This is a genomic window from Spirillospora sp. NPDC000708 (assembly GCF_040299565.1).
In the GTDB taxonomy this organism is placed as follows: Bacteria; Actinomycetota; Actinomycetes; order Streptosporangiales; family Streptosporangiaceae; genus Spirillospora.
In genome coordinates, this window is record NZ_JBEPCJ010000006.1 from 1 (window position 1) to 53,518 (window position 53,518).

Below are 53,518 nucleotides of genomic sequence, written 5' to 3' on the forward strand. Positions count from 1 at the left end.
ACGCGGCGGCGGCTTAATCGTGCGCTTAATCCGCGGCCGGTTCGCCTCGGGGGTGCCGGGCACCCGCCCCCCTTCCCCTAGGGCGGCGCGTCCGCGTATAAGGAGCCGGCGGCCGGTCAGGAGAGCGCCGCGCGCGTTCTCGGGAGGACCTGCGCGCCGAGCCGGGCGATGTTCTCAAGCGTCGCGCGGTGCGATCCGGCGGCCTCGACCAGCAGGACGAGGTGCCGGATCCCGGTCCGCTCGGCGGTCGCGGCCAAGGCGGCGGCGCAGTCGTCGGGGGAGCCCACGGGGTGCAGGTCGCACAGGCGCCGGGTGTAGGCGACGGGGTCGCGGGACGGGCGGGGCCGGTCGTCGACGGGCACGTATCCGTCCAGGCCGGGGCCGAGCCAGCGCGGCATCTCGTCGAGGAGCGTCCGGACGGCCTCGTCCCGCGTGCCGGCGACCTGCGCGAGGTGGACGGAGATGTGCGGCGCGTCCGGGACGCCATGGCGGGCGACGGCGGCGGCCTTCTCCTCGTCGCCGACGTGCATTCCGAGGAGCATCGGCAGGCCGCGTTCCGCGGCGATCGCCTCGGTGGCGGGAGAGGTGCACGCGACGGAGACCGGCGGCGGGACGTCCGTTCTCGGCACGACCGGGACTTCGCGGAACGAGAAATGCTCGCCCCGCCACCCGAGCCGTTCCGAGCGCAGCCAGGCGAGCAGCAGGTCGAGCGATTCGGCGAACCCTTCCTCGTAGCGGCGGAGCCCCGTTCCGAAGACCTCCAGATCGCGCCACGGGCCGCCGCGTCCGACGCCCAGCCGGAAACGCCCGCGGGAGAGCAGCGACAGCATCGCCGCCTGTTCCGCGAGCGCCACGGGATGCTGGTCGGACAGGACGCTGACCGCGGTGCCGACGTGGACGCGGCGGGTCATGGCCAGAACGTGGCCCGCCATCAGCGTCGCCGACGGGATGACGCCGTAGGACATGAAATGGTGCTCGGCCAGCCACACGTCGTCGAATCCGGCGCGTTCCGCCGCGACGGCGGCCTCGACCGTGCGGGCCAGGGCGGCGGCGTCGTCCTGACCGGGGTAGCGGGCGGCGAGCAGGAAGATTCCGAAGCGCACGTCCCGGTCGTACCCGGCATCCGGGCGGGCCGAGCGCTCTGGGAGACTGCCGTGCATGACTGGTGGTTCGTTCAGCAGGGTCGGGGTCGTCGGACTGGGCACCATGGGCGCGGGCATCGCCGAGGTGCTGGCGCGCGGCGGCCTGGCGGTCGTCGGCATCGAGGTGAACCAGGACGCGCTGGAGCGCGGCCGCGGCCACCTGGAGAAGTCGACGGGGCGCGCGGTGAAGCGCGGCAGGCTCACCGAGGACGCGCAGCGCGAGATCCTCGGCCGGGTGACGCTGTCCACGGACTTCGCCGACCTCGGCGACTGCGACCTGGTCATCGAGGCGGTGCCGGAGCGCCTCGACCTGAAGCGCAAGGTGTTCGCGACGCTGGACGGGGTGTGCCGCGCCGACGCGGTGCTGGCCACCAACACCTCCTCGCTGTCGGTCACCGACATCGCCGTCACCACGGAGCGGCCCACCAAGATCGTCGGGGTGCACTTCTTCAACCCGGCGCCGGTCATGAAGCTGGTCGAGGTCATCCGCACGGTGCTCACCGAGCCGGAGGCCGTGGACCGCGTCGCCGCGCTGGTGAAGGACCTCGGCAAGACCCCGGTCACCATCGGCGACCGCGCCGGGTTCGTCGCGAACCGGCTGCTGTTCGGCTACCTCAACCAGGCCGCCGGGATGCTGGAGTCCGGGCACGCGACGCGCGACGACATCGACACCGCGATGACGGCGGGCGCCGGCCTGCCGATGGGCCCGTTCACCCTGATGGACCTGATCGGCCTCGACACCTGCCTGGAGGTGCTGGAGGCGATCCACGCCGAGACCCGCGACCGGCGGCACGCGCCGTCGCCGCTGCTGCGCGAGCTGGTCACCGCCGGGCTGCTCGGCCGCAAGACGGGCCGCGGCTTCTACGACCACGGCGCGCCGAAGGCCGAGGCGCCCGCGCCGGCGGAGGGTCCCGCGCCCGTCGTCGGCGTCCTCGGCACCGGTGCCCTCGCCGACGCGTTCGCCGCGCTCTGCGACCGCGCGGGCGCGCAGGTCCGCGGCGCCACCGCCGACCTCGCGGACTGCGATCTGATCGTCGAGGCGTCCGGCGACGCCGGCGCGGGCCGCGAACTGCTCGCGGCCGCGGCGCAGGCCGCCAAGCCCGGTGCGGTCCTCGCCGTCACGTCCGCGACGGTCCCGGTGGCCGAGGCGGCGATGGCGTCCGGACGTCCCGCCGACGTCGTCGGCCTGCACCTTCCCGCTCTGCTCGCCGCGGAGGGGACGGGCGCGCTCGCCGAGATCGCGGAGACCGTCGCGACCGGTCCCGGCGTCGCCGACCGCGCCGCGGAGCTGGCCGGGCGGCTCGGCCTCACCGTCGTCCGCTGCCGCGCCCGCGCCGGCTTCATCGTGGACGCGCTGCGCTTCCCGTACCTCAACGACGCCGCCGCGATGCTCGGCGCGGGCTACGCCGACGCGGACGCGATCGACGCCGCGATGACGCTCGGCTGCGGCTACCCGACCGGCCCGATCGCCGACCTCGACCGCCTCGGGATCGACCGCGCCGTCGCCGTGCTGCGCGCCCTGCACGCCGAGACGCGCGAGCCGGCGCTCGCGCCCGTCCCGCTCCTCACCGAGCACGTCACCGCGGGCGTGCCGATCCGCTGACCCGCCGGGCCCGGAGCGCGGCCGCCGGGCGCCCACGGCCGGCGACCGGCGGCCCGCGCGGGCTCATATCCTGGTGGCATGAGCCCCCGCAAGAACCGCCGTGCCGTGTCCGGGAAGCCGCCGCAGGGCGGCGGCTGGGCGCAGCGGACGGAGGAGGGGCCGGACGGCGAGTGGATCGTCCGGTCGATCGCGAGGGCGGCCGCGGTGAAGGCGTACCGGTGCCCGGGCTGCGACCAGGAGATCCCGCCGGGCGTCCCGCACGTCGTCGCGTGGCCGTCGGGCGAGCGGGGCGGCGCCGACGACCGGCGGCACTGGCACCGCCCGTGCTGGGAGGCGCGGGCCCGCCGGGCGCCGCGCGTCCAGCGGAGCAGGAACGCGCCGCGCTACTAGGCGCGGCGTCACCGGGCACGGCATAAACGATGCACGGCATCAACGAGCACGGCGTTACGTGGGCACGGCACCAGCGAGTGAGGGAGTCGATGGCGGAGATCAGGGCGGCGACGGTGCTTCCGGCGCGGCGCGAGGAGATCACCCTGCACACCTCCGACGGGCTGCGGCTCGTCGGGGAGCTGGCGCTGCCGCCGGACCGGCCGCCGGTCGCGACCCTGGTCTGCCTGCACCCGCTGCCGACCGCCGAGGGCATGATGGACAGCCACGTGCTCCGCAAGGCGTCCTACCGGCTGCCCGCGCTCGCCGGCCTCGCCGTCCTGCGGTTCAACACGCGCGGGACGACGTCGGCGCGCGGCACCAGCGAGGGCGAGTTCGGCGAGGGCGAGACAGAGCGGTTCGACGTCGCGGCGGCGCTGGAGTACACCGAGTACCACGACCTGCCGCGGCCGTGGCTGCTCGGCTGGTCGTTCGGCACCGAGCTGGCGCTGCGCTGGGGGCTGGACCCGCTGGTCGAGGGCGCGATCCTGCTGTCGCCGCCGCTGAAGCGGGCCGGGGACGCCGACCTGGACGCGTGGGGCGCCGACGGGCGGCCGCTCGTCGCGCTCGTCCCGGAGTTCGACGACTACCTGCGCCCGGCGGAGGCGCGGGAACGGTTCGCGCGCGCGCCGCAGGCGGAGGTGATCGGCGTGGACAACGCCAAGCACCTGTGGGTGGGGGAGCCGTACGTCCGGACCGTGCTGAACGAGATCGTCCGGCACGTCGCACCGGACGCGTACCCACTTCCCACAGAATGGGACGAACCGGACAGATAAACGCGCACGGCCGATCGCGGCCACTCCCGTCCCACCACCCCCGATAGCGGGTAACGATTGTCCGACCGCCGCGTGAACGCGGCGGCGTTTCGCGGACGTGAGGGAACCGGATGACCGTGCAGCTGTACGCCAGGGACGTCGGGACGGGGACACCGCTCGTCCTGCTGCACGCCTTCCCGCTCTCCTCGGCGATGTGGCTCGAGCAGCGGCAGGGCCTCGCGAACCGGTTCCGCGTCGTCACCCCGGACCTGCGCGGGTTCGGCGGCTCGCGGCTCGGCGCCGACGACCCGTCCGTCGACCTGATGGCCGACGACGTCGCGCACCTGTTCCGCCGGCTCGGCCTCCAGCGCGCCGTCGTCGGCGGGCTGTCCATGGGCGGGTACGTCGCGATGGCGCTGTGCCGCCGCCACCCCGACCTCGTGCTCGGCGTCGTCCTCGCCTCGACGCGCGCCGCCGCCGACACCGCCGCCGTCCGCGAGAACCGGCTGCGGCAGGCCGAGGCGATCGACGGCGACGGCACCGTCCAGGTCCTGCTGGACGAGGTGCTGCCCGGTCTCGTCGGGCCGACCACCTACCGGCAGCGCGCCCTCGTCTACGGGCGCGTCCGCGGGCTCGTCCAGGCGACGCCCCCGCCCGCCGCCGCGTGGGCGCTGCGCGCCATGGCCGGACGTCCCGAGTCGTTCGAGACGCTGCGCGGCCTCAAGGTGCCCGCGCTGGTGATGGTCGGCGACGAGGACACGCTCGCCACCGAGGACGAGGCGCGCGCCATGGCCGACGCCCTGCCGAACGCCGAGCTGCTCGTCATCCCGCGCGCCGGGCACCTGTGCGCGGTCGAGCAGCCCGACCTGTTCAACCAGGCCGTCGCCGAGTTCGCCGCGGCGCTGGCCCGCACCACCCGCTGACGCGGGCGGGGCCGCCGGAACGGCTCAGAGCGTCTCCTGCCTCGGCAGGACCACCTCGCGGATCAGCAGCGAGATCGCCGCCGCGGTCGGGATCGCCAGCAGCGCGCCGACGACGCCGAGCAGCGCCGCGCCGACCAGCGCCGCGACGATCGTCACCGCGGGCTGGACGTCGACCGTCCGCTTCATCACCCTCGGGTACACCAGGTAGTTCTCGACCTGCTGGTAGATCACGTAGAACGCCACGCAGACGATGAGGTCGGTGGTCGTCCCGGTCAGGAACGCGACCAGGCAGACGATCACCGCGCCGATCGTCGCGCCGATGAGCGGGACGAGGTCGGTCACCGCGACGATCAGCGCGAGCGCCAGCGCGTACTTCACCCCGAGGATCGACAGGAAGATGTACGAGCACAGCCCCGCGATGAACGCGATCGTGAACTGGCCGGCGACGTACCCGCCGATCCGGTCGAGGATCTCGTCGCCCAGCAGCGCGACGCGGGCCCGGCGGGTGCGCGGCGCGAGCTGGTAGAAGAACGTCTTGATCTGCGGCAGCGAGCTCATGAAGTAGAGCGTCAGGATCAGGATCGTGATCGTCTGGAAGACGCCGTTGATCGCGACCTTGCCGATGCCGGTCGCGGTGTCGGTGAGCCCGTTCTGGAAGCCCGGGCTGTTGACGGCCTTCTCCGCGCGCTTGAGCAGCCCGTAGCGCTTGTCCCAGTCGGCCAGCGTCTTGTTGTTCTGCAGCTGGTCGACGAAGTCGGGGATGCTGTGCCGCAGCTCGGTGACCTGCTCGGTGACGGGCTGGACGAGCGACGCGACGAACCCGGCGAAGAACAGGATCACGATCAGGAACACCGCCCCGACCGCGGCGCCGCGCGGCAGCCCGAACCGGCGCAGCCGCTCCACCGCCGGGTTCAGGCCGACCGCGAGGAACATCGCGACCACGATCATCACGAGCACCGACTTGGCGTTCGTCGCGGCCTTCACCAGCATCCACGCGGTGATCACGCCGAGCGCGGCGGTGAACCCGAACACGAACGGGTGGGCGCGGCCGAGCGGCTGGCCGGGGCGGCCGAACGGGAACAGCGGGTTCACGCCGGCCTCGCGGCGGCGCTGCTCCACGTCGTGGGCGGGGTCCGGCGCGCCGGGCTCGGGCGCCTGCTGCTCCGCCGGCTCGTCCGCCGGAGCCGGGCGCGTCCGCGGGCCGCCGGTGGCCGGGTCGAGCTCGTAGGCGGGTTCCTGGTCGGCGGCCTCCGTGTCGAGGGCACCGCTGGGCGCCCCGGCGGTCTCGCCGCCGCCCGCACCGCTGCTGCCCTCGTCGCCGTCGTCGTCGCCGCTCGCGCGTTCCGTGCCGCCGTCCGTGCCGCCGTCCGTGCCGCCGTCCGTGTCATTCGCGTCGTCCGCGGTGTCGGCCGGGGGTGCGGGCGCGGGGACCTTGCCGGCGGTGCCGGTGGCCGCCTTCCCGGGCGCCGCCTCCGGCTTGTCCTCGCTGGGGGTGTCGTCGGGCACGCCGCTCTCCTTCGCCGTCCTGCCGTCGTCGTTCACGGGTCCGGACGGAGGGCCGCCGACCACGCGTTACGGGGGTAGACGACGGAAAGCCCGGAGACGTTTCCGCCTCCAGGCTCTCCGTCGCTCCTCCGGGCCGTCAGCCGGCCCGGAGGGTCACTCCTGCCACCAGTCCTCGTCGTCCTCGTCGGACTTCTTGCCCTGCGGGGCCTGCTTGGCGGGCGCGGCCTTGCCGGCGGGCTGGGCGGCCTGCTGCGGCTTCGGCTGCGCCTGCTGCGCCGGGGCCGGCTTCGGCTCGGCGGCCGGGATGGCGGCCTTCTCCGGCGGCGCGGCCAGCTCGGGCTCGCCGCCGCCGCCCATCGCCGGGGCGACGCCGCCGATGAGCTGGCGCAGCTGGTTGAGGTGGCTCGTGATGCTGTCGCGCTGCCGGGTCAGCTCGTCGACCTGGCGCTGCGCGGCGGTGCGGACGCGGTCGGCCTCGGCCTTGGTCTCGGCGAGCAGCTGCTCGGCCTGCGACTTGGCCTCGGCGATGACGTTGTCGGAGTTCTTGCGCGCGTTGGCCATGAGCTGCTTGGCGTGCGAGTCGGCCTCGCGCCGGGTCTGCTCGGCCTGCTGGGTGGCCTTGGCGGCGCGCTGCTCGGCGGACGCGGCGCGCTGCTCGGCCTCGGCGACCAGCTTCTGGGTGGCGGCCTGCGCGGCGGCGTGCCGCTCGGCGTCCTGCCGGTCGGCCTCCTCGCGGCGGGCGGCCAGCTGGATCTCGAACTCGGCCTCGGCCTGCGCCCGCTGCGCCTCGCTCTCCTCCAGGATGCGCTGGGCCTGCGCGCGCATCTCGTCGGCCTGCCGCTTGGCGGTCGTGAGGATCTCGTCGCGCTCGCGCTTGGTGGACGCGCGCAGCTGGGCGACCTCGCGCTCGGTCGTGGTGCGCAGCTTGGCGATCTCGCGCTCGGCGCCGGCGCGCTTCTCGGCGACCTCGTGGTCGGCGGTGGCGCGCAGCTTGGCGACCTCGCGCTCGGTCGTGGAGGTCAGCTCGTCGGCCTCGCGGCGGGCGGAGGTGCGCACCTCCTCGGCCTCGCGCTCGGCGGCCTGCCGCATGTCGTCGCCCTCGCGCTGGGCGGTGGCGCGCAGCTCGGCGGCGTCGTTCTCGGCGGTGGCGCGCTGCTCGGCGGCGTCGACCTTCGCGGCGGCCTTGATCTCGTTGGCCTCGGACCGGGCGGCCTGGACGAGCTCGGTCGCCTGCTCCTCGGCGAGCCGCAGCAGCTGCTCGATGCGGGCGCCGAGGCCGGAGTAGGTGGGCCGTTCCTGCTCCTGCAGCTGGCGATGGGCGTCCGACAGCTCCCGCTGGAGGGCCTGGGACTGCTCGCGTGCCTGCCGGCCCTCGTTCTCGAGCTGTTTGATGTGCTCGTCGACCTGGTGCCGGTCGTAGCCACGGAGCACCACGTCGAAATCGCGCGGGGGCGTGTCCTCGAAGAAGTTGCTGAGCTGGGCGTCGATGTCGGACTGCATAGGGCTCAATCCTGATGTGACGGGGCTACGGGTGGTTCCGGGGACCGGTTGATCGCCTGGCATGGACGGCCGCCGTCAACGGGCGCGGTGCCCCAGACCTCTTCCGGTGGATGAAGCGTACTCCGGACACTGCCGTGTTGGGGGCTCATCTTGACGCGCTGCGTGGTTTGTCCCAGTTTGCGGTTACCGTGTCCCGTGCCCCAGGTGCCCAGGTACGGGGGTCGCAAATGCACCAGATGTGTCCGAATGCTCACAGAGCGGCGGTCTTGCACCCCACGGGCCCGCCGGGTGATATCGAACACGTCACGATCCGATCGCGCTCGCGCGGCGCGCGCGCGAGACCGCGCCAACGCGCGCGCCGCGCCCCGTCCCGCCGGGCCTCGCGCCCCCCGCGCCCGCCGGCTACGCCTTCTGGACCAGCTCGGTCAGCACGCCATGGCAGTCCTTCGGGTGCAAAAAGTTGATCAAGGAACCCATGGAACCGTTCCTCGGCGCGTCGTACAGCACCCGGACGCCCTTCCCGGCGATGTCCGCCGCCTCGTCCGCGACGGCCTGGTCGGTGCCGAACGCGATGTGGTGGACGCCCTCGCCGTTCTTCGCGAGCCACTTGGCCACCGCCGAGTCGTCCCTGATCGGCTCGATGAGCTGCAGGTAGCTGGCCGCGCCGTCGCCGGTCTCGTTGATCTTGAGCATGCACTCCCGCACGCCCTGCTCCTCGTTCACCTCGAAGTGCGCGTCGGTGAAGCCGTAGGTCGCCTTGTAGAACTCGACGGTGGCCTCCAGGTCGTGACAGGCGATACCGATGTGGTCGATACGGGTCAGCATGGACGTTTCTCCCTACGGACGGCCGAACGGGGGCGAACGGAAGCGAGCGACGCTTCCCTGGGTATGGTGGCAAACGTCGCCGCAGCACCCTCCTGGAGGCCCCCACATGACCGCCACGTCCGTGATCGTCGCCGGAGCGCGCACCCCCGTGGGGCGCCTGCAGGGCGCGCTGAAGGACTTCTCCGCCGCCGACCTCGGCGCCCACGCGATCAAGGCGGCGCTGGAGCGGGCCGGCGTGGCCGGCGACCAGGTGGAGTACGTGATCCTCGGGCAGGTCCTGCAGGCCGGCGCCGGGCAGATCCCGTCCCGGCAGGCGGCGGTCAAGGCCGGCATCCCGATGAGCGTCCCGTCCCTCACGATCAACAAGGTCTGCCTCTCCGGGCTCGACGCGATCGCGCTCGCCGACCAGCTCATCCGGGCCGGCGAGTTCGACATCGTCGTCGCCGGCGGCATGGAGTCGATGACGCAGGCGCCGCACCTGCTGCCCAAGTCGCGCGCCGGCTACAAGTACGGCTCGATCGAGGTCCTCGACCACATGGCCTACGACGCGCTGACCGACGCGTTCGACGGCATCGCGATGGGCGAGTCCACCGAGCACCACAACGCCAGGCTCGGCATCGGCCGCGAGGAGCAGGACGAGTTCTCCGCCCGCTCCCACCAGCGCGCCGCCGCGGCCATCAAGAACGGCGTCTTCGACGACGAGATCGCCCCGATCGAGATCCCGCAGCGCAAGGGCGACCCGATCGTGTTCGCCAAGGACGAGGGCGTGCGCGCCGACACCACGGCCGAGTCGCTCGCGCGGCTGCGCCCCGCGTTCAGCAAGGACGGGACGATCACCGCCGGCTCGTCCTCGCAGATCTCCGACGGCGCCGCCGCCGTCGTGGTGATGTCCAAGGCGAAGGCCGAGGAGCTCGGCCTCACCTGGCTCGCCGAGATCGGCGCGCACGGCAACGTCGCCGGCCCGGACAACTCGCTGCAGTCGCAGCCGTCCAACGCCATCAAGCACGCCCTCGGCAAGGAGGGCCTGACCGTCGACGACCTCGACCTCATCGAGATCAACGAGGCGTTCGCGTCGGTCGGCATCCAGTCCATGCGCGACCTCGGCGTCGGCCCCGAGAAGGTCAACGTCAACGGCGGCGCCATCGCGCTCGGCCACCCGGTCGGCATGTCCGGCGCCCGCATCGTGCTGCACCTCGCCTACGAGCTGAAGCGGCGCGGCGGCGGCGTCGGCGCCGCCGGCCTGTGCGGCGGCGGCGGCCAGGGCGACGCTCTATTGATTCGCGTTCCGGCTCAGGGCCTCGCCTAGCGGCTCGGCCCCGACCGGCCTACGGGCGGGCGCTAAGTCGCTCCGCGACCTGCTGGAGAACTTCGCCTCCGGCTCGTTCGCCCAGCAGACCTTCGGTCGCGCCCGCGCGGTGGTCGATGTGGCGGCTACTGGGCGTTGGGCTGCTGGACGGTGACCGTCCGGAAGCCCAGCGCCCTCAGCATGTTCTCCAGCATCCGCTTGGTGTTGGCGTCCGCCTGGTCGGCCAGCCGGCTCTGCTGCGCGGCCGCCTGGATCTTCTGGCTCGCCAGCACGTACAGCTGCTGCTGGTTGTCGGGGTTGCTGCTGAAGAAGTCGCCGAACCGGTCGAACAGGCCGCGCTCGGTCGCGTAGACGTAGCTGCGCTTGGTGTCGAGGTTGGTGGGTTCGAGCTGGGCGTGCGGCAGCGTGATCGTCGCCGCCGTCCGGTCGGAGTTCACCTTCACCGCGCCGGTGGCGATCCGCGAGAAGTCCACGTAGGCGTCGACGGAGCCGTTGCCCACGAACAGGGTCCGCTTGCCGCGCAGCGACGACGGCAGGAACTTGGCGTCCTTCTCCAGGTCGACGACGACCTGGAAGTTACCGCTGGCGGCCTCGTACCGGTTCAGGTCGCGGATCGACTGCAGCAGCACCGGGCCGCTGCGGTCCTTGGTCTCCTCGTGGAACGGGTTCAGCCAGTGCGGCAGGCCGTGCACCGCCTGCTGCACGACGAGGACGACCGCGATGGTCGCCGCGATGAGCACCAAGGGGGTGAGGAGACCGCGCCGGGGGACGGGTCGCACGCGCTGGGGGGCGGGCTCGCGGGCCGCGTCGTTCTTCGGCATGTCACCCACATTCCCGGACTTATCGCCCCCTCACCTCTTCCCGGTCATCCCGTGGCGGGGTGCGACGGCCGCGCGACGTCCGGATCGGTCGCCGCGTGCTCCACCTCCATCAGCGACTCGCTGCGCAGATGCGCCTCGTGGGCGGCCCGGCCGCCGCGCACGCCGAACAGCCGTTTGGTGACGATGATGTAGACGATCAGACCGATATTGATGGCCAGCGCGCCGATCCGCAGCACGGTCACCTTCTCGGACAGCTCGTAGATCTCGACCGGCAGGCCGAAGCAGGTCGCGACGACCGCGAAGTACTCGCCCCACCGCTGCAGCAGCCACAGCCCGACGGCCTCGATGATCTCGATCGCCGCGTACACCAGCAGCCCGATCGCGAGCCAGCGCAGCGTCCGCTCCTCCAGCCCGAACACGTGCCGGATCGAGGTGACGATCTTGGAGTGGTCCAGGTCCCAGCCGAACTGCTTCGCGATCGGCCGCAGCAGCGGGATCTCCTTCTCGAAGACCTCCTGGATGGAGCCGCGGCTCTGCGCGAACCGCCACACCCCGTACGCGGCGACCGCCACGATCAGCCCGCGGATCAGCCGCTCCACCGCGAAGAACCGCATGATGAAGGCGTCGCGCAGCTCCTTGCCGCGCTTCACCAGCGGCGCCTCGTCGGCCGGGCCCGAGCCGTGCGGGTCGCCGTGCACGTACGCGCCGCAGCGCAGGCACCGCCACGCGTCGCCGACGGGCGACGACACCACCAGCCGCTCGCGCAGCGGCCGCTCGTCGGGGGCGTAGGTGATGTGCCCCTTGCGCGCACAGGTCAGCAGGCTCCAGTCCACGCGGACACCCTATTGTCTGCATTGCCCGTGGCGTCAGGCGCTGGAGCGCCTTCCTTCAACGGGCGACGCGCGCGGTCGCCGCATCGCCGCGGGCCGGAGGGCCGGTCGGCGCGTGTGAGCAGGGCCATAGGAACAAGGGAAACCTGGAACGGCGGCGAGGCGTTGAGGGGTTCGTGGACATCGTGCGCGCGTTCCGTGTCGTCTCCATCGCCGAGGCGACCTCCTTCCTGGTGCTGCTCCTGGTCGCCATGCCGCTGAAGTACGGCGCGGACCTGCCGGTGGCCGTCCAGGTGATGGGGCCCATCCACGGCATCCTGTTCCTCGCCTACGTCGGGCTGGCCTACGCCGCCGGCGAGAAGCTCGGCTGGGGCCTCAAGCGCACCGTCCTCGCGCTCATCGCCGCGGTGCTGCCCGTCGCGCCGTTCTTCGTCGAGCGGCACTGGGCCAAGCCCGCGGCCGCCGCCCGTCCCGAGCCGCAGACCGCCGGACGGGCCTGACCACGACTTCCGCGTGGCCGCGGTCGGGATGGGGGTTCCGCCGCGGTCACGCGGGGGACTGCGCGTGACCCAGCTCCCGCGGGCGCATCGGCACGGGCCGGTGGGCGTCCCGCACCACCCGCCCCGTGCTCCGGTGGACGCGCCGGGGCGCCGGCCGGAAGTCCGCCGGACCCAGCGCGCACGACCGGTAGCCGGCGAAATGGCGGCGCAGCCAGGCGCGCCGCCGGTCGTCGCCCCATGAGCCGAACCGCCGCGCCGCCCCCGCGTCGCGGATCGCCGGCGGCTGCTCGCCGAGCAGCCACGCGTCCACCAGCGAGCCGTAGCCGCCCGGCCGTCCGATGACCGCGCACGCGCCTGCGTCGAGCAGGCCGTCCCTGATCTGGCGGACGGCCCGCTCCTGGTAGCCGGGCGACAGGTTCTCGTCCAGGTGGATGCCGGCGACGCCGTTCGCGACCCCGGCGGGCGCCCAGCCCGGAAGCTGCTCAACGCGGGTGAACGCGCCCGGCGTGCCGCGCAGCCGCGCCGCGAGCGGCGTCACGGCCGTCATCAGCGAGGGCAGCGCCGCGCGCAGCGCCGGATGCACGCAGACGGTCAGCGGCCACTCCCGGCACACCCGTTCCGCGGGCGCGGGCGCCACGGTCCCGCCGGCGTCGCGCAGCCCGAGCGTCGCGCCGCCGGTCGCCGCCAGCGCCAGGGCCAGCGGCAGGACGAGCAGCAGCCGCCGCGTCGCCCACAGCACGTACCCGAGGACGAGCACGGCGGTCAGCCCCGACGCCCACAGCACCTGGTAGCCGAGCACGCACGCGCGCAGCGTGGTGAACAGGGGGATGCGGTTGAACGCCGCAGGGGGGAGCAGGCTCAGCCACGACGTCCCCGGCACGCGGAGGGCGGCCCACAGCGCCGTCACGGCGAGCACCACGGCCGCCGTCGCCCGGTGCGGGACGACCCGTCCGGCCAGGTAGCCGACCGCGACGTGCAGCACCAGCGCGCCCGCTCCGGCCACCACGCCGAGGGGATGCGGGTGCCCGGCCTCCTGGCGGAGCAGCGTGACCGCGACCACCAGCGCGGCCACCACCAGGTAGGACGCGAGCGCCGCCGCGGAGAGCAGCAGCAGGTCGAGCAGGGCGCCCGTGGCGGGCGAGCGCGCCGTCAGGTCGCGCAGGTAGTCGAGCGGGCGCTCCCGCACGGCCGTCCACGCGGCCAGCCCGGCCGCGGCCGGGCCGAGGAACCGCACCGCGTCGAGCAGCGCGACGACGGAGTTGTCCCAGTACGCGACCGAGGGCAGCAGCGGCGGGCCCGCCGCCGCCGTCCCGACCGCGGAGAGGATCGGCACCGCGACCAGCAGCGCCGAGCGGCGGGCGTCCAGCCGGAGCACCCGACCGAGGTCAGACACCGGCGCCGCTCCCCGCGGCCGCCCGCCTCGACCGCAGCCTCGGCACCGGGAGCGGCACCTGCCGCAGCGCCGCGCCGCTCAGGGCCGTGGTGCGGCGGGCCGTGGCGCGCAGGGCTCTCGTGCGCCTGGCCGTCGTGCGCAGGGCCGTCGTGCGCAGGGCCGTCGTGCCCAGCGCGGCGGGGCGCAGTGCGGCGGGCCGCAGGCTGACGTGCGGCAGTGCGAGCCGCGCCGGCCGCCTCCGCACCGCGCCGCGCCGCTTCCGGCCCGTCCTGTCCCGGGCGCGCTCCTTCGGGACGTGCCCCGCCGCGTCCGGCTCGCGCACGGCGAGGTCCAGCGGGGCGGAGTGGCCGGGCTCCGTGCCGAGGCCGGCCCCGGCCGGGTGGTCGGCGGGCCCGGCGGCGGGCTCGTCGGTGACGGGCAGGGCCGCGTCCGGGCCGTCCGCCGCGACGCGCCGGTCCGCGGCGGTGCGGCCCCGGCGGGCCGCCGCGGAATGGGTGGGCTGCTCGCTGAGCCGGCCGCGGGCCAGCGTGAGCAGCCGGTCGCACCAGCCGGTGAGCGTCTCGGTGTCGTCCGCGCTGACCAGGACGGTCGGCGCCAGCGACCGCAGCACCGGGACCAGCTCGGCCATCGCGGCCGAGTACGCGGTCCCGCCCGGCCCCGCCGCGCCGGTCGGCCACGGTTCGGCGGCGGCCCGCAGGTCGCCGAACGGGTCGTCCAGCACCAGCAGGTCGGGGCCGTGCACGCACGCGGCGGCCAGCCCGGCGCGCAGCCGGACGTCCGGCGGCAGCAGCGACAGCGCCGTCCCGGCGGCCTCGGTGAGGTCCAGCCGCTTCATGATGGACCGTGCCACTGAGGTGCTCGTGCGCTTGTAGTACGCGGCATAAGCGACGAACTCGCCCGCCGTCATGCTCTCCGCGCGGGAGAACCGGGCCGGCAGGTAGCCGATCCGGGCCCGCGCGGCCCGCAGGTCCGCGGCGTTCGCTATGTCATGCCCGAGAATGTGCAGCACGCCGGAATTAGGCCGGCGCAAGGTCGCGAACGTGGCCAGCAGAGTGGATTTACCGACACCAGGTGGACCGGCGAAGCCGACCACGCCTTCGGTCACGCCGAAGGTCACCGGGCGCAGGAGCCACCGCCCCCCGCGGCGGACACCCATTCCTCGGGCCACGATCGCGGAATGCTCCGCGATCACTTGTTTCCCCCCGTTGCTCGTCATGCGAGCGCGACGGTCGTCCGAGCCGGGCCGGTGGCCGCTCCCGGCGCCACCCGGCGCCCGTCCGCCCGGACCGGCCGAATCGGCGGGGTCCGGGGAACCGGATCTCTTTTGCCGTCGCACGATGCATCGACATCGCGACTATAACCGGGCTTGGTGATGGCTGTCAGCAATCTTTTTGCCTTTACGGCAGGACGCCTGGATTCTTTGCCTTCCGACCGAAGGTGAGAATTCAAAAAAGGCGGACAATTGCGTCGTCATCCCATGGAAAGGGGCGCCGTGGTCGGCGGTCCCGCGCCGGCACGGGCGGCGTCCGCGCGCGGCTCGCTCCGCTCCGAGCGGACGGGCGCACCGACCGGGCCGGTCATGGGGCAGGATGGACCCATGCCTTCTCGGGACTTTTCGTTGCACGGGGCCATCGACCTGGGAGCTCGCCAGGCGGCCGCCAGGAAGCAGCAGGAGCGCCGGGCGCAGGCCGGTGCGGCGCCCGCGGGCGGCCCGGCCGGCGGCGCCCCCGCCGCCGGAGCGTACGTCGTGGACGTCACCGACCAGACCTTCAACACCGAGGTCGTGGAGCGGTCGCAGACCGTCCCGGTGCTCGTCGACTTCTGGGCCGACTGGTGCGGGCCGTGCAAGCAGCTCAGCCCGATCCTGGAGAAGCTCGCCACCGAGGCGGCCGGCAAGTGGATCCTCGCCAAGGTCGACATCGACGCGAACCCGCAGCTCGGCGCGTACATGCAGCAGATGGGCGTGCGCGGCATCCCGTTCGTCGCGGCGGTCGTGGCCGGGCAGCTGCTGCCCTTCCTGAACGGCGCGGCCCCCGAGCCGCAGGTCCGGCAGGCGATCGACCAGCTCTTCGAGGCGCTGCGCCAGGAGGGCATCCTGCCGGAGCCCCCGCCGGGCGAGGCCGCGGCCGCGGGCGAGGAGGCGGCCCCGGCCGGGTCGGTGTACTCCGAGGCCGAGGACGCGCTGCAGCGCGGCGACCTCGACGGCGCGAAGGCCGCCTTCGAGCGGATCCTCGCCGGGAACCCGAGGGACGGCCAGGCCAAGCAGGGTCTCGCGCTGGTCGAGCTGAGCCTGCGGGTGGAGCGGCTGGACCCCGAGCGCACCGTCCAGGAGGCGGCGGACAAGCCCGGCGACGTGCAGGCGCAGCTCCGCGCCGCGGACGTCGAGATGGTGTCCGGCCGGATCGAGGACGCGTTCGGGCGGCTGCTCACCGCGGTGCGCGGCAGCGCGGGCGATGACCGCGACGCGGCCCGCACGCACCTGCTGTCGCTGTTCGAGCTGCTGCCGCCGGACGACCCGCGCGTCGCCAAGGCCCGCCGCTCCCTCCAGTCGGCGCTCTTCTGACGATCCCGGCGTTCCGACGATCCCGGCGTTCCGACGACCGCGGCCCAACGGCCTCGCTCGGCGGCCCGGCGCTCGCCTGACGGCTGAGCGCCGGATCGCCCTGCCCGCCTGCGATCGCGACGGGTCCGGGCCCTTGGGGCGCGCGGAATCGGGCATGTAGCGGGTGTGAGCGCTCGTGTCGTGACCATCTCCGCCGCGTTCGGCGCGCGGGGCGACGTGGTCGGCCCCGCGGTCGCCGAGCGCCTTCAGCTGCCGTTCCTCGACCGGGCCATCCCCGTCCGGGTCGCCGGCGAGATCGGCTGCACGCTGGAGGAGGCGCTCGCTCACGACGGCCGCGCCGAGAGCGGCATCGGCCGCATCCTCGCGGGCGCGGCGCGGCTGCCGAACGTCGCGCTCGGCGCCATGGACGTCTACCTCCCCGAGCAGGCGATCATCCGTCCCGAGGAGTTCGTCGAGCACACCGAGCGCGTCATCCACCGGACGGTGGAGCGCGGCGGGGGCGTGCTGCTCGGCCGCGCCGCCGCCCTCGTGCTGGCCGGCCTCCCGGGGGTGCTGCACGTCCGGCTGGACGGCCCGCGCGAGCGGCGGCTGGCGGTCGCCGCGCACGAGCTGGCGAAGTCCGCCGAAGGCCGGGCGGCGGCGGTCCCGGGCGGCCGCCGGGGCCGGGCCGGGGGCGGGACGCGGGGTCCGGCTGGGGCGACCGGGACGCCGGACCGCGATGTTGAGCGTATGCTCGATGACAACGACCGCGCCCGCACGGCCTACGTGAAGCACTTTTACGGGGCCGACCCCGCCGATCCGCGGCTCTACCATCTCGTGATCGACACCACGAGGCTGCCCGCATCCGCCGCCGTCGACCTGATCGCGGCCGCGGCGCGGGCGCTGTGAGCCGCAGGCGGAGAGGGCGACGGCCCCCGGGCGTCCCGTGCCCCCATGGGACGTGGCGGCCGGGACGAGGACGTACCCGGTAGCAAGAGGGAGCAGGTTGTCGTGGCGAGCGTGCCCAGCGTTTCGTACTCCATCACCGTCCGGCTGGAGGTCCCGGCCGGCGGCAAGGCGGTCAGCCAGATCACGCACGTGGTCGAGAACGCCGGCGGCATCGTCACGGCCCTCGACGTCAACACGGCGGGGCACGAGACGCTGCGCATCGACGTGACGATCGCCACCCGCGACACCCAGCACGCCGAGGCGATCGCCGGCGCGCTGGAGAAGATCGACTCCATCAAGATCCACAAGGTCAGCGACCGGACCTTCCTGATGCACCTCGGCGGCAAGATCGAGATGCAGTCGAAGGTGCCGCTGCGCAACCGCGACGAGCTGTCGATGGCCTACACGCCCGGCGTCGCCCGGGTGTCGCTCGCCATCGCCCGCAACCCCGAGGACGTCCGCCGGCTGACGATCAAACGCAACAGCGTCGCGGTCGTCACCGACGGGTCGGCGGTGCTGGGCCTCGGCAACATCGGCCCGGAGGCGGCGCTGCCGGTCATGGAGGGCAAGGCGGCGCTGTTCAAGCGGTTCGCCGGGATCGACGCGTGGCCGATCTGCCTGGACACCCAGGACACCGACGAGATCGTCCGGACGGTGCAGATCCTCGCGCCCGCGTTCGGCGGCATCAACCTGGAGGACATCTCCGCGCCGCGCTGCTTCGAGGTCGAGCGGCGGCTCCGCGAGCTGCTGGACATCCCGGTCTTCCACGACGACCAGCACGGCACCGCGATCTGCGTGCTGGCCGCGCTGACCAACGCGCTGCGGGTCGTCGGCAAGGACATCGGCTCGGTCCGGATCACGATGGCGGGCGCGGGCGCGGCCGGCACCGCCATCCTGAAGCTGCTCATGCACGCCGGCGCGCGCGACCTGATCGTGTGCGACTACCGGGGCGCGGTGCACAAGGGCCGCGAGGACCTGGACGACTCGCTGCGCTGGATCGCCGAGCACACCAACACCGACGGCTACTCCGGCGACCTGCGCGGCGCGGTGAAGGACGCGGACGTGTTCATCGGGGTGTCCGCGCCCGGCATCCTCAACGGCGACGACATCGCGACGATGAACGAGGGCGCGATCGTGTTCGCGCTGGCGAACCCGGAGCCGGAGGTGTCGCCGGACGAGGCGCGCGAGCACGCCGCCGTCGTCGCGACGGGCCGCAGCGACTACCCGAACCAGATCAACAACGTGCTGGCGTTCCCGGGCGTCTTCCGCGGGCTGCTGGACGCGCAGGCCGACGGGGTCACCCAGGCGATGCTGGCGGCGGCGGCGCAGGCGCTGGCCGAGGTCGTCACGCCGGGCGAGCTGGGCCCGAACTACATCGTGCCGAGCGTGTTCCACCCGGAGGTGGCGTCCCGCGTCGCGGGCGCCGTCCGCGAGGCCGCCGGCGGCCGCCCCCGCACCGAGGCGTAGCCGCCGCCTCCGCGACCGGGTCCGGCCGGGCCCGGCGGACCGGCCGGTTCGACCGGCTCGATCGGTTCAGTCGGTCTTCTTCGCGAAGACCTGGTCGCGGCGGCGGGGCCAGATCCCGCCGTACCAGAAGATGACCACGCCGGTGAGCATCACGCCGACGCCGGTCGCGGCCCGGGCCCACAGGACGGTGTCCGGGCCGGTGTGCGGCAGCTTGGTCGGCGCGGTCTTGTGCGGCGCGGCGCCCGCGTGCTTGCAGTTCGCCGTGAGCGAGCGGGTCTCGATCTGCTTGTTGGCCCAGTCGACCTGGACGAGCGTCCGCCGGTCCTCCTTCAGCTCGACCGTCACGGTCTTGCTGTCGTGGGGGGAGACGGTGGCGGGGACGGTCGCGCTGTCGTCGTTCTTGAGGACGGTGAAGTCCTCGCGCTGCGTCCCGGTGTTGCGGACGGTCACGCGGACGGACCGCGACGGGCAGGACACCGACCCGATGGTGGCGCTGACGGGCTGCGGCGCGGCCGTGCTCGTCGGCGTCTTCGTCGGCGTCTTGGACGGCTTGTGGGTGGTCTTCGTCGGCGAGGGGGACGTCCCCGAGCCGCTGGGGCTCGGACTCGCCGACGTGGAGGTGGTGGAGGACGCCCGCGCGCCGGAGCCCGACGACTTCATCAGGGCCGGGACGGCGATCAGCCCCCCGATGACGAGAAACACTGCGGCGATGATGACCCTGGGCAACTGCATCGCTGTCCTCCTCATCCGCCCTTCGGGCGGTCGCCCCGGGGGTCTCGGGGGGTCCGGGCTGAGCGGGCGGCCGGGTGATCCTGGATCATTCTTAACCTAGGCGGTTGTGGTGCCGATATCCCCATCGCTAGGAATGCCTAACAGGCTAACGAGCGGGGGGACGTGCCGTGGGAGGTCCGCGCAACGCATGATGGAACCCATGGAAGACGGCATCAGGGTGGGGCTTCTGCTGGTCGCGACACCCCAACTGGAGGATCCCAACTTCAGGCGCAGCGTCGTCCTGGTGGTCGAGCACGATATGGACGGGGGCACGCTGGGGGTTGTCCTGAACCGGCCGACCGAGATCCCGGTCGACCGGGTGCTGCCGCCGTGGGCCGAGCTGGTGACGGGCCCGTCGGTGGTGTTCCAGGGCGGCCCGGTCGCGCTGGACAACGCGCTCGCCCTGGCCCGCCTGCCGGGCGAGGACGAGCCGCTCGGCTGGCGGGCGCTGGAGGGCGGCTCGGAGGTCGCCCGGGTCGGCCTGGTCGACCTGGAGGCGCCGCCCGGGCTGCTGGCGGCGGAGCTGCTGCAGCTGCGGGTGTTCGCCGGGTACGCCGGCTGGTCGGCCGGGCAGCTGCGCGGCGAGATCGAGGACGGCGCCTGGTACCTGGTGCCGGCCGAGGCGGGCGACGTGTTCGCGGGGGACCCGGACCGGCTGTGGCAGGAGGTGCTCCGCCGGCAGGGCGGTGACCTGGCGTTCGTCTCCACTTTCCCCGAGGACCCGACGCTGAACTAAGGTGATGACGTGAGTACGAGGATCCTTCCCGACAGCGACACCCAGCAGGACGTCCGGCCGGACCTCTCGCATGGTGACGGCGACCACGAGCGGTTCGCCCACTACGTGAAGAAGGCCAAGATCACCGAGAGCGCGGTGACCGGCACGCCGGTGATCGCGCTGTGCGGCAAGGTCTGGGTGCCGAACCGGGACCCGAAGAAGTACCCGGTCTGCCCGGAGTGCAAGGAGATCTACGAGTCCATGCAGCCGGGCGGGGACAAGGGCGACGAGTGACGGCCGGCTGAGAGCCGGATGAGGGCGCCGGGCCGTACGGCCCGCGCGCCCCCGTGACGGTCCCGCGGTCAGGTTCGCCGGAAGGGCGGACGCGCCACCGCGGGGCTTTCGCGTTTCCACACCTGCTTTTCCAGATCAGCTTTCCAAACGGGGACATACGGGGGACAGATGCGGCGGTTCGCCGGGGTTTCGCTGTGCGCACTGACGGTCACAGCGTGTGCGGTGTCGAGTTCGATGAGTGACGGCCCGCGCGCGCGGGCCAGGACAGTGCGGACGGCTGGCGTCATGGGGCCGGCCGGCGCGGCGGGGAAGACCAGCGCGGCGGGGAAGACCAGCGCGGCGGGGAAGACCAGCGCGGCGGGGAAGACCAGCGCGGCGGGGAAGACGGGCGCGGTGGGAGAGGACGGGTGCGGGCGGGGCGCCGCGGCCCGGGCGGCCCACCCGCGCGACGCGGGCGGGGAGCTGAGCCGCGGCCAGGTCGTCGCGATGCTCGGGGACCTGCGCAGGACGCTCCGCGAGCGCTACGGCACGGCAGACGAGGCGCGTCTCGACGCGCTGCGGTCAGACGGGCGGTCAGACGCGGCGCCGTCCGATGCGAGACGGTCCGACGCGACACGGTCCGACGCGGGGCGGGCCGACGCGGGGCGGGCCGACGCGGGGCGGGCCGATGAGGCGAGGCGGCGGGCGCTGGTGATCCCGGTGCGCTTCCACGTCCTCGCCGCCGGGCGGACGGGGCGGCTGTCCGGGGCGGCCGTCCGGAGCCAGATCGCCACCCTGAACGCGGCGTACAGCGGGCGGACGGGCGGCGCCGACACCGGCGTGCGGTTCCACCTCGCCGGCTACGACGTGACGAACAAGGCCGCCTGGTTCTCCCACCCGCGGAAGTACCAGAGCGCCATCAAGCGCAAGCTGCGCAAGGGCGGGCGCGGCACGCTCAACCTCTACACGGCGGCCGTGGGCAGCGACGTCCTCGGGTTCTCGACCTTCCCGCAGTGGTACCGCAAGAGCCCGCGCATGGACGGTGTCGTCATCGACTACCGCAGCCTCCCGCACGGCTCCTACCGGCGCTTCAACCGCGGCTACACGGCCGTCCACGAGATCGGGCACTGGCTGGGGCTGCTGCACACGTTCCAGGGTGGGTGCACGCCGCCCGGCGACGGGGTGTCCGACACCCCGTACGAGGCTTCCCCCGCGCAAGGGTGCCCTGACTACAAGGACAGCTGCCCGCAGCGCGGCGAAGACCCGGTGCACAACTTCATGAACTACGGGTTCGACTCCTGCATGCGGCAGTTCACCCCAGGTCAGGGCCGCCGCATCCGCGCCGCGTGGGCCGCCTATCGGGCGGCGGGGAACGGGCGCGGGCGGGGCGGCGCGCGAGAGCGCGGGAGTGTGGATCGCGGCACAGGAGGGGCCGGGGCGGCGCGATCTGTCGGTGGGGCTCGGTAGCCTGCTATGACCGTGAGCACCTTCGCCGCATCGAGCATGCCCCCCGCGTTCCCCGAGCGGGCCGCCTGGGGGACCGCGCAATCCCTGCGCGCCTGGCAGCAGCAGGCGCTGGAGGCTTACTTCGGCACGGACGGGCAGCAGCCGGGCCCGCGCGACTTCCTCACCGTCGCGACGCCCGGTGCCGGTAAGACCACGTTCGCGCTGCGGCTGGCCCGGGAGCTGATCGAGCGAAGGATCGTCGCCGCGATCACGATCGTCTGCCCGACCGAGCACCTGAAGCGGCAGTGGGCGGAGTCCGCCGCCCGCGTCGGCATCAAGATCAACCCGGAGTACCAGAACGGCGACGGCCCGGTCGGCAAGGACTTCCACGGCGTCGCCGTCACCTACGCGACCGTCGCGGCGCGCCCGGCGCTGCACCGCAACCGCACCGAGTCGCGCAAGTCCCTGGTGATCTTCGACGAGGTGCACCACGCGGGCGACGGCCTGTCCTGGGGCGACGCCGTCCGGGAGGCGTTCGAGCCGGCGACGCGGCGGCTCGCTCTGTCGGGCACCCCGTTCCGCACCGACATCAACCCGATCCCGTTCGTCCGCTACGAGGAGGGTCCGGACGGGATCAAGCGCAGCCAGGCCGACTACACCTACGGCTACGGCCCGGCGCTCGCGGACGGGGTCGTCCGGCCGGTGATCTTCCTGGCGTACGCGGGCGAGATGCGCTGGCGCACCCGCGCCGGCGACGAGATCACCGCGACGCTCGGCGAGCCGCTCACCCAGGACCAGACCGCGCAGGCGTGGCGGGCCGCGCTCGACCCCAAGGGCGACTGGATCAGGCAGGTCATCGCCGCCGCCGACCGCCGCCTCACCGAGTTGCGCCGCGCCATCCCGGACGCGGGCGGGCTGGTCATCGCCACCGACCACGAGGCCGCCCGCGCCTACGCCAAGATGCTCCGCGCGGTCACCGGGCAGGGCGCGACGATCGTGCTGTCGGACGACCCGACCGCGTCCAAGAAGATCAAGGCGTTCAGCGAGACCGACGACCGGTGGATGGTCGCGGTCCGGATGGTGTCGGAGGGCGTCGACATCCCGCGCCTCGCGGTCGGCGTCTACGCCACGTCCACCAGCACGCCGCTGTTCTTCGCGCAGGCGATCGGCCGTTTCGTCCGCGCCCGCAAGCGCGGCGAGACGGCGTCGGTGTTCCTGCCGTCGGTGCCGACGCTGATGGGGCACGCCGCCGAGCTGGAGGAGGAGCGCGACCACGTCCTCGAGCGGCCCGTCCGCGAGGACGGCCTCGACGACGACCTGCTCGCCGAGGCCAACCGCAAGCAGGACACCCCGGACGTCGGCGAGGAGCTGCCGTTCGAGACGGTCGAGGCGTCCGCGACGTTCGACCGCGTCCTGTACGACGGCGGCGAGTTCGGCATGCAGGCCCAGCCGGGGTCCGCCGAGGAGGAGGAGTTCCTCGGCATCCCCGGCCTGCTGGAGCCCGAGCAGGTGACGCAGCTGCTGCGCAAGCGGCAGGCCGACCAGATCGCCAACGAGCGCCGCCGCAAGACCGGCGACCCGCGCGCCGACCGCACCGCCGCCGAGGACCTGCACGCTCTGCGCAAGGAGCTGAACGGCCTGGTCAACGCGTGGAACCACCGCACCGGCCAGCCGCAGGGCGTGATCCACAGCCAGCTCCGCACGGCGTGCGGCGGGCCGGCCGTCCCGCAGGCCAGCGCGGAGGAGATCCGCAAGCGGATCAGCAAGATCCGCGAGTGGGCCGCCAAGCGCGCCTGAGGCCGGCCGCCGGGGACGCCGGGGCCGCCGCCCGCGCCTGACGGCGGGGGCGTCGCGGGTCAGTGCAGCGGTGCCAGGTCCAGGGCCTTGACGATGCGGTCGACCGTCTCCTCGGGGGAGTCGGTGATGGGGACGGTCAGGACGTGCTCGTCCGGGGCGGGCCGCTCCAGGTCGGCGAACTGGCTGTCCAGCAGGCCGGCGCCGAAGAAGTGGCCGTGCCTCGCCCGCATCCGCTCGGCGATGACGTCGCGGTCGCCGTCGAGCATCACGGTGCGGACGGCGGGCCGCCCGCCCGTGAGCCGGTCCCGGTAGGCGCGCTTCAGCGCCGAGCAGCTGACGACGCCGGGCCGCCCGGTCTCGAGCCGGTCGTCGATCCACGCGGCGATCGCGCGCAGCCAGGGGGCGCGGTCGGTGTCGGTCAGCGGATGCCCGGCCCGCATCTTGGCGATGTTCGCGGGGGAGTGGAACGCGTCGGCCTCGGCGTAGTCCCAGCCGAGCCGCTCGGCGAGCAGGCCGCCGACGGTGGTCTTGCCGCTGCCGGACACGCCGGCGACCAGGATCACTTCGACGCCGGAGGGAGTGCTCGTCTCGGGGGGAGTGCTCATTTCGGGGAGGGTGCTCACCTTCAGTCGCCGCTCACGACCGGGTCGCCGGAGAGGGCGACGCCCTCGCGCCCGAGCTCGTCCAGGGCGCGGCCGACGGTGGCCTTGCCGACGCCCGCCGTCAGGTCGAGCAGGACCGTGGTGCGCAGGCCGGCCCGGGCCGCGTCGACGGCGGTGGCGCGGACGCAGTGGTCGGTGGCGATGCCGACGACGTCGACGGCGTCGACGCCGCGGGAGGCGAGCCAGTCGCCGAGCGGGACGTCGTCGTCGGAGACGCCTTCGAAGCCGCTGTAGGCGGCGGTCTCGCGGCCCTTGCTGAACACCGTCTCGATGGGCGCGAGCGCCAGGTTGGGGTGGAAGTCGGCGCCGGGGGTGCCGATCACGCAGTGCGGGGGCCAGCTGTCGACGAAGTCGGGACGGTCGGAGAAGTGGCCGCCGGGGTCGAGGTGGAAGTCGCGGGTCGCGACGATGTGCGCGTAGTCGCCGCCCCGCGCCGCCACGTGGCCCGAGATGGCCGTGGCCACGCCCGCGCCGCCCGCGACGGCGAGCGACCCGCCCTCGCAGAAGTCGTTCTGCACGTCCACGATGATCAGAGCCTTCTTGCCCATGACCGCTCCTCTGCCTGTGTCTCCCCGCCGTCGACGCTACCCCAGCGGGGGCCGTGCCCTTCCGGCCCGGTCAGCCGCGCGGGCCGCCGTCGACGAACTCGGTGGGCACGGCGGGCTCGCCCTTGGACAGCTGGAGCGCGGTCGCGGGGAGCTCCGCGACGGACCGGACGTGCCGTTCCCGGGCGTCCCGCAGCGTCTCCCGCCCGACGATCTCGCCGTCGCGGACGAGCGGGACGTGCAGGACGCGGTCGCGCGGCCCCGGCGTCGGCTCGCCGACCGACACCGTCTCGGCGTACGCGGTGCCGTGCGCGTCGATGCACCGCACGGCGCTCTTGCGGCCGCCGCGGCTGGGCTTGCCGGTGGAGCGCTTCGCGACCGGCCGCATCGCCGCGTCCTCGGCGCCGGAGTCGGCGCGGGCGACGAGCTTGTAGACGAGCGAGGCGGTCGGGGCGCCGGACCCCGTCACCAGGGACGTCCCCACGCCGTACCCGTCGACGGGCGCGGCGGCGAGCGCGGCGATGCCGTACTCGTCGAGGTCGCCGGTGACCACGATGCGCGTGCCGTGCGCGCCCAGCGAGTCGAGCTGCTCGCGGACGCGGCGGGCCACCACGCCGAGGTCGCCGCTGTCGATGCGGACGGCGCCGAGGGACGGCCCGGCGAGCTCCACGGCCGTCCGGACGGCCCGTTCGACGTCGTAGGTGTCGACGAGGAGCGTCGTCCCGTCGCCCAGCGACGCGAGCTGCGCCTCGAACGCGTGCCGCTCGCTGTCGTGCAGCAGGGTGAACGAGTGCGCGCTCGTCCCGGCGGTGGGGACGCCGTAGAGGCGGCCCGCCTCCAGGTTCGACGTGGTGGTGAACCCGGCGATGTAGGCGGCGCGGGCGGCGGCGACGGCCGCGCGCTCGTGGGTGCGGCGCGACCCCATCTCGATGATCGGCCGGTCCTGCGCGGCCTGCACCATCCGGGACGCGGCCGAGGCGATCGCGCAGTCGTGGTTGAGGATCGACAGGACGACGGTCTCCAGCAGGACGGCCTCGGCGAACGTCCCCTCGACCACCAGGATCGGCGATTCCGGGAAGTAGCAGTCGCCTTCGGCGTAACCCCAGACGTTCCCGGAGAAGCGGTACTTCTCCAGCCACTGCGCCGTGGGCTCGTCCACGATCCCCTTGGCGGTGAGGAACTCCAGTTCCGCGCCGTCGAACCGGAACGCCTCGATTGCGTCCAGCAGCCGCCCGATCCCCGCGACCACGCCGTACCGGCGGCCCGCGGGCAGGCTGCGCGCGAACACCTCGAAGACCGCGCGCCGGCCGGCCGTGCCGCTGCGCAGCGCGGCCTGCAGCATCGTCAGCTCGTACTGGTCGGTGAGGAGGGCGGTTCCGTCGTCAACGTCCACAGGTGGAACCCTAAGGGCAGGTGCGGGCACCATGGAGGGGCGGGCCACCGCGCCCGGCGGAGATCACACCGCGGCCCCGCGGGCACCTCCCGGCGCCCCGGTGGCGATCGGATCGGGGACGGTGAAGATCGCACCGGACGGCGCGGAGGCGCATAGCATCGGGTGCCGTGGGCGGACCGACAACGCGGGGAGAGGGGGAGACGCGGCCGATGAGCGTCACGAGCAGGGCGAGCGGGGCGGGCTCATGAGCACGGCGCCCGCACCCGTCGAGCTGGAGCGGCCCGACGCCGAGGAGGACGTGCGCGCCGACCGGCCTTGGCTGGCGATCGTCTGGAACGACCCGATCAACCTGATGTCGTACGTCACGTACGTGTTCCAGACCGTTTTCGGCTACCCCAAGAGCAAGGCCGAGAAGCTGATGCTGGACGTCCACCACAAGGGGCGCGCCGTCGTGGCCAAGGGCACCCGCGAGGAGATGGAGCGGGACGTGGAGATCCTGCACTCCTACGGGCTGTGGGCCACCGTCAAGCGGGACGACTGATCACCGGCGAGGCCGGCCGGTGGGCGCGGGGGCCGTCACCCTCGCCGTCCGAGGCCGTCCCCCTCCGGGGAGCAGTGGCGACCCGCACCGAAGCCTTTCTGGGCGGAGCGATCCGATGAGCAACGTGAAGAAGACCCGCAAGGGCGTCGTCGTACGGCTGGAGCCGGAGGAGGCGGCGCTGGTGCGGGCCCTGATGGAGCAGCTGGTCTCGCTGCTCGGGGACGCCCCGGGCGAGGGCGGCGAGCTGGCCTCCATGGGCATCGCCGAGAACGCCGTCAAGCCGGACGACCCGGTGCTGGCGCGGCTGTTCCCCGACGCCTACCGCGAGGACGGCGAGGCGGCGGGGGAGTTCCGCCGCTATACCGAGATGGGGCTGCGGGACGGCAAGCGCGAGGCGGCCCGGACGGTGCTGGACGCGCTGAAGGACCCGGGTTCCGACATCGTCCTCGACCAGGAGCGGGCGCAGATCTGGCTGCGCGCGCTGAACGACGTGCGGCTGGCGCTCGGCACCCGGCTGGACATCAGCGAGGAGTGGTACGAGGAGGCCGAGCAGCTCGACCCGCGCGATCCGCGGGCGCCGATGTTCGCCGCCTACGACTGGCTGACGATGCTGCAGGAAGGGCTCGTCCGCGCCCTCTGGTGACCCGCGGGCGGGGCGCGGCCGCCCGCGCGACACGGTGGGACGTTTCCGTCCATACCCGGCCATCACCGACATCACCGATTGTCGGGACGCGGACGCCCTGAGTGGTGTCCACTGGAGCGTGAGGGGACGCCGCCAGTCCCGCCGCGAAGGCGGGCCTTACGCCAACCGGAGGCCGCGATGCCGGCAACGGACGCTCACAGCAAGCCCGTCGGCTCGATGGAGCTGGGCGACCACCTGTGCCTCTTCTTCGACAGCGACGCCGAACGGCGGTCCGTCATGGCCGCCTACGTCCGCGACGGGGTGCGCGCGGGCCAGAAGGTGATCTACATCTCCGACGCCGTCCCCGCGCGGGACGTCGCCGCCTGGCTCGGCGGCCGGGACGGCGGGCCCGACACGGTCCGCCCGGTCCAGGACGACACCGGCTTCGACTTCGCCGCCGCGGCGGACGCCGGGCACTTCGCCGTCCGCACCGCCGAGGAGACGTTCCTGGCCAGCGGCCGGTTCGACCCGGACGAGAGCCTGGAGCTGATGGCCACCGAGATCGACCTGGCGCTCGTGCAGGGCTACGCGGGGGTCCGGATCGCCGGCGAGGCGCGGTTCTCGCTGCGCCGCTGGCCCGGGACCGAGCGGCACGGCGACTTCGAGCGCATGCTCGACCAGGTGTTCATGACCACCGACCTGAAGGCGATGGCGATCTGCCAGTTCGACCGCCGCTGGTTCGACGAGGTGCGGCTGGCGGAGCTGGAGGCCGGCCACATGGGCCGGGTGCGGGCGAACGACCACTACGACGACGGGGCGCTGCGCATCTCGCCGACGTTCACGCCGCCCGGCGCGGCGCTGACCGGGGCGCTGGACGCCGCGAGCGTCCCGGCGGCGGAGAAGGTGCTGGCGTCGGTCGCGTCCACGGCGGGGCTGCTCTGCCTGGACCTGCGCGGCCTGACCGGCTGCGACGAGGCCGGGCTGCGGCTGCTGGCCGACGCGGACCGGCCGGGCTCCGGCACCGGCCGCGGCCTGCTGCTGCGCGGCGCCGACCCCGCCCTGGCCGGGCGGTTGCGCGAGTCGGGGCTGCTCGCGCGGTCGGGAGTGTCGATCGAGGAACGGACCGGCTGAGCGGAGGGATCGTCGCGCATGGCGGGCGGGCACCGCGGGGCAGGCGGGCACGACAGGGCGGCGGACGCGGCATGACAGGCGGCGAGGGCATGGCGGGGCAGGGCAAGGCCCGCGGGCACGGCGCGGCGGTCGGCGCGATGCGGTCCGGCGACCACCTCTTCCTCGCCTACGGCAGTGGCGCGGAACGGCACGCCGTCCTGTCCGCCTACCTGCGCGCCGGGCTGGCGGCCGGGCACGCGCTGGTCCATCTGGCGGACGGCGAGCCCGCGCGGGCCGTGCGGGACCGGCTGCGGGCGCTGTTCGCGGCGGACGCCCCCGACCTGCTCGCCGCCGTCAACGACGGCCGGCTGGCCGTGCCCGACACCGCGGGCCGCCCGGCCGGCGAGGTGATCGCGGCGGCCCGCGGCCCGGACCGGCGCGCGGGGGTCCGGGTGAGCGTCGAGGCGTCGCCCGCCTCGCGCGGCTGGCCCGGCACCGCCGGGTTCGCGGCGTTCGAGGACGCCGTGGGCCGGGCCGTCGCCGAGGCCGGGGACGCGATGGCGCTGTGCCAGTTCGACGCGGGCTGGTTCGCGCCCGGCGGGCTCGGCGCGCTGGAGGCGTGCCACGGCGGGCGGGCGGGCGCCGACGCGGTCTTCGACGACGGCGTGCTGAGGATCGACCCGCTGTTCGCGCCGCCCGGCCTCCGCCTGTCCGGCTCGATCGACGAGTCGACGCTGCCGGGGCTGCTGGCGGCGCTGCGCGGGCTGGACGGCCGCGCCGCGCACGTGTGCCTGGACCTGGCCGGGGTGGAGTTCTGCGACCTGGCCGGGCTGCGCGCGCTGGTCGGCGTGAACGAGTGGAGCATCGTGCCCGACCGGCTGGTCGTCCTGCGGTCGGCGCCGGGCTGCGTGGAGATGATGATGCGGGCGTCCGGCTGGGCGGGCGCGCCCGGGGTCGTCCACGAGGGGGTCCGGTGATCGCTCGTCAGGCGGGTGCGCCGCGGGCCGGGGACGCCGCGGCGGACGCCCGGCGGCCGTCCGGCGGCCGGAACGCGCTGGTGCACCGGGCCGTCCCGTACGGGTGGCCGCGCGAGCTGGCGCTGACCGCCGTCCCGTACCTGGAGGCCGGGTGGAGCGCGGGCGACGCGGTGGTGGTGATCGCCTCCGAGCCGGTCCGGGTGTCGCTGCGGGAGCGGCTCGGTCCGGAGGCCGCCGCCGGGATCGAGTTCATCGACTCCGCCGACTGGTTCGGCGGGCCGATGCGGGCGCTGGCCGGCTACCACGACCGGATGCGCGCCGACTGGTGGCCGCGCGGGCGGCTGCGGCTGCTCGCCGAGCCGGTGTGGGACGGGCTGTCGCCGTTGGAGACGCGCGAGTGGCAGCGGCACGAGTCGCTGCTGAACGTGGTGTTCGCCGGCACCCCCACCATGATCATGTGCGCGTACGACGCGGTGGCGCTGCCGCCCGGGGTGCTGGCCGCGATGGCCCGCACGCACCCGGAGCTGGCCGGCCCGGACGGCCCGCGGCCCAGCCCGGAGTACACCGACCCGGCCGAGTACTACGCCGAGTGCAACGCGGACGCGCTCCCGCCGCCGCCCGCCTCCGCCGCGCACCGGGCGTTCGGCGCGGGCGGGCTGCCGTCGCTGCGCGCCTTCCTCGCCGCCGAGGCCGCCCGGCTGGGGCTGCCGGAGGGCCGGACGCTCCCGTTCGTGCTGGCGGTGAACGAGGTCGCCACCATGATCATCCAGGCCGGCGGCGGGCACGGCTCGGCGCGGCTGTGGGGACGGGCGGGCGAGCTGGTCTGCGAGGTGGCCGACCCGGGCCGCGCCCTCGCCGACCGCTTCCTCGGCTACGCCCCGCCGCCGCCCGGCCCGCCCCCGTCCGCCCTGCCGGGTACGCCGGGCGGGCAGGCCGGGCAGGGCGTGGACGGCGCGATGTGGGCGGTGCGCCGGCTCTGCCACATCGTGCAGATCAGGTCCGGCCCCGGCGGCACCCGCATCCGGATGCACATCCGGCTCGACCGTGACTGAGACCCGCCCGCGGCAGGACCCGGTCCAGGCCGGGCCGCGGGTGGGGTGCCCGCCGGCGGGGACGGTAGCCTTCGGGCATGCTGACGATCGAGCGTGCCCTGGTCGAGAAGATCGTCGCGCATGCGCGCGCCGACCATCCGGACGAGGCGTGCGGCATCATCGCCGGCCCGATCGGGTCGGACCGGCCCGTCCGGTACGTCGCGATGACCAACGCCGAGCGGTCCCCGACGTTCTACCGGTTCGACTCCCAGGAGCAGCTGAAGCTGTGGCGCGAGATGGACGACCGGGACGAGGAGCCGGTGGTGATCTACCACTCGCACACCGCGACCGAGGCGTACCCGTCCCGCACCGACATCTCCTACGCGTCCGAGCCGAACGCGCACTACGTGCTCGTGTCCACCCGCGACGAGAGCACCGAGGAGTTCCGGTCGTACCGGATCGTGGACGGCGAGGTGACCGAGGAAGAGGTCCGGATCGTCGACGCCTACGACGCCTGACCGCCCGGGCCGATCGCGGGGTGCGGAGCCGGATGGCGGCGGGGAGCGGCCGGAACGCGGCCGGTAAACTGGTCGACATGTGGACGAGCGGGGATGTGACGGGCGCGCGGCGCCGCGTCCCTGCCCTCGCGGTGCCACCCGTACAGAGCTTCCTGTTCGGGCATTCGCGCGCCGAGGTCGTCTACGACTGTTCGCCGACGCGCTGATCCAGCCCGGAATTCCCCCGCTGCCCGCCCGGTTGTGACGCAGAGGGCGGGGAGCCCCGTACGACCAAAGGAGATCATCGCGATGGCGATCGAGGTCCGGATCCCGACGATCCTGCGCAACCTCACCGACGGCGCCAAGGCCGTCGAGGGCAAGGGCGGCACGCTCGACGAGCTGTTCACCGACCTGGACTCCCGCCACCCCGGGCTGCGCGACCGGCTGGTGGACGACAAGGGCCTGCGCAAGTTCGTCAACGTCTACCTCAACGACGAGGACGTCCGCTTCCTCGGCGGCCTGGAGACGGAGGTCGCCGACGGCGACGGCGTGACGATCCTGCCGGCCGTCGCGGGCGGCTGAGCCGGACTGGACGAGCGCACATGCGATTCGACTCGCTGCTGGACTCGCTCGGCGGCACCCCGCTGGTCGGGCTGCCGCGGCTGTCGCCGAGCGAAGACGTCCGGCTCTGGGCCAAGCTCGAGGACCGCAACCCGACCGGGTCGGTGAAGGACCGTCCCGCCTTCTACATGATCGAGAAGGCGGAGAAGGACGGGGTGCTGACGCCGGGCTGCACGATCCTGGAGCCGACGTCCGGGAACACCGGCATCTCCCTCGCCATGGTGGCCAAGCTGCGCGGCTACCGGATGGTGTGCGTGATGCCCGAGAACACCTCGGCGGAGCGCCGCCAGCTGCTGGAGATGTGGGGAGCGGAGATCATCCCGTCGCCCGCCGCGGGCGGGTCGAACGAGGCCGTCCGGGTGGCGAAGGGCCTGGCGGCCGAGAACCCCGACTGGGTGATGCTGTACCAGTACGGGAACGAGGCCAACGCGCTGGCGCACTACGAGACGACGGGTCCGGAGATCCTCGCGGACCTGCCGTCGGTGACGCACTTCGTCGCGGGCCTCGGCACCACCGGCACGCTGATGGGCGTCGGCCGGTACCTGCGCGAGCAGGTGCCCGGCGTCAGGATCGTCGCGGCGGAGCCGCGGTACGGCGAGCTGGTGTACGGGCTGCGCAACATCGACGAAGGCTTCATCCCCGAGCTGTACGACGACTCGGTCCTGACGACCCGCTTCTCGGTCGGGTCGCGGGACGCGCTGCGCCGCACCCGCGAGCTGCTGGAGCAGGAGGGCATCTTCGCCGGGATCTCCACCGGCGGCGCGCTGCACGCCGCGATCGGCATGGCGAGCAAGGCGGTGAAGGCGGGCGAGCGCGCCGACATCGTGTTCATCGTCGCCGACGGCGGCTGGAAGTACCTGTCCACGGGCGCGTACGGCGGCACTCTGGAGGAGGCCGAGGCGCGCCTCGAAGGCCAGCTCTGGGCCTGACGCCGCGCCCGACGCCCCGACCGACAGCTCGACAATGTCCGGACCCGGGAGCGGGCCCGGACATTCCGGCGTGATCCCGGCCACGGCGCCGTTCCCGGCCGGCACGGTACAGTTCATACTCGAACGTGATTCTAGAACCGTGCCGGCCGGGTGGACGCCCGCCGGCCGGACCGGGAGAACTGATGAGCGGGTTCGAGGCGGCCACCGCGGTCAAGCGGGTCGGTGACGGCCGGTACGAGGTCGACCTGGACGGCGACTTCGGCTTCGCGGAGGCGCTGAACGGCGGCTACCTGATGGCGGTCCTCGACCGGGCCGCCGTCGACGCCTCCCCGCACGAGCACCCCATCGCCACCGCGACGACGTACCTGCGGCCCGCCAAGCCCGGCCGCGCCGAGCTCGTCGTCGACACCCGCAAGGCCGGCCGCACCGCCGCGACCTCGCTGGTCAGCCTCGTCCAGGACGGGCGCCCCGCGGTGGAGGCGCTGATCACCACCGGCACGCTCGGCGCCGCCGCCGAGCCCGCGTTCGCCGGCCCCGCGCCCGCCGTCCCCGTCCCTCCGCTGGAGGAGTGCACCAGCATGCTGCCGGCCGAGGGCACCGAGGGCTTCGCCGGGCAGGTCGACATGCGCTTCGACCGTTCCACGATGGGCTGGCTGGACGGCACGCCGAGCGGCCGCCCCGAGATCCGCGCCTGGTTCCGGCTCCGCGACGGCCACGGCCCCGACGCGTTCACGCTCGCACTGACCGTCGACGCGCTGCCGCCCGTCGCGCTGAACCTCGGCTCCAAGGGCTGGGCGCCGACCGTGCAGCTCACCTGGCACATGCGGGCCGTCCCGGCGCCCGGCTGGCTCGCCGTGCACGGCACCGGCCGGCTGCTGTCGGACGGCTGGTTCGACGAGGAGGTCGAGGTCTGGGACTCCACCGGACGCCTCGTCGCGCAGAGCCGGCAGATCGCCCGGGTCGGCATCGGCGCCAAGAAGTAGCGCGTCAGGCGGTCACCCGCCCGACCGCCTCCGTCCCGTGAGGCGCCCCGCCGGCGTGACGCGGTTCACCGGCGTTTCGCGCACCGGGCGACGGGATCACGCGCGCGTCCCGTGAACTGGCGTCTTTTCCGGCGGATGACGGTGTGATGTCCAACGCATGACGCACCTCGGCGGGGGTAAGTCGCCTAGCCTGTAGGACCATGTCAGCGACCGGCGACCTCGACGCGATGGACCTCTCTTCCGGTGGCCGGTCGGACCGACCGATCGGGATCTTCGACAGCGGGTTCGGGGGCCTCACCGTGGCCCGCGCCATCCTCGACCAGCTGCCGAACGAGCCGATCGTCTACCTCGGCGACTCGGCCCGCCAGCCGTACGGGCCGCGCCCCATCGCCGAGGTCCGCGCGTTCGCCCTGGAGATGCTCGACCAGCTCGTCGACGAGGGCGTGAAGATGCTGGTGATCGCCTGCAACAGCGCCAGCTCGGCGATGCTGCGCGACGCCCGCGAGCGCTACGACGTCCCGGTCGTCGAGGTGATCAACCCGGCGACCCGGCGCGCGGCCCGCGCCACGTCCAACGGGCGGGTCGGGCTGATCGCCACGAACGCCACCGTCACCAGCCGCGCCTACGACGACGCGTTCGCCGCCGCCCCGCACATCGAGCTGGTGAGCGCGGCGTGCCCGCGCTTCGTCGAGTTCGTCGAGGCGGGCGTGACGATGGGGCCGGAACTGCTGGACGCGGCGCGCGAGTACCTGCGGCCGATCGTGGACGCGGGCTGCGACACCCTCATCCTCGGCTGCACGCATTACCCACTGCTGACCGGCGTCATCTCGTATGTCGTCGGCGACGGGGTCACACTGGTGTCAAGCGCCGACGAGACCGCCAAGGACGTGTATCGAGTGCTGCACGACCAGGGGCTGGCCCGCGACGAGGGGACGCCCCGGCCACGGCACCGGTTCCGCGCGACCGGTGACCCCGGCGTGTTCGCCGAGCTCGGCCGGCGCTTCCTCGGGCCGGAGATCGACGTGGTCGAGACCGCGTCCGAATCCGTCCTGAACAAGGCTCTGACCACCTGATTCCTCGGGGACACAAGAGGAGGAGTGAGCGTGCGGGTCACAGTGATCGGCTGCTCCGGCAGTTTCCCGGGGCCGGACAGCCCCGCGTCCAGCTACCTGATCGAGGCGGACGGCTTCGCGCTCGTGCTCGATCTCGGCAACGGCGCGCTCGGGTCCCTACAGCGCTTCCGCTCGTTGCAGGAGATCGACGCGGTGTGCATCTCCCACCTGCACGCCGACCACTGCCTCGACCTGTGCGGTTTCTGGGTGGCCCGCACGTACCATCCGGACGGCCCGCAACCGCGGCTGCCCGTGCACGGCCCCGAGGGGACCGCGGTGCGGATGGCGAAGGCGTACGACCTGGAGCCCGAGCCCGGGATGTGCGAGACGTTCGACTTCCACGTGCTGCGCCGGGGCCCGTACGAGATCGGCCCGTTCCGGGTGACGACCGCGCTGATGCCGCACCCGGTGGAGGCGTACGCGTTCCGCATCGAGCACGACGGGCGGGCCCTGGTCTACTCCGGCGACACCGGCGTGTCCGACACGCTCGTGGACCTGGCGCGCGGCGCCGACCTGTTCCTGTGCGAGGCGTCGTTCCTGGAGGGCCCGGACCTGCCGTCGGAGCTGCACCTGACCGCGCGGGAGGCGGGCGAGCACGCCGCCCGCGCCGACGTCGGCCGCCTCGTCCTCACCCACCTGGTGCCGTGGAACGACCAGGACACCTCCCTGAAGGAGGCCAGAACGAGCGGGTACGGCGGCGACATCGAGCTCGCCCGGGTGGGCGCCTCCTACGAGCTGTGACCGCCTCCGGCGGGCACTAGGGTGGTGCGCATGGCACGCCCCGATGATCGCGCACCCGACCAGCTCCGCCCCGTCCGCATCCAGCGCGGATGGCTCGACCACGCGGAGGGGTCCGTGCTCGTCGAGTTCGGCCGCACCCGGGTGCTGTGCGCGGCGTCGGTGCAGGACTCGGTGCCGCGCTGGCGGCGCGAGTCCGGGCTCGGCTGGGTCACCGCCGAGTACGCGATGCTGCCGCGCGCAACCAACACCCGCAACGACCGCGAGTCCATCAAGGGCCGGGTCGGCGGCCGCACCCACGAGATCTCCCGGCTGATCGGCCGGTCCGTCCGGGCCTGCCTGGACTTCAAGGCGCTCGGCGAGAACACCGTCCAGCTCGACTGCGACGTGCTGCAGGCCGACGGCGGCACCCGCACCGCCGCGATCACCGGCGCGTACGTCGCGCTCGCCGACGCGGTGTCCTGGATGCGCGAGCGCAAGCTGCTGCGCGGGAACCCGCTGGTCACCTCGGTCTCGGCGGTCAGCGTCGGCGTCGTCGCGGGGGAGGCCCGGCTCGACCTGTGCTACGAGGAGGACTCGGCCGCCGGCACCGACATGAACGTGGTGTGCACCGGCGACGGGAGGTTCGTCGAGGTGCAGGGCACCGCCGAGGGCGCCCCGTTCGACCGCGCCGAGCTGGACGCGCTGCTCGACCTCGCCGCCGGCGGCTGCGCCGAGCTGACCCGGCTGCAGAACGAGGCGCTCGCACGGTGACGCGGATCGTGCTGGCGACCCGCAACGCGGGCAAGATCGCCGAACTGGAGCGGATCCTCGACGGCATCGACGTGGTGGGCCTCGCCGCGTTCCCGGACGCCCCCGACGTCCCCGAGACCGAGCTGACCTTCGAGGGCAACGCGCTGCTGAAGGCCCGCGCGATCGCCGCGCACACCGGCCTGCCCGCCGTCGCCGACGACTCCGGGCTGTGCGTGGACGCGCTGAACGGCATGCCGGGCGTGCTGTCGGCCCGCTGGTCGGGGCGGTTCGGCGACGCCGCCGGCGACAAGGACACCGCGAACCTGCGGCTCGTCCTCGACCAGCTCGGCGACGTCGCCGACGGCCTGCGCGGCGCCGCGTTCGTGTGCGCGGCCGCACTGGTCGTCCCGGCGAACGGCACCCGCGGCGCGGTCGAGCACACCGTCGAGGGCCGGATGCGCGGGACCCTCCTGCGGGCGCCGCGCGGCACCGGCGGCTTCGGCTACGACCCGATCTTCCTGCCGGACGGCGAGACCCGCACCACCGCGGAGATGGCGCCGGAGGAGAAGGACGCGATCAGCCACCGGGGCAAGGCGTTCCGGGCGCTGGCCGGGCTGCTGCCCGACGCGCTCGCCGCAGCCGGCCACCCCTAGGACGGGCCGTGGACGAGCTCGGCGGGACGCTGGCGCTGCGGCGCCACTGGTGCCGGCCGGACGAGCCCGTCCTGCTGTGCGTCCCGTGCCATCCCACCGGCGTCCGGTTCGACATGGGCGGGCTGGACTGGCGCGGCCTGCCGAAGAAGGGCGCGCGCGCCGTCATGGACGTGGTGGGGCGCGGCGTCGACTTCGTGGACCGTGACCTGGGGCAGACGATGACGCACCCGGTCCTGGTGGTCCACGGCGCGGACCCCGGCACCCTGGCCGGGCGGGCGGTCCTGCCCGTCCCGTCCGGGCCGCGCGCGTGGGTGCTCACCCCGCACCGGATCGGTGTCGTCGACATCGTCCCGGGCCCCGCCGCGGAGGTCCGCGCCGCCGCCGAGCGCAAGGCCGGCGGCGGGCTGCTGTCCAGGGCGCGCAGGATCGCGGCCGGGGCGGCGGAGATCGGCCGGTCGCTCGGACGCGACCACCCCTACCCGCAGGGCGAGCCGGTCCCGCTGGCGGGCGTCGCGGCGGTGGCGGAGATCCCCGCGACGCGGATCGCCGGGATCGGCCCCGACCGGCGCAAGCTCCCGCCCGGCTACCATCCGCGCAAGGTCCCGGTGCTGCGGGTCGCGCTGCGCGACGGGTCCGGCTTCGACGTCGTGGCGCTGGACGACGAGGCGGCCGGACGCCTCGCCCGCATGACCGCGCAGACCCCTTGATCGAGCAGACCCCCTGACGTGGGCGCCCCTGACGAGAGCGACCGCCGGACGAAAGCGACCGCATGCCGCGCAACGAGCAGAAGCTGTACGAGATGGCCCGCGCGCACTGGTGCGCCCCCGGCGAGCGCCTCGCGATGGGCGACCGCGCGGCCGGGCACATCGGCGGGGCCGTCGGAGGCCGGATCGTCGCGCCGTACCCGCCGGCCTCGGGCGCCGGCGGGCCGGTCCCCGACCCCGGCTGGCCGCTGCCCACCGAGCCCGTCGGCAGCGGACGGATCTGGAACGACGAATGGGCCGACGACCCGGTCATCTGGGGGTGGGCGCACGCGGCGGACTCGGGCGCGGCGGCGGCCGCGGTGGCGGGGCACATGGCCGGATACGGCGACGAGGCGTGGCTGCTGCTGACCGACCGGCGGCTCGCGGTGGCCGTCGAGTCCAGGTTCGCGCGGCCCGACGAACCGTCCGGCGGCGGACTGCGGGGACGCGCCCGCGCGCTCCTCGCCGACCGCACGCCCGGCGGCCACCGCACGCCCGGCGGCCACCGCACGCCCGTCGGCGATCGGGCGTCCGGCGGTGATCGGGTGTCGGGTGGCGAACACGGGGCCGCGCCCGCTTCCGACGCGCCGCTGACGACGTGCTGGCAGGTCCCCTTTGCGGCCGTGCGCGGGCTGCGCGCCGTGGCCTTGGGGCGCGGCAACGTCCCCGAGTGGTTCGTCCGCATCGACTTCGCCGACGGGTCGGCCTTCGACTTCCGTCCGCGCCGCGGCGCCGACGCGTCCAAGTACGTGGCGTCCGTGTACACGGGACTGCCGTAACCCCGCGCCGCGCCGCGCGCGGTGCGGTTCGCGGCGGAATTCGCAGAGAATTCGTCGGGCCCCATGACAACCCGCCGGCCCCCGGCGGGGGTTCTCAAGGGTGTACGGACACCGTCCCCCCGAGGAGCAACATGATCGACAAGAGTCGCATCCGCCGCGGGCCGATGCTCGCGCTGGCCGGTGTGGTGGGCGCGGGCGCGCTCGCCGCCGGGATCTGGGCGGCGGCCGACTCCGGGTCGTCTCCGCAGGTCAGGCAGGTGGCGGAGCGGAACGCGCTGGCGCACACCGCGACGCCCGCGCCGGTGCCGCCGAAGGCGCCCGCACGGCCGTGCGCGTCGCCTCGGCCGTCCACCCGCACCCCGGAGCCGGTCCCGCCGAAGAACGCGAGGCCGAAGGAGCCGCGCCCGGTCGCGTCCGCGAGCCCGCGCGACCTCCCGCCGCGGACGTCGCCGCGGCCGGTGCCGTCGCCGACGAAGGCGCGCCCGCATCCGGTCCCCACGAAGGCCCACCCGCATCCGACTCCCACTGACTGCGCCACCCGGCCGGGCGCCCCGCGCCCGACCCGGACGGCGGCGCCCGCGCCGGTCCCGTCGGTGTCCCCGACGAGCCGGCCGGCGCCTCCCGGGCAGGCGATGACGCCGTCGCCCCGGCCCTCGGCGCCCCGGAGGTAGCCGCCTGTCCACCATGAGCGCCCAGGAGATCCGCGGGGCGGAGATCACGTTCGACGAGTTCGTGACCGCCACCGCGGGCCGGCTGCTGCGCACCGCCGTGTTCCTCGTCTACGACCGGCACCTCGCCGAGGACCTGCTGCAGACCGCCTACGAGCGGGTCGCGCGCAGGTGGAAGCGGGTGTCGGGCGGCAACCCGGAGGCGTACGCCCGCCGGGTGCTGGTGAACCTCGCCATCGACGAGAACAAGCGGCGGGCGCGCCGCCGGGACACTCCGGTCGGGTCGGTGGCGGACGTGGAGCGCCTCGCCGGGGCGCCCCCGGCCGCGGGGGTCGCCGGGGGAGAGCTGGACGAGGTGCTCCGCGCGCTGCCCGCCAAGCAGCGCGCGGTGGTCGTGCTGCGCTACTGGTGCGACCTCGGGGAGCAGGAGATCGCCGAGACGCTCGGGATCTCCCGGGGAACGGTGAAGAGCCACACCGCGCGGGCCATGGCGGCGCTGCGGGAGCACATGAAGGAGGGCCGGGCGTGAACGACGAGCTCGAAGCCCTGCTGCGCGACCACTACCGTGCGGCCGCCGACCACATCACCGCAGGCCCCGGGACGGTCCGCCGGTTCCAGGACGCGGGGCGGGCGGCGGCGCCGGAGCGACGCACCCGCTGGCGGTGGGCGTTCCCGGCCCTGGCGGCGGCGGTGACCGCGGCGGTGCTGGTGACGATCGCGCTGTTCCTGTGGCCGGGCGGCGGCGGGCCGGCGAAGCCGCAGCCGATGGCGCCGCCCGCCTCCCCGTCCGTCCCGGGGCCGAGGGAGCCCACCGCGACGCCGTCGGTGCGGCCGTCGGCGTTGCCGACGCGGATCCCGGAGCCGGGCGGGCCGCCGCGGGGACGCCCCGGCGCGACGCCCCACCCGACCGCCACGCACACCAGGCGGGCGGTGCCGCCGACGTCCGGACTCACCTCGCCGTCCCCGTCGTCGACGCCGCTCGAACCGACGTCGAAGCGTCCGGCGGCGGGCCCCAGCCGCACACCGTGAACCCGCCGCCGCGTCGCGCTGCCGCGCCGCGCCGGCGGGAGCGGGACTAACCGGCGTCGCCGAAGCACAGGCCGGGGAGCGTGCCCCAGCCGACGGTCTCCAGGACGGCGCGCATCTGCGGCGGCGTCCGGTCGAGCACCACGGGCGCCCCGCACGCGCGGCTCCACGCGGCGTCGCCGAGCAGGGCGATCCCGCCGAGGTCGATGAAGTCGAGCTCGCCGAGGTCGAGGTGGAACTCGCGGTCGGGCGGCAGGTCCGCGAGCGCCGACTCCAGCGCCCGGACGAGCATCGCGTGCCGGGCGGAGTCCAGCTCGCCGATCAGCGCGAGGCCGGCGGGCTCGTCCGTGCGGACGATCTTCAGCGGCTCCACGCCGGCTACCTGATGTGCAGCCGGACGAACGTGCCGTCCCAGCCGGCCCGCAACTCCATCAGGTCGACGAGGAGCCGGACCGTCCACAGCCCGAAGCCGCGCTGCAGCGCCGTGTCGGGCGGGATGAAGCCGGTGAGCGGGGTCGGCGCGGGCCGCCACAGCCCGTTGTCGCCGACCTCGCAGAGCAGTTCCGGGCCGTCCCGCCAGATCCACATCCCGACCGGGGGCAGGCCGTGCTGCAGCGCGTTCGCCGCCACCTCGTTCACCGCGGTGACGAGGTTCTGCGCGGGCCGCTTGGCGAGGCCGTGCAGCAGCGCCCGCTCGGCGACGAACGAGCGCAGCGCGTGCAGGTCGTCGCCCTCGACCGGGAAGTACTCGGCGTCGGAGGGGCGGACGAAGCGGCGGCCGCGGTCGCAGGCGGCGCCGAACGTCACCGGGTCGACGTAGGCGCCGGTGGGAAGCGCGGGACCGTCGGTGACCACCATCGGGTGGGTGCGCCGCGCCTCCTCCAGGATCCGGGGCGGCAGCGCCTCGCGGTCGTAGGGGCACAGCGCGCGCGCCCCGGAGTCCTTGAACACCTCGTTGATCAGCGACTCGTAGCGGATCCACTCCAGGGTCTGCCGCTCGTCCCAGTCCCGCCAGACGGGTTCGGCCAGCGCGCACACGGTGCGCGGGGCGAACTTGTTCACCAGGCCCTGGTAGTCGCGCAGGGTGCGGACGGGGTGCAGGTAGAAGACGGCCGCGTCGACCCACTCGATCTCGGCGCCCTCGCCGAACAGGTCGCGCAGCGCCGACAGGTTGGGCTCCTGGGCGACCGCGACGACGGCCTGCCCCGCCTCCAGCCCGGATCGCAGGAACGGCTCGGTCACCGACAGGAAGTGGTCCGTGCCGTCGTACACGAACGCCCTGTGCTCCAAGCTCATCAGGCGATGCCTTCCGTCTCCGTGAACGCGCGTTCGCGGCCGCGCTCGAGACCGGGCAGCCTATGCCAGCCGACCATCTCGATGACGTTCTCCACATCGGGCGGCAGGTGGTCGAGGACGAGCGCCTCGTCGGCCGGCAGCACCGTGGCCTGCTGCGCCAGCAGGTTCAGGCCGCCGAGGTCGATGAAGCCGAGGTCGGCGAAGTCGAGGTGGACGCGCCGCCGGGTCATGCACACCTGGGCGAGCTGCTCGGCGAACACCTGGTGCCGGGCGGCGTCGAGCTCGCCCTCGACGCGCAGCCCGTTCGGCTCGAACGTGCGGACGATCTTCAGGATCCCGTCGTCGAACTCGGGGTTCACTTCCACGAGCACCTCGTGCGTGTCGCGCAGGGCGAGGAGCTCGTCGGGCGGGCACGCGTGCCGGTCGATCTGGCAGATCGCCATCGCCATCGTGCTCGGCGAGACGGCGTCGCCGACCCGGTGCTCGCAGCCCAGCATCTCGCCGATGTCGGAGCGGCCCGGCTCGCTGAGCAGCCAGCTGTAGTCGGTGGTCAGCCGGACGGCGCGGAAGCCCTGGCCGAACGCCGCGTCCACCTCCCGGCCGATCGTCTCCAGCATCAGGCCGGGCTGGAACACGCCGCGCCGGTCGAGGCAGGCGTCGCGCCGGGAGATCACCCGGAGCTGGCCCGTCCGGCCGTAGGAGTGCACGTCCACGCGGTGCCGCGGGCCGATGCCGGGCAGCCGCTCGGGCGGTGCGTCGGTCACGTAGACGACCTTCTCGTTGGTCTCGAGACCCTCGCGGACGAAGTGGCCGATGACCCTGTCGCGCTCTTCCTGGCCGCTGTAGGCCAGCCAGCTGTGGTCGCCGGGCCGGATGTCTTTGACGGGTCGCTTGGCGAACCAGGGTGTCTCCATGGCCTGCCCATCGAGGTCGGTTCGGATGCGTTCAGCGTACGCCTCATGGAGGTCCTTGGAAGCCCAATGCATCGAGTTCCTCACACTCCGTTCACCACCGGGGGGACGGCGGGCACGGCGGGTAGCCGCAGCCGCAGGCGCACCGTGCTCCCGCCGGGTCCGGTGCGGATCTGGACGATCGAGCAGAGCAGCCGCACCGCCCACAGCCCGAACCGGCCGCCGGTCGCGGTGCCGGACGTGCGGGGCGGGACGAGCCCGTAGCCGGAGCCGGGCTCCCAGGTGCCCGCGTCGGTGACCTCGCAGACGAAGGCGGGGTCGGCGCCGGCCGCCTCGGTCCACATCCGCAGGATGATCGGCGGCGCGCCGTGGTGGAGCGCGTTCGTGACGACCTCGGTGACCGCGACCAGCAGGCGCTGCAGGTCCTCGTCGGGCAGCGGGGTGCGGTGCGCGTACTCGGTGACGTAGGCGCGCAGCCAGAACAGGTCGGGCCGGACGACCTCGAACTCGTCGGCCTCGGCGGGCGGCACGGGCAGGGGCTCGCCGTCGCACTTCGCGCTGTAGGCCCACGGGTCCATGTAGAGGGGGTTGGCCATGGACGTGGCGCCGCGCACCGTCTCGGGATGGGTGCGGCGCCCGGCCGCGACCACGCCGGCGGGCAGCGACGACGAGTAGGGGCACATGATGGCGGCCCCGGTGCCGCGGAAGGCGATGTTCACCATGGCCTCGACGCGCTGCCATTCCAGGACCTCGAGCGGCGGGCGCGCCGCCCACACGACGGGCTCGCCGAGGACGCGCAGCCGCCGGCCGTGCCAGGCGACGTCGTCGGCGTCGCTCAGGCAGTCGGCGAGGGTCCGCGCGGGGTGGGAGTACCAGGTCCCCGGATCGACGAACTCGACGGACGCGGCGGTGGGGCCGAGCGCGTCGCGCAGCAGCATCTCGCGAGCGATCCCGCAGACGGCCAGGACGCGGTCGCCGGCCGCCGCGCCGTCCCGCAGGAACGGCAGGGCGCCGTCGAGGAGGTCGTCGACCCGGTCGTACGGCAGAACGCAATGGGTGAAGGATTCGCTCACGGCGGCCCCAGGCTGCTGCGTCTTCGTACCGGCGTTCCCCATGCCTGCCGGGGCGCCGGCAGACCCATCAAGGGTAGGCCGACCACCCGGTCGCGCACCGCGCCGTTCCGCAAATTGCGCGACCGGTTTTTCACATAGTGCGACGGGATGGGGGCCGCGGCCGCCGGTACAGGACGGCGCGCATGCCCGGCGCGAGGGCCTCGACTAATTCATCGGCCGTCATCGAGGCGAGCGGTTCCACGGCCAGGATGTACCGGCTGAAGATCACCCCGGCGAGCTGGGCGCCGAACGCGGCGGCGCGGTGGCTCGCCCCGGGGCCGCCGACGTGCTCGGCGATCCGGTCGATCATCTCGCGGCCGATGACGTCCCGCAGCAGCCGGATGAGCTCGGCGTCCTGCGTCGCGGCCCGCACCATGAAGGTCAGCTGCCGGCCGCGCTCGGGGTCGTCCCAGGTGCCGAGCATCGCGCGCAGGACGCGTTCGGGCAGCGTGGCGGGGTCGCCGGGGAGCACGGAGGCCAGCACGTCCGGCGGGTTGGCCAGCAGCCCGAGGACCGCGCCGAACAGGCCCTTCTTGGAGCCGAAGAAGTAGCTGATCAGGGCGGCGTCGACGTCCGCCTCGGCGGCGATCGAGCGCAGGGTGACCTTGGCGTACCCGTCGGCGAGGAACCGGCCGCGGGCCACCGCGAGGATCTGCGCCCGGGTGTCGGGGCTGCCGCGCCGCCGGCCGCGCGAGCCCCGCCCGGCCACCGCCGCGGACTCCGCCGCCGTCTCTCTCGCCGGCGCCGGCTTCCCGGATTTATTCATCATGGTTGAAATGTAGTGGGCGCAGGGGCCAGGTTCGAAGTGTCACAGCGAAGAGATCCCGCAACCAGGAGGCTGCGATGGCCACCACCGGAACGGCGCCCGGAGGGCAGGTCCACCGGGCCGTGCTGCCGGCCGTCATGCTCGCCCTCGCCACCGTCGTGTCGGCGGTCGCGTCCCTCAACACCGCCATCCCGTCCATCGCCCGCGACACCCGCGCCACCCAGACCCAGCTGTCCTGGATCATCGACGCGTACGCGCTGGTTTTCGCGGCGCTGCTGCTCCTCGGCGGCGCGATCGGCGACCGCTACGGGCGGCGCCGCGCCCTCGCCGCCGGGCTCGCGATCTTCGGTGCCGGGTCGGCCGCCGCGATGTTCGCCAGCGACCCCGCCTGGCTGATCGCGATGCGCGGCGTCCTCGGCGTCGGCGCGGCGCTGGTGATGCCCGCGACGCTGTCCACGATCACCTCGACGTTCCCGCCCCGGCAGCGGACCCGCGCGGTCGGCGCCTGGGCCGGGGTCGCCGGCGCCAGCGCGATCTTCGGGCTGCTGGTCTCCGGCAGCCTGCTGGAGCAGTGGTCGTGGCGGTCGGTGTTCCTGCTGAACATCGTGCTCGCGGTGATCGCCTTCGCCGCGACCCTCGCGGTCGTCCCCGAGTCCGCGGACGCCGACGCGCCGAGGCTCGACCTCACCGGCGCGCTGATCACCGTCGTGGGCCTCGGCGCCGGCGTCTACTCCATCATCGAGGCGCCCACCGAGGGCTGGACGAGCGCCCGCACGCTGGTCGGCCTCGGCGCCGCCGTCGTGGTCCTCGCCGGGTTCGTCGGCTGGGAGCTGACCCGCCGGAACCCGCTGCTCGACCCCCGGCTGTTCCGGCACCGCGCCTTCGCCGCCGGCACCCTGTCGATCACCGTGCAGTTCTTCGCCTTCTTCGGCTTCGTCTTCATCGTCCTGCAGTACCTGCAGCTCGTGAAGGACCACGGCCCGCTGCTCGCCGCCACCTGCCTGCTGCCGATGGCCGCCTCGATGATGCCGTCCGCCCGCGGCATCGCGCCCCGCGCCGCCGCGAAGGTCGGGCCGCGCCGCGTCATCGTCGCCGGCCTCATCCTGGTCAGCGTCGGGCTGCTGGTGCTGTCGCTGCTCGACACCGGCAGCAGCTACTGGGTGATGCTGGGCGGCCTCGTCCCGCTCGGCGCCGGGATGGGCCTCGCGATGACGCCCGCCACCGCGTCCATCACCGACGCGCTCCCGGCCGAGAAGCAGGGCGTCGGGTCGGCGATGAACGACCTGGCCCGCGAGCTCGGCGGCGCCCTCGGCATCGCGGTCCTCGGCAGCGTCCTGCAGTCCGGCTACCGCTCGAACCTGGACACCACCGGCCTGCCCGGACCGGTCGCCGAGCACGCCAGGACGTCCCTGGCCATGGCGGCGCACGCGGGCCCGCAGGTCATGCGGCAGGCGCAGGCGGCGTTCGCGGACGGCCTGCACACCGCGCTGCTGTCCGCCGCGATCGTCCTGGCCGTCACCGCCGTGGTGGTGGGCGTCCTCTACCGCCGCCCCGAGCCGGAGGCCGCCGGCGAGCGGGCCGGCCGCGAGGCCGCCGCGGAGCCGGCGAGTTGACCGCCCGCCACCCGGCGATCACGACGGCGCGCGAACGGGCCCCCGCAGGACGCGGGGGCCCGTTCCGTTCTCCCGCCCGCCGGGGCTCAGGCGGCCCAGTCGGCCATGCGGGCGTCGGCCCGGAAGCGCAGGGCCGGATCGGCGTACCGGGCCTCAGGGACCGCGTAGAGGGCGTCCACCCCCGCCTGCTGGAGCGGGTACGAGGCGGCGAGCTCCGCCAGTTCGGCCGCCGACAGCGGCAGCCCGGCCCGGGACACCAGCAGGCCCACCTCCGCGATGACGCGCGGGTCGTCCGCGGGCGGCGCGGAATGCAGGACGTTCTCGGTCAAGGTTCCTCCAGGGTTCGTGACGCCCGGTCGCTCCGGGCTCGAATCGTGCGGCCGTCGCGGGGCGGTCAGGCGGCGACGAGGGCGGGGACGCGGCGGTGCCAGTCCGTGACCTGCTGGAAGGCGTCCGCCGCCCGCAGCACGCCGGCCTCCCCGAACGCGGGCCCGGCGAACTGGATCGACAGCGGCAGCCCGGCGGCCGTGGCGCCCATCGGGGCCGCCAGGACGGGGTTGCCGACGCAGTCCCAGTACTGGGTGAAGATCGTGCGGAACAGGCCCTCGATGTCGATCCGGCCCGCGCCGTCGGTCAGCTCGTCGTAGCGCGGCGCGCCGACCGCCGTGGTCGGGCAGACGATCACGTCGAGGTCGTCGAACATCCGCGCCACCGCGTCCTGCGCGACGCGCCGCACCCGCTGCGCCTGCACGTAGTCGGCGCCGGTGACCATCGCGCCGCGCGCCAGCATCAGCCGGGTCGCCGCGAAGTAGTCGCCCCAGCGCTCCACGAGGTCGTTGCGGTGGTAGGCGAACGCCTCGGCGCACATCGTGACGAGGTTGGCGGTGAGCATCTCCGTCCAGAACGGCAGCTCGGCGTCCACCAGCGTCGCGCCGAGCCCGGACAGCACGCCGAGCGCCGCGTCGAAGGCGGGCGCGAGCGCCGGGTCGGCCTCCGCCGGGAAGTGCCCGGCCCGGACGACCCCGACCCGCACCCCCTCCAGCGACCCGTCGAGCACCGGCCCGTCGTAGGGCAGGCCGACGCTGTCGGGGTCGCTCGCGTGCGGCCCGGCGATGACGTCGAGGACGGCGGCGCAGTCGCGGGCGCTGCGCGCCAGCGGGCCGACGTGGTCGAGGCTGTAGCCGAGCGGCGCCACGCCCGACTTCGGCACCCGCCCGAACGTCGGCATCAGCCCGGTGACCCCGCAGAACGCCGACGGGATGCGGATGCTGCCCGCCGTGTCCGTGCCGAGCCCGGCGAAGAACAGCCCGGCGGCGACGCCGTTGCCCGTCCCGGAGCTGGAGCCGCCCGGCCACGTCGCGGTGTCCCAGGGGTTGCGCGGCATCGGGAACGGCTTGGACGGGTCCGGCATCCCGCACGCGAACTCCATCGTGGTGACCTTGCCGGTGATCACCGCGCCCGCCTCCTTCAGCCGCGACACCACCGGCGCGTCCCGGCCCTCCGCCCACGCCCGGTCGAGGACCAGGCTCTGCGCCGTCGTCGGGCCCTCCGCCATCGCGATGATGTCCTTGACGCCGAACGGGACGCCCTGCAGCGGGCCCCGGTCGATCCCTTCGGCCAGCTCCCGGTCGGCGCGCTCGGCCTGCTCCAGGGCGTAGTCGTCGAAGCGCGCCAGGTAGGTGCCGATCTCGCCGTCGTGCCGGTCGGCGGCGGCGAGGGCCTCCTCGGTCAGCCGGACGCTCGTCACCGCGCCGGCGCGCAGCGCCTCGGCGGCCTCGGTCAGGGTGAGGGGTGTCTCCATGGTTCTCCTTGAGGGCATGCCAAGGGCGCCGTCCGTGCCGCGAGGGGCACGGGCGCCTGGATCGGTGCGGTGGAAGGGCGGTTCAGCCGCGCGCGGACGCGCGCGGGAGGCGGGAGACCAGCAGGAACCGGTCCCCCCGGTGGTGGATGTGCGCGAGGTCGAAGGGGCGGCCGCCCGGAGCCCGGATGACCTGCTCCATGGTCACGACCGGTGCCCCGACGGCGAGGTCGAGCAGCCCCGCCGTGCCGGCGTCGGCGGGCAGGCAGCCGAGGACGAACTCCGACTCGCCCAGGGCCACGCCCGCCTCGGCGAGCAGCGCGTACCAGTCCGAGACGAACGGGACGTCGCGGAGCCGCTCCGCCTCGGGGAAGAGCACGTAGTTGGTCGCGATGGCCACCGGTTCGTCGCCGAGCAGCGCCACGTACTCCAGGCGCAGGCACGGGTCGCCGGGCCGGGCGCCGAGCCGGTCGGCGGCGACCTCCGGCAGCGGGATCACGGAACGGTCCAGCACGCGCGGCCGCATCCGCCGGTCGAAGACGCTGCCCGCGCCGGGGTCGGCCGCGCCGTGCGCCTCCGCGAGCGGAGCGAGCACGGCCTCCCCGACCGCGTGCGTGCCGACGCCCTGCCTGCGGTCGACGAGCCCCTCGCCGCGCAGCAGCGCGAGCGCCTCGCGCACCGTCGCCCGCGTCACGCCGTGCGCCGCCATCAGCTCGGGCTCGCCGGGCAGCTGGCCGCCGGGGTAGGCGCCGCGCAGGATCGCCGAGCGCAGCAGGTCCCGCAGCCGCCGCACGTCCGCGCCGGTCCGCGTCCCCGGCGCGCCGGTGTCCCGGGACCTGCTCGCCCTCATGTGCCGGGACGGTAGGCGGACGCCGTTGCGCCCGCATGTTCCGGCAGTTGCCGGTGTGTTACGTTCCACGACCGCCATCGCACCTCCCGCGTCCGGCCCTGCCGACGTTCCAGGACGCTAGGCAGGAGCCGTTGCGGGAGCGTGTCGCCGCCGTTGCGCCAGGTTACGCCGCGTTCCGGCGCCGTCCGCGCGCCCGGGCCTGCGGCGACGCCCGCCCGGCCCGGCGATTCGCCGAGTTGCGCCCGGCAACGCCGCCGATGGGCCGGGCGCCGGTAATCCGCCGACATGCCGACCAGCCAGGACGCTAAGCTGAGCACACTCCTGCACGGAGTGCGCGGGCGTGGCGAAGTAGGCATACGCGGCAGGTTTAGGTCCTGTTGGTGGAGACACCGTGGGGGTTCGAGTCCCCCCGCCCGCACCCACCGGACCAAGCCCGGCGGCCCCGGGGTCAGAGGCCCAGGTCGCGGCGCAGGCGCTCGACGTGGCCGGTGGCCTTCACGTTGTAGTACGCCTTCTCGATCTTCCCGTCGGCGTCGATGATGAAGGTCGAGCGGATCACGCCGACGACGACCTTGCCGTACAGCTTCTTCTCGCCGTAGGCGCCGTACGCCTGGAGGGTCTCGGCGTCCGGGTCGGACAGCAGCGGGAAGGTCAGCCCCTCCTTCTCGCGGAACTTCGCGAGCTTGGCGGGCTTGTCGGGGGAGACGCCGACGACGGCGACGCCCGCCGCCTCCAGCTCGCCGAGGCTGCTCTGGAAGTCGACCGATTCCTTGGTGCAGCCGGGGGTCATGGCCGCGGGGTAGAAGTACAGGATCACCCGCCTGCCGCGGAACGAAGCCAGCGAGACCGGGGACGCGTCGGCGTCCGGGAGCTCGAAATCGGGGGCGACGTCGCCCGGCTGCAGCCGCTCTGACACCCTGTGCCGCCTTTCGCTCGGATGGTGGCTCCAACGGTACCGCTCGGGGTCCGGCGGGCGTCCGGCGGGAAGACCTGCAACACTGTTCGGATCATCATGCTTCGCTCGACACGACAAGGACAACGGCATGGCTGACCGCGACCCGGAGGCGCTGGAGCGGGAGATCGAGCGCACCCGCCAGGAACTCGCGCGCACGATCGACGAGCTCGCCGAGCGGGTCAACCCGAGGAACCTCGCGCACAAGGGCACCGAGCGGATCAAGGAGGAGGCCGGGCAGCTCGTCCAGGCCGTGAACGCGATCGTGCGGCCCGAGGGCGAGGACGGCGAGCCCGGCCGGCTCGACAAGCGCGTCGTCTACGCGGGCGCCGCCGCCGCGGTCACCCTGACCGCCCTCGTCCTGTGGCGCCGTAAGCGCAAGCGCCGCTGAACCCGCCCTTGAAGGAGGCGCCGGACCGCGACCCGCGGCCGGCGCCTTCGCGTTTTCCGGCCCCGGCGGCCCGGGGGCGGGCGGGGCGGGCTCGGCCTGCCGTCCGGGGAGGGCCGGCGGCGCGGGCCGTCCGGGCGAGGAGGTCGGCGACGTCGCGCAGCTCGGCCAGCTCGGCGCGGCACGGCGGGCAGCCGCGCAGGTGCGCCGACAGCGCCTCGGCCTCCGCCCCGGCGAGCCGCCCGAGGGCGTAGACGCCGAGACCGGGCCGGTACTCGCCGCAACCGGATGCCTCCACACCCGGCAGTACGGCGGTGCCCGCGAACCCGTTCAGCGCCCCTTTGATCTTGTGACACGATCGCGGCATGCTGCGACTCACCGATTTCATCATCGACTGCCCGGACACGATGAAGCTGGCGGCCTTCTACGCCGAGGTGACGGGTCGCCGGGTCAAGGAGGGCAGCAACGAGGACTGGGCCGGTATCCGGTTCGGCGAGATCGAGCTGGCCTTCATCCGCGTCGAGGACTACCGCGCCCCGCAGTGGCCCGACAGCGAGCACCCCAAGCAGTTCCATCTCGACTTCGAAGTGGACGACATCGAGGCCGAACAGAGCCGGGTCCTGGCTCTCGGCGCGACCCTGCGGCAGGACTTCATCGGCCCCGAAGGCTACGGCTGGCGCGTCTACACCGACCCCGTCGGCCATCCCTTCTGCCTTTGCCACAACAAGGGCGTCGTCTGGACCGACCAGGGCCCCATCTGGCCCGAGGGCAACTAGAGCGGCACGCAAGGGTCCGCGCAATTGGTGACCCGCGAGCCGCCCCGCGGACGGCGCTGGGCGCCAGGGCGCCGCGTGGGCAGTGCGCGCGCGGGTGTTAGCCCAGGTCGGGGGCGGTGGCGGTGAAGCGGGCCTCTACGGCGGCGCGGACGGTCTGCGCCTCCGGCTCCAGGGCGATCGGCTCGGGCTCGCCCGCGTCGCCCGGGGCGCGGCTGAACGCGCCCGCCAGCGCGACCGGCGCCATGCTCTCGTCGCGTCCGAGCCCCTCGTCGGACAGCTCGACCAGGCCGGTGAGCCGGGCGCCGAGCGCCTCCGCGTACCGGCGGGCGCGCGTGACGGCCTCCTGCGCGGCCTGCTCGGCGGCCCGCCGGAAGACGTCGCTGTCGCGGCGCAGGTCCCAGTCGGGGCCGTCCACGCGGGTGCGCTCCAGGTCGCCGAGCCGGGTGACGAGCTCGCCGAGCACGGTGAAGTCGGCGACCGTCACCTTGATCAGCACGGTGCCCTGGTAGGCGCGGATATCGCCCTCGCGGCGCCGGTACTTCACCAGCGGGGTGATGACCAGCCCGCCGGTCTCGACCTTCTCGACGGCGTCGCCGTAGGAGCCGATCAGGTCGAGCGCGGCCCGGTTGTGCTCGGTGAGCCGGTCCAGCGCCCTGCGCCGGTCCGGTTCCTGCGACTGGACGTGCACCGACAGCCGGGCGATCTCCGGCTCCACCTCCAGGACCGCCTCGCCGCGCACACTGATCAACGGAGCGTCGCTCATACCGCCAACCTAGCCGCTCCCGGGACGGCGGCGGGGGCTAGAGGAAGGTCTTCCCCTCGCCCCGGTAGGTCGGGACGGTCCGGACGAACCGGTCGTCGTCGATGAGGTGCAGGTCGGCGAACCGCTCGCACAGCTCGCCCGCCTTGGTGTGCCGGAACCAGACCCGGTCGCCGATCCGCAGCTCGTCGGCCGCGCGGCCGAGCAGCGGCGTCTGCACCTCGCCCGCGCCCTCGTTCGGGTCGAAGGACAGGCCGGCGGGCAGGTAGGGCCGGGGGAGCCGGATGTCGTCGGCGGGGCCGGAGGCGAGGTAGCCGCCGCCGAGGCAGGTCGCGACGCCGGGGCCGGGCCGGCGGACGACGGGCAGCGCGAACAGCGCGGCGGGCCGTCCGGTGAAGTTGGAGTAGTAGTCGAACAGGTGCGGCTGGTACAGCCCGGAGCCCGCGGCGATCTCGGTGACGGCGCGCTCGGCGGCGGTCTTCTCCACGCTGCCGGTGCCGCCGCCGTTGACGAACTCCAGCTCGGTCAGGTCGCGGACGGCGCGGACGATCGCGGCGCGCCGCCGGGCCAGCTCCATCCGCGACCGCTGCTGCATGGCGCGGATGACGCGGCCCCGCGCGGGCCGTCCGGGCGGCAGGTCGCCGACGCCGGCGATCTGCGACTCGTAGGCCATCAGCCCGGCCAGGTGCAGGCCGGGGCGCTTGAGGATGCGCTCGGTGAACGCGGCGACGTCGGACGGGGTGCGCAGCGGGGACCGCAGGGCGCCGATCCGGACCCGGCCGCCGAGGGGCCGGTAGGACGCGTCGATGTCGACGCAGATGCGGACGCGGGCGTCGCCGGCGGCGTCCTCGATCAGGTCGAGGTGCTCGGGGCAGTCGACCATCAGGGTGATCGCGCGGGCGGCGGCGGGGTCGGCGGCCAGCTCGGCGATCGCGGTGCGGTCGGCGGTCGGGTAGGCGACGAGGATGTCGTCGCTCACGCCCTCCCTGGCGAGCCAGAGGGCCTCGGGAAGCGTGAAGGCCATGACGCCGGCGAAGCCGTCCATGGCGAGCGTCTCCTCCAGGAGGGCGCGGCAGCGCACCGACTTGCTGGCGATCCGGATGGGCTTGCCGGCGGCGCGGCGCACCAGGTCGGCGGCGTTGGCGCGGAAGGCCGCGAGGTCGACGACGGCGAACGGCGCCTCAAGGCCGGTGGTCGCGGCGTCGTAGCGGTCCCGGAGGTTCATGTGTGCCACACTGCCACAATAGCGGTAAATGTGAAAAGCTCTCACGTACCGTCGGGCGTGCGGTGAAGGGGCTCCTCGGCGAGGGGTCAGCCCTTGCGCGGATGCGCGTCGAAGAACCTCCACAGCATCTCGGCCGCCTCGGACGGCCACTCGTGCGTCCCGCCCTCGACCTTGCAGAACGTCACCTCGACGCCCTGGGCGCCCTTGCCCGTCGCCTGGCAGTCGGTGTTGCCGCCGAGCGCCTTGACGCCCTCATGCGGCTTCGGCAGCTTCCCGACCTTCCGCCAGAAGTCCACCGCCTGCGAGACCGGCGGGAACGGCCGCTTGTCGTTGAAGTCGCGGTTCCCGCCGCCGTTGAACGGGACGTTCCGGTCGGCCGTCCCGTGGAAGATCATCGCCGACACCGGGCGGTCGGGATCGCACGTGGTGACGAGGGACCCCTCGACCACCCCGATCGCCGCGACCTTGTCGGCCTTCTCGCAGGCCAGCTTGTAGGCCATGCCCGCGCCGTTGGAGAAGCCGGTGACGAACACCCGGTCCGGATCGGCCAGCCCGGCGCCCGTCAGCTTGCCGATCAGCTTGCCGAGGAAGCCGACGTCGTCGATGTGCCCGAGCTTCGCGGCGCCGCAGCAGCTCCCGGCGTTCCAGGTCGTCATGAACCCGTCCGGGTAGGCGACGACGAACCCCTTGTCGTCGGAGATCTTGTCGAAGCCGGTGAGCGACTCCATCTTGTTCATGTTGGCCAGGCCGCCGTGGAGGGCGAGCACCAGCGCCGGCTTGTCCGCGGGCTTGCCGTCCTTCCACTTCCCGTTCGCCACCTTGGCCGGGATGTGCAGCAGGTACTCCCGGTGCCCGGGCGTGCCCACGTCGATCTTCTCCTTGTGGGTCCCCGCGCCGGTCGCGATGCCGTCGACCGTCGCGGGCCGCTTCCCGCCCTCGCCGCCGCCCTTGCCGCCGCCGCCCTTGCTCGTGCAGCCCGCGAGGACGAGGGACAGGGCCAATGCGGCAACCAGGATCCGGCGCATGCGTGCAAAGGTAACCTCAACGGCTCCTCTCAAACTACTCATGAGTAGATAGCCGGGATCACCTGTCGGGTTGGATTTCCCAACCGGCTCCGCCGTCCGAGTTGGAAGGCCCGACCCACTCGCTCCCGATCTGGAACGGAATGCTTCGTTCTGCTAGACTGGACGCAGTGCGACACCATCGAAAGGGGCCGTTCA

Annotated in this window: 60 protein-coding genes and 1 tRNA gene; 35 read left to right on the plus strand and 26 right to left on the minus strand. The window is 74.1% G+C overall.

From position 1 onward, the window contains the following. Nucleotides 1-116 precede the first annotated feature (116 nt). Entirely contained in the window at nt 117-1,103 is a 987-nt protein-coding gene (locus ABT299_RS06630; RefSeq protein ID WP_500250041.1) for an LLM class flavin-dependent oxidoreductase, read from the minus strand. 55 nt (nt 1,104-1,158) lie between these two features. On the opposite strand from ABT299_RS06630, the gene ABT299_RS06635 reads away from it, so the two are divergent. The 4 genes from ABT299_RS06635 to ABT299_RS06650 all read left to right on the plus strand — a co-directional run bounded on the left by ABT299_RS06635 (nt 1,159) and on the right by ABT299_RS06650 (nt 4,849). After that, nucleotides 1,159-2,745: a 3-hydroxyacyl-CoA dehydrogenase family protein gene (locus tag ABT299_RS06635; protein WP_500250042.1), complete on the plus strand. Its 1,587-nt coding sequence runs from the start codon at nt 1,159-1,161 to the stop codon at nt 2,743-2,745. Between the two features lie 78 nt (nt 2,746-2,823). Beyond that, nucleotides 2,824-3,135, plus strand: coding sequence for an Rv1322 family protein (locus ABT299_RS06640; protein WP_500250043.1), 312 nt, complete (start codon nt 2,824-2,826; stop codon nt 3,133-3,135). 89 nt (nt 3,136-3,224) lie between these two features. After that, complete coding sequence (locus ABT299_RS06645) at nt 3,225-3,947, plus strand: alpha/beta hydrolase (RefSeq protein WP_190861950.1); 723 nt, start codon at nt 3,225-3,227, stop codon at nt 3,945-3,947. 110 nt (nt 3,948-4,057) lie between these two features. Beyond that, nucleotides 4,058-4,849, plus strand: coding sequence for an alpha/beta fold hydrolase (locus ABT299_RS06650; RefSeq protein WP_387026729.1), 792 nt, complete (start codon nt 4,058-4,060; stop codon nt 4,847-4,849). Nucleotides 4,850-4,873: 24 nt separating this feature from the next. Here ABT299_RS06650 and ABT299_RS06655 read toward each other — a convergent pair whose 3' ends face one another. From ABT299_RS06655 to mce, 3 genes are all read right to left on the minus strand, one after another. Continuing rightward, nucleotides 4,874-6,355: an AI-2E family transporter gene (locus tag ABT299_RS06655; RefSeq protein ID WP_500250044.1), complete on the minus strand. Its 1,482-nt coding sequence runs from the start codon at nt 6,353-6,355 to the stop codon at nt 4,874-4,876. A 153-nt stretch (nt 6,356-6,508) separates the two neighbouring features. After that, nucleotides 6,509-7,855, minus strand: coding sequence for a DivIVA domain-containing protein (locus tag ABT299_RS06660; RefSeq protein WP_190861944.1), 1,347 nt, complete (start codon nt 7,853-7,855; stop codon nt 6,509-6,511). A gap of 402 nt (nt 7,856-8,257) precedes the next feature. After that, nucleotides 8,258-8,680: a methylmalonyl-CoA epimerase gene (mce, locus tag ABT299_RS06665; RefSeq protein WP_190861942.1), complete on the minus strand. Its 423-nt coding sequence runs from the start codon at nt 8,678-8,680 to the stop codon at nt 8,258-8,260. 106 nt (nt 8,681-8,786) lie between these two features. Here mce and ABT299_RS06670 point away from each other — a divergent pair, with 106 nt between their 5' ends. Next, nucleotides 8,787-9,986 carry an acetyl-CoA C-acetyltransferase gene (locus tag ABT299_RS06670; RefSeq protein WP_500250045.1) on the plus strand — a complete coding sequence of 400 codons (1,200 nt, stop codon included), beginning with the start codon at nt 8,787-8,789 and terminating at the stop codon, nt 9,984-9,986. 125 nt (nt 9,987-10,111) lie between these two features. Here ABT299_RS06670 and ABT299_RS06675 read toward each other — a convergent pair whose 3' ends face one another. Next, nucleotides 10,112-10,807, minus strand: coding sequence for a DUF4230 domain-containing protein (locus tag ABT299_RS06675; protein ID WP_500250046.1), 696 nt, complete (start codon nt 10,805-10,807; stop codon nt 10,112-10,114). Between the two features lie 44 nt (nt 10,808-10,851). Further along, nucleotides 10,852-11,640, minus strand: a complete 789-nt coding sequence (locus ABT299_RS06680) for a DUF2127 domain-containing protein (protein WP_190861936.1) — start codon at nt 11,638-11,640, stop codon at nt 10,852-10,854. A gap of 173 nt (nt 11,641-11,813) precedes the next feature. Between ABT299_RS06680 and ABT299_RS06685 the strand changes: the two genes are divergently transcribed. Further along, entirely contained in the window at nt 11,814-12,137 is a 324-nt protein-coding gene (locus tag ABT299_RS06685) for a DUF3817 domain-containing protein (RefSeq protein WP_190861933.1), read from the plus strand. A gap of 46 nt (nt 12,138-12,183) precedes the next feature. Here the strand turns inward: ABT299_RS06685 and ABT299_RS06690 are convergent, their stop codons facing one another. Together ABT299_RS06690 and ABT299_RS06695 are read right to left on the minus strand one after the other, a co-directional pair. After that, nucleotides 12,184-13,530 carry a hypothetical protein gene (locus ABT299_RS06690; RefSeq protein WP_190861931.1) on the minus strand — a complete coding sequence of 449 codons (1,347 nt, stop codon included), beginning with the start codon at nt 13,528-13,530 and terminating at the stop codon, nt 12,184-12,186. Next, nucleotides 13,523-14,746 (minus strand): ATP-binding cassette domain-containing protein, encoded by a 1,224-nt coding sequence (locus ABT299_RS06695; protein ID WP_500250047.1) that lies wholly within the window; start codon nt 14,744-14,746, stop codon nt 13,523-13,525. The genes ABT299_RS06690 and ABT299_RS06695 overlap by 8 nt, the downstream gene beginning before the upstream one ends. A gap of 381 nt (nt 14,747-15,127) precedes the next feature. Between ABT299_RS06695 and ABT299_RS06700 the strand changes: the two genes are divergently transcribed. The 3 genes from ABT299_RS06700 (at nt 15,128) to ABT299_RS06710 (ending at nt 18,487) form a co-directional block, all read left to right on the plus strand. Further along, complete coding sequence (locus ABT299_RS06700) at nt 15,128-16,093, plus strand: tetratricopeptide repeat protein (RefSeq protein WP_190868727.1); 966 nt, start codon at nt 15,128-15,130, stop codon at nt 16,091-16,093. Nucleotides 16,094-16,258: 165 nt separating this feature from the next. Beyond that, nucleotides 16,259-16,981 carry a cytidylate kinase-like family protein gene (locus ABT299_RS06705; RefSeq protein ID WP_500250048.1) on the plus strand — a complete coding sequence of 241 codons (723 nt, stop codon included), beginning with the start codon at nt 16,259-16,261 and terminating at the stop codon, nt 16,979-16,981. 102 nt (nt 16,982-17,083) lie between these two features. Further along, nucleotides 17,084-18,487, plus strand: coding sequence for a malic enzyme-like NAD(P)-binding protein (locus tag ABT299_RS06710; RefSeq protein ID WP_190868725.1), 1,404 nt, complete (start codon nt 17,084-17,086; stop codon nt 18,485-18,487). 66 nt (nt 18,488-18,553) lie between these two features. Here ABT299_RS06710 and ABT299_RS06715 read toward each other — a convergent pair whose 3' ends face one another. Next, nucleotides 18,554-19,219 (minus strand): hypothetical protein, encoded by a 666-nt coding sequence (locus tag ABT299_RS06715; RefSeq protein WP_190868724.1) that lies wholly within the window; start codon nt 19,217-19,219, stop codon nt 18,554-18,556. Nucleotides 19,220-19,418: 199 nt separating this feature from the next. Here ABT299_RS06715 and ABT299_RS06720 point away from each other — a divergent pair, with 199 nt between their 5' ends. The 4 genes from ABT299_RS06720 to ABT299_RS06735 all read left to right on the plus strand — a co-directional run bounded on the left by ABT299_RS06720 (nt 19,419) and on the right by ABT299_RS06735 (nt 23,489). Then, nucleotides 19,419-19,994, plus strand: coding sequence for a YqgE/AlgH family protein (locus tag ABT299_RS06720; protein ID WP_190868723.1), 576 nt, complete (start codon nt 19,419-19,421; stop codon nt 19,992-19,994). Nucleotides 19,995-20,003: 9 nt separating this feature from the next. Beyond that, nucleotides 20,004-20,267 (plus strand): DUF3039 domain-containing protein, encoded by a 264-nt coding sequence (locus tag ABT299_RS06725; protein WP_190868722.1) that lies wholly within the window; start codon nt 20,004-20,006, stop codon nt 20,265-20,267. 285 nt (nt 20,268-20,552) lie between these two features. Beyond that, nucleotides 20,553-21,713 (plus strand): zinc metalloprotease, encoded by a 1,161-nt coding sequence (locus tag ABT299_RS06730; RefSeq protein WP_500250049.1) that lies wholly within the window; start codon nt 20,553-20,555, stop codon nt 21,711-21,713. A 36-nt stretch (nt 21,714-21,749) separates the two neighbouring features. Beyond that, nucleotides 21,750-23,489 (plus strand): DEAD/DEAH box helicase, encoded by a 1,740-nt coding sequence (locus ABT299_RS06735; RefSeq protein ID WP_190868729.1) that lies wholly within the window; start codon nt 21,750-21,752, stop codon nt 23,487-23,489. Nucleotides 23,490-23,548: 59 nt separating this feature from the next. Here ABT299_RS06735 and ABT299_RS06740 read toward each other — a convergent pair whose 3' ends face one another. The 3 genes from ABT299_RS06740 to ABT299_RS06750 all read right to left on the minus strand — a co-directional run bounded on the left by ABT299_RS06740 (nt 23,549) and on the right by ABT299_RS06750 (nt 26,038). Next, nucleotides 23,549-24,094: a gluconokinase gene (locus ABT299_RS06740; protein ID WP_500250050.1), complete on the minus strand. Its 546-nt coding sequence runs from the start codon at nt 24,092-24,094 to the stop codon at nt 23,549-23,551. 20 nt (nt 24,095-24,114) lie between these two features. After that, nucleotides 24,115-24,699 (minus strand): isochorismatase family protein, encoded by a 585-nt coding sequence (locus ABT299_RS06745; RefSeq protein ID WP_433140867.1) that lies wholly within the window; start codon nt 24,697-24,699, stop codon nt 24,115-24,117. 70 nt (nt 24,700-24,769) lie between these two features. Then, nucleotides 24,770-26,038: a nicotinate phosphoribosyltransferase gene (locus tag ABT299_RS06750; protein ID WP_433155629.1), complete on the minus strand. Its 1,269-nt coding sequence runs from the start codon at nt 26,036-26,038 to the stop codon at nt 24,770-24,772. 295 nt (nt 26,039-26,333) lie between these two features. On the opposite strand from ABT299_RS06750, the gene clpS reads away from it, so the two are divergent. From clpS to ABT299_RS06830, 16 genes are all read left to right on the plus strand, one after another. Beyond that, the gene (clpS, locus tag ABT299_RS06755; RefSeq protein WP_151546078.1) at nt 26,334-26,630 is read left to right on the plus strand and encodes an ATP-dependent Clp protease adapter ClpS; all 297 of its coding nucleotides are present in this window, start codon (nt 26,334-26,336) and stop codon (nt 26,628-26,630) included. Nucleotides 26,631-26,745: 115 nt separating this feature from the next. Next, nucleotides 26,746-27,273, plus strand: a complete 528-nt coding sequence (locus ABT299_RS06760; RefSeq protein ID WP_190868717.1) for a DUF2017 domain-containing protein — start codon at nt 26,746-26,748, stop codon at nt 27,271-27,273. Nucleotides 27,274-27,450: 177 nt separating this feature from the next. Then, on the plus strand, nt 27,451-28,383 hold the full coding sequence (locus ABT299_RS06765) for an MEDS domain-containing protein (protein ID WP_190868716.1): 933 nt from the start codon (nt 27,451-27,453) through the stop codon (nt 28,381-28,383). A 71-nt stretch (nt 28,384-28,454) separates the two neighbouring features. Continuing rightward, nucleotides 28,455-29,339, plus strand: a complete 885-nt coding sequence (locus tag ABT299_RS06770; RefSeq protein ID WP_500250051.1) for an MEDS domain-containing protein — start codon at nt 28,455-28,457, stop codon at nt 29,337-29,339. Then, complete coding sequence (locus tag ABT299_RS06775) at nt 29,336-30,391, plus strand: anti-sigma factor RsbA family regulatory protein (RefSeq protein ID WP_190868410.1); 1,056 nt, start codon at nt 29,336-29,338, stop codon at nt 30,389-30,391. The genes ABT299_RS06770 and ABT299_RS06775 overlap by 4 nt, the downstream gene beginning before the upstream one ends. A gap of 77 nt (nt 30,392-30,468) precedes the next feature. Next, complete coding sequence (locus ABT299_RS06780; RefSeq protein WP_190868409.1) at nt 30,469-30,888, plus strand: M67 family metallopeptidase; 420 nt, start codon at nt 30,469-30,471, stop codon at nt 30,886-30,888. Between the two features lie 77 nt (nt 30,889-30,965). Then, nucleotides 30,966-31,094, plus strand: coding sequence for a hypothetical protein (locus ABT299_RS06785; RefSeq protein ID WP_279576063.1), 129 nt, complete (start codon nt 30,966-30,968; stop codon nt 31,092-31,094). A gap of 82 nt (nt 31,095-31,176) precedes the next feature. Further along, entirely contained in the window at nt 31,177-31,449 is a 273-nt protein-coding gene (locus ABT299_RS06790) for a MoaD/ThiS family protein (protein WP_190868408.1), read from the plus strand. A gap of 20 nt (nt 31,450-31,469) precedes the next feature. Further along, entirely contained in the window at nt 31,470-32,417 is a 948-nt protein-coding gene (locus tag ABT299_RS06795; protein WP_190868407.1) for a PLP-dependent cysteine synthase family protein, read from the plus strand. 182 nt (nt 32,418-32,599) lie between these two features. Beyond that, entirely contained in the window at nt 32,600-33,400 is an 801-nt protein-coding gene (locus ABT299_RS06800) for a thioesterase family protein (RefSeq protein ID WP_387026740.1), read from the plus strand. A 200-nt stretch (nt 33,401-33,600) separates the two neighbouring features. Next, a complete protein-coding gene (gene murI / locus ABT299_RS06805) occupies nt 33,601-34,473 on the plus strand; it encodes a glutamate racemase (protein ID WP_241756563.1) in 873 nt (290 codons plus the stop codon). Between the two features lie 30 nt (nt 34,474-34,503). After that, entirely contained in the window at nt 34,504-35,253 is a 750-nt protein-coding gene (locus ABT299_RS06810; protein ID WP_190868405.1) for an MBL fold metallo-hydrolase, read from the plus strand. Nucleotides 35,254-35,283: 30 nt separating this feature from the next. Beyond that, nucleotides 35,284-36,003: a ribonuclease PH gene (rph, locus tag ABT299_RS06815; RefSeq protein ID WP_190868404.1), complete on the plus strand. Its 720-nt coding sequence runs from the start codon at nt 35,284-35,286 to the stop codon at nt 36,001-36,003. Further along, entirely contained in the window at nt 36,000-36,635 is a 636-nt protein-coding gene (gene rdgB / locus ABT299_RS06820) for an RdgB/HAM1 family non-canonical purine NTP pyrophosphatase (RefSeq protein ID WP_190868403.1), read from the plus strand. The genes rph and rdgB overlap by 4 nt, the downstream gene beginning before the upstream one ends. An 8-nt stretch (nt 36,636-36,643) precedes the next feature. Next, entirely contained in the window at nt 36,644-37,342 is a 699-nt protein-coding gene (locus tag ABT299_RS06825) for a hypothetical protein (RefSeq protein ID WP_500250052.1), read from the plus strand. A gap of 62 nt (nt 37,343-37,404) precedes the next feature. Further along, nucleotides 37,405-38,157, plus strand: a complete 753-nt coding sequence (locus ABT299_RS06830; RefSeq protein WP_500250053.1) for a hypothetical protein — start codon at nt 37,405-37,407, stop codon at nt 38,155-38,157. Between the two features lie 94 nt (nt 38,158-38,251). Here ABT299_RS06830 and ABT299_RS06835 read toward each other — a convergent pair whose 3' ends face one another. After that, on the minus strand, nt 38,252-38,656 hold the full coding sequence (locus ABT299_RS06835) for a hypothetical protein (protein ID WP_387026742.1): 405 nt from the start codon (nt 38,654-38,656) through the stop codon (nt 38,252-38,254). A 185-nt stretch (nt 38,657-38,841) separates the two neighbouring features. Here ABT299_RS06835 and ABT299_RS06840 point away from each other — a divergent pair, with 185 nt between their 5' ends. Continuing rightward, nucleotides 38,842-39,354 (plus strand): SigE family RNA polymerase sigma factor, encoded by a 513-nt coding sequence (locus ABT299_RS06840; RefSeq protein ID WP_190868400.1) that lies wholly within the window; start codon nt 38,842-38,844, stop codon nt 39,352-39,354. Next, nucleotides 39,351-39,854: a hypothetical protein gene (locus ABT299_RS06845; RefSeq protein ID WP_500250054.1), complete on the plus strand. Its 504-nt coding sequence runs from the start codon at nt 39,351-39,353 to the stop codon at nt 39,852-39,854. The genes ABT299_RS06840 and ABT299_RS06845 overlap by 4 nt, the downstream gene beginning before the upstream one ends. A 46-nt stretch (nt 39,855-39,900) precedes the next feature. Here the strand turns inward: ABT299_RS06845 and ABT299_RS06850 are convergent, their stop codons facing one another. The 5 genes from ABT299_RS06850 to ABT299_RS06870 all read right to left on the minus strand — a co-directional run bounded on the left by ABT299_RS06850 (nt 39,901) and on the right by ABT299_RS06870 (nt 43,939). Further along, on the minus strand, nt 39,901-40,224 hold the full coding sequence (locus ABT299_RS06850) for an STAS domain-containing protein (RefSeq protein WP_190868398.1): 324 nt from the start codon (nt 40,222-40,224) through the stop codon (nt 39,901-39,903). A 5-nt stretch (nt 40,225-40,229) separates the two neighbouring features. Next, nucleotides 40,230-41,147 carry a sensor histidine kinase gene (locus ABT299_RS06855; protein ID WP_190868397.1) on the minus strand — a complete coding sequence of 306 codons (918 nt, stop codon included), beginning with the start codon at nt 41,145-41,147 and terminating at the stop codon, nt 40,230-40,232. Beyond that, the gene (locus ABT299_RS06860) at nt 41,147-42,061 is read right to left on the minus strand and encodes an MEDS domain-containing protein (RefSeq protein WP_387026744.1); all 915 of its coding nucleotides are present in this window, start codon (nt 42,059-42,061) and stop codon (nt 41,147-41,149) included. The genes ABT299_RS06855 and ABT299_RS06860 overlap by 1 nt, the downstream gene beginning before the upstream one ends. Nucleotides 42,062-42,141: 80 nt before the next feature. Beyond that, nucleotides 42,142-43,131: an anti-sigma factor RsbA family regulatory protein gene (locus ABT299_RS06865; RefSeq protein WP_500250055.1), complete on the minus strand. Its 990-nt coding sequence runs from the start codon at nt 43,129-43,131 to the stop codon at nt 42,142-42,144. Nucleotides 43,132-43,261: 130 nt separating this feature from the next. Continuing rightward, nucleotides 43,262-43,939 carry a TetR/AcrR family transcriptional regulator gene (locus ABT299_RS06870; protein WP_387026746.1) on the minus strand — a complete coding sequence of 226 codons (678 nt, stop codon included), beginning with the start codon at nt 43,937-43,939 and terminating at the stop codon, nt 43,262-43,264. Nucleotides 43,940-44,013: 74 nt separating this feature from the next. On the opposite strand from ABT299_RS06870, the gene ABT299_RS06875 reads away from it, so the two are divergent. Continuing rightward, complete coding sequence (locus ABT299_RS06875) at nt 44,014-45,549, plus strand: MFS transporter (protein ID WP_500250056.1); 1,536 nt, start codon at nt 44,014-44,016, stop codon at nt 45,547-45,549. A gap of 86 nt (nt 45,550-45,635) precedes the next feature. Here ABT299_RS06875 and ABT299_RS06880 read toward each other — a convergent pair whose 3' ends face one another. From ABT299_RS06880 to ABT299_RS06890, 3 genes are all read right to left on the minus strand, one after another. Then, nucleotides 45,636-45,878: a hypothetical protein gene (locus ABT299_RS06880; RefSeq protein WP_194737781.1), complete on the minus strand. Its 243-nt coding sequence runs from the start codon at nt 45,876-45,878 to the stop codon at nt 45,636-45,638. A gap of 65 nt (nt 45,879-45,943) precedes the next feature. Then, entirely contained in the window at nt 45,944-47,350 is a 1,407-nt protein-coding gene (locus ABT299_RS06885) for an amidase (protein ID WP_500250057.1), read from the minus strand. Nucleotides 47,351-47,432: 82 nt separating this feature from the next. Next, nucleotides 47,433-48,197: a GntR family transcriptional regulator gene (locus tag ABT299_RS06890; protein WP_194737776.1), complete on the minus strand. Its 765-nt coding sequence runs from the start codon at nt 48,195-48,197 to the stop codon at nt 47,433-47,435. Nucleotides 48,198-48,531: 334 nt separating this feature from the next. Between ABT299_RS06890 and ABT299_RS06895 the strand changes: the two genes are divergently transcribed. After that, nucleotides 48,532-48,615, plus strand: a tRNA-Leu gene (locus tag ABT299_RS06895). A 30-nt stretch (nt 48,616-48,645) separates the two neighbouring features. Here ABT299_RS06895 and bcp read toward each other — a convergent pair. After that, a complete protein-coding gene (bcp, locus tag ABT299_RS06900; protein WP_190868392.1) occupies nt 48,646-49,113 on the minus strand; it encodes a thioredoxin-dependent thiol peroxidase in 468 nt (155 codons plus the stop codon). Nucleotides 49,114-49,240: 127 nt separating this feature from the next. Between bcp and ABT299_RS06905 the strand changes: the two genes are divergently transcribed. Continuing rightward, the gene (locus ABT299_RS06905; RefSeq protein ID WP_190868391.1) at nt 49,241-49,540 is read left to right on the plus strand and encodes a DUF3618 domain-containing protein; all 300 of its coding nucleotides are present in this window, start codon (nt 49,241-49,243) and stop codon (nt 49,538-49,540) included. Here the strand turns inward: ABT299_RS06905 and ABT299_RS06910 are convergent. Next, nucleotides 49,491-49,904, minus strand: coding sequence for an anti-sigma factor family protein (locus ABT299_RS06910; protein WP_500250058.1), 414 nt, complete (start codon nt 49,902-49,904; stop codon nt 49,491-49,493). The genes ABT299_RS06905 and ABT299_RS06910 overlap by 50 nt on opposite strands. On the opposite strand from ABT299_RS06910, the gene ABT299_RS06915 reads away from it, so the two are divergent. After that, the gene (locus tag ABT299_RS06915) at nt 49,903-50,313 is read left to right on the plus strand and encodes a VOC family protein (RefSeq protein WP_500250059.1); all 411 of its coding nucleotides are present in this window, start codon (nt 49,903-49,905) and stop codon (nt 50,311-50,313) included. The genes ABT299_RS06910 and ABT299_RS06915 overlap by 2 nt on opposite strands. Before the next feature lie 97 nt (nt 50,314-50,410). Here the strand turns inward: ABT299_RS06915 and ABT299_RS06920 are convergent, their stop codons facing one another. The 3 genes from ABT299_RS06920 to ABT299_RS06930 all read right to left on the minus strand — a co-directional run bounded on the left by ABT299_RS06920 (nt 50,411) and on the right by ABT299_RS06930 (nt 53,323). Further along, a complete protein-coding gene (locus ABT299_RS06920; protein ID WP_500250060.1) occupies nt 50,411-51,076 on the minus strand; it encodes an SIMPL domain-containing protein in 666 nt (221 codons plus the stop codon). Between the two features lie 37 nt (nt 51,077-51,113). After that, nucleotides 51,114-52,298, minus strand: coding sequence for an amino acid deaminase/aldolase (locus ABT299_RS06925; protein ID WP_190868387.1), 1,185 nt, complete (start codon nt 52,296-52,298; stop codon nt 51,114-51,116). Between the two features lie 86 nt (nt 52,299-52,384). Then, nucleotides 52,385-53,323, minus strand: a complete 939-nt coding sequence (locus tag ABT299_RS06930; RefSeq protein WP_500250061.1) for a CE1 family esterase — start codon at nt 53,321-53,323, stop codon at nt 52,385-52,387. Nucleotides 53,324-53,518: the final 195 nt, after the last annotated feature.

What these genes read in the sequence shown, in the direction of transcription:
- ABT299_RS06780 (WP_190868409.1), top strand. Translation starts at nt 30,469, where the DNA reads ATGCTGACGATCGAGCGTGCCCTGGTCGAGAAGATCGTCGCGCATGCG.
- ABT299_RS06925 (WP_190868387.1), bottom strand. Translation starts at nt 52,298, where the DNA reads ATGAACCTCCGGGACCGCTACGACGCCGCGACCACCGGCCTTGAGGCG.
- murI (WP_241756563.1), top strand. Translation starts at nt 33,601, where the DNA reads ATGTCAGCGACCGGCGACCTCGACGCGATGGACCTCTCTTCCGGTGGC.
- ABT299_RS06930 (WP_500250061.1), bottom strand. Translation starts at nt 53,323, where the DNA reads ATGCGCCGGATCCTGGTTGCCGCATTGGCCCTGTCCCTCGTCCTCGCG.
- ABT299_RS06910 (WP_500250058.1), bottom strand. Translation starts at nt 49,904, where the DNA reads ATGCCGCGATCGTGTCACAAGATCAAAGGGGCGCTGAACGGGTTCGCG.
- ABT299_RS06795 (WP_190868407.1), top strand. Translation starts at nt 31,470, where the DNA reads ATGCGATTCGACTCGCTGCTGGACTCGCTCGGCGGCACCCCGCTGGTC.
- ABT299_RS06695 (WP_500250047.1), bottom strand. Translation starts at nt 14,746, where the DNA reads ATGACGAGCAACGGGGGGAAACAAGTGATCGCGGAGCATTCCGCGATC.
- ABT299_RS06855 (WP_190868397.1), bottom strand. Translation starts at nt 41,147, where the DNA reads ATGAGCTTGGAGCACAGGGCGTTCGTGTACGACGGCACGGACCACTTC.
- ABT299_RS06915 (WP_500250059.1), top strand. Translation starts at nt 49,903, where the DNA reads ATGCTGCGACTCACCGATTTCATCATCGACTGCCCGGACACGATGAAG.
- ABT299_RS06860 (WP_387026744.1), bottom strand. Translation starts at nt 42,061, where the DNA reads ATGGAGACACCCTGGTTCGCCAAGCGACCCGTCAAAGACATCCGGCCC.
- ABT299_RS06740 (WP_500250050.1), bottom strand. Translation starts at nt 24,094, where the DNA reads ATGAGCACTCCCCCCGAGACGAGCACTCCCTCCGGCGTCGAAGTGATC.
- ABT299_RS06770 (WP_500250051.1), top strand. Translation starts at nt 28,455, where the DNA reads ATGACAGGCGGCGAGGGCATGGCGGGGCAGGGCAAGGCCCGCGGGCAC.
- ABT299_RS06650 (WP_387026729.1), top strand. Translation starts at nt 4,058, where the DNA reads ATGACCGTGCAGCTGTACGCCAGGGACGTCGGGACGGGGACACCGCTC.
- ABT299_RS06750 (WP_433155629.1), bottom strand. Translation starts at nt 26,038, where the DNA reads ATGCTGCAGGCCGCGCTGCGCAGCGGCACGGCCGGCCGGCGCGCGGTC.
- ABT299_RS06790 (WP_190868408.1), top strand. Translation starts at nt 31,177, where the DNA reads ATGGCGATCGAGGTCCGGATCCCGACGATCCTGCGCAACCTCACCGAC.
- ABT299_RS06920 (WP_500250060.1), bottom strand. Translation starts at nt 51,076, where the DNA reads ATGAGCGACGCTCCGTTGATCAGTGTGCGCGGCGAGGCGGTCCTGGAG.
- ABT299_RS06715 (WP_190868724.1), bottom strand. Translation starts at nt 19,219, where the DNA reads ATGCAGTTGCCCAGGGTCATCATCGCCGCAGTGTTTCTCGTCATCGGG.
- mce (WP_190861942.1), bottom strand. Translation starts at nt 8,680, where the DNA reads ATGCTGACCCGTATCGACCACATCGGTATCGCCTGTCACGACCTGGAG.
- ABT299_RS06905 (WP_190868391.1), top strand. Translation starts at nt 49,241, where the DNA reads ATGGCTGACCGCGACCCGGAGGCGCTGGAGCGGGAGATCGAGCGCACC.
- ABT299_RS06870 (WP_387026746.1), bottom strand. Translation starts at nt 43,939, where the DNA reads ATGATGAATAAATCCGGGAAGCCGGCGCCGGCGAGAGAGACGGCGGCG.
- ABT299_RS06675 (WP_500250046.1), bottom strand. Translation starts at nt 10,807, where the DNA reads ATGCCGAAGAACGACGCGGCCCGCGAGCCCGCCCCCCAGCGCGTGCGA.
- ABT299_RS06840 (WP_190868400.1), top strand. Translation starts at nt 38,842, where the DNA reads ATGAGCGCCCAGGAGATCCGCGGGGCGGAGATCACGTTCGACGAGTTC.
- ABT299_RS06745 (WP_433140867.1), bottom strand. Translation starts at nt 24,699, where the DNA reads ATGGGCAAGAAGGCTCTGATCATCGTGGACGTGCAGAACGACTTCTGC.
- ABT299_RS06735 (WP_190868729.1), top strand. Translation starts at nt 21,750, where the DNA reads ATGCCCCCCGCGTTCCCCGAGCGGGCCGCCTGGGGGACCGCGCAATCC.
- ABT299_RS06635 (WP_500250042.1), top strand. Translation starts at nt 1,159, where the DNA reads ATGACTGGTGGTTCGTTCAGCAGGGTCGGGGTCGTCGGACTGGGCACC.
- ABT299_RS06885 (WP_500250057.1), bottom strand. Translation starts at nt 47,350, where the DNA reads ATGGAGACACCCCTCACCCTGACCGAGGCCGCCGAGGCGCTGCGCGCC.
- ABT299_RS06660 (WP_190861944.1), bottom strand. Translation starts at nt 7,855, where the DNA reads ATGCAGTCCGACATCGACGCCCAGCTCAGCAACTTCTTCGAGGACACG.
- ABT299_RS06765 (WP_190868716.1), top strand. Translation starts at nt 27,451, where the DNA reads ATGCCGGCAACGGACGCTCACAGCAAGCCCGTCGGCTCGATGGAGCTG.
- rph (WP_190868404.1), top strand. Translation starts at nt 35,284, where the DNA reads ATGGCACGCCCCGATGATCGCGCACCCGACCAGCTCCGCCCCGTCCGC.
- ABT299_RS06890 (WP_194737776.1), bottom strand. Translation starts at nt 48,197, where the DNA reads ATGAGGGCGAGCAGGTCCCGGGACACCGGCGCGCCGGGGACGCGGACC.
- ABT299_RS06640 (WP_500250043.1), top strand. Translation starts at nt 2,824, where the DNA reads ATGAGCCCCCGCAAGAACCGCCGTGCCGTGTCCGGGAAGCCGCCGCAG.
- ABT299_RS06730 (WP_500250049.1), top strand. Translation starts at nt 20,553, where the DNA reads ATGGGGCCGGCCGGCGCGGCGGGGAAGACCAGCGCGGCGGGGAAGACC.
- ABT299_RS06785 (WP_279576063.1), top strand. Translation starts at nt 30,966, where the DNA reads ATGTGGACGAGCGGGGATGTGACGGGCGCGCGGCGCCGCGTCCCTGCC.
- ABT299_RS06700 (WP_190868727.1), top strand. Translation starts at nt 15,128, where the DNA reads ATGCCTTCTCGGGACTTTTCGTTGCACGGGGCCATCGACCTGGGAGCT.
- ABT299_RS06760 (WP_190868717.1), top strand. Translation starts at nt 26,746, where the DNA reads ATGAGCAACGTGAAGAAGACCCGCAAGGGCGTCGTCGTACGGCTGGAG.
- ABT299_RS06830 (WP_500250053.1), top strand. Translation starts at nt 37,405, where the DNA reads ATGCCGCGCAACGAGCAGAAGCTGTACGAGATGGCCCGCGCGCACTGG.
- ABT299_RS06800 (WP_387026740.1), top strand. Translation starts at nt 32,600, where the DNA reads ATGAGCGGGTTCGAGGCGGCCACCGCGGTCAAGCGGGTCGGTGACGGC.
- ABT299_RS06645 (WP_190861950.1), top strand. Translation starts at nt 3,225, where the DNA reads ATGGCGGAGATCAGGGCGGCGACGGTGCTTCCGGCGCGGCGCGAGGAG.
- ABT299_RS06670 (WP_500250045.1), top strand. Translation starts at nt 8,787, where the DNA reads ATGACCGCCACGTCCGTGATCGTCGCCGGAGCGCGCACCCCCGTGGGG.
- clpS (WP_151546078.1), top strand. Translation starts at nt 26,334, where the DNA reads ATGAGCACGGCGCCCGCACCCGTCGAGCTGGAGCGGCCCGACGCCGAG.
- ABT299_RS06720 (WP_190868723.1), top strand. Translation starts at nt 19,419, where the DNA reads ATGGAAGACGGCATCAGGGTGGGGCTTCTGCTGGTCGCGACACCCCAA.
- ABT299_RS06875 (WP_500250056.1), top strand. Translation starts at nt 44,014, where the DNA reads ATGGCCACCACCGGAACGGCGCCCGGAGGGCAGGTCCACCGGGCCGTG.